Below are 56,425 nucleotides of genomic sequence, written 5' to 3'. Positions count from 1 at the left end.
CAGAGCATGACCCGGGGGAGTTCCTGTGGAGGTGGCGGCGGGGGTGTGCGGCCGGGCATGGGTCCTCCTTTCGGCGGCGGACGCAGCGGATGCGGGATGCCGAGGAGATCGGGGACGAGGGCGCGGCCTAGTAGGCAGCCATTGACGAATGGCTGTGACACTCACACGGCTCGTTCCATGCAGACCAGTTGGTCCCGCTCGTCCCACGACTCGGTGACGGTGAATCCGAGCCGCTCGTACAGTGCGATCGCGCCCGCCCGCCACTTCCACACCGAGAGCCGCACCACGCTGACGCCGCTGTCCGCAGCATGCACGAGCGCGGCGCTGACCAGGCTGGACGCGATGCCTTGCCCCCGGAACGCCGGGTCCGTCCAGAGCCTCTTCACCTCGGACCGTCCGTTGGCGGAGGCGGTCACCACCAGGCAGCCCACCGCGGTGCCTCCGCTCAACGCCAGCAGCACGACATCGTCTGCGAACACGGTCTTCGGATCCGCGATCTCAACGCGGTAGCGATCCGGCAACCCATCAACACCGGTGACGGCCTCACCCTTCTCGGCCTGCGTCTGCAGATGGTAGGCCGCCAGCAGATCTGCCGGCCCGTCCTGGGCGGAAGGGGCTCCACCTGGCCAGCGGACGACGGCAACCTCGGGTTGATCAGTCATGACGTGAGCATCGCATGACGCACGAAGTGCACGAAGCAGTGCTCCACGTGCCGGACGAGGCATACAGACGTGTCACGGATGAGGAGTGGGCCCGTAGCCGAAGCGGCTGCGGCAGCAGTGTCAGTTCAAGGTCTGCGTCAGTTCGCTGCGGCTCGGTGTGTGAATGATACGGCCGTACGCTCCGTTGACGATCGGCATGTAGGGCGGGACATGACCGCACTCGATGTCGGCGAGGATCGGCACATGGAGAGAACCGAGTGCGTCGAGGACGGCTTCGTGCTGGGTCAGGGAACGACTGTCGGGTGCGTTGGTCCGGCCGACGAGTACGGCGTTCGCCCGGTCGAAGAATCCGGCGAGCTTCATGCCGTGCAGGTTGCGGCAGATGGTGAATGCATCGTCCTGGGCTGCCTCCACATAGACGAGGAGCCCATCGGGTGATGCGTTGCGAGCGAAGGCCGAGACGTCGAGGTAGGCCGTACCCGCGAGATTGCACAGCGTTTCGATGCAGCCGCCGATCAGCCTTCCCTCGGCCTCCACGTCGCCGCCGCCGTCGAGCCGGGTCCAGGCGCCCGCGGAGTCGAGTGTGTATTCGCGTATGTCGGGGTGGGCAGCGAAGTTGTCGAAGCCGGTGGTCCGGTGGCGACCGGGTGGGGTCTGGGTGAACCGGTGCCCCGACGGTGCTGCGACGATGTCGACCCACGACCGCAGCCCTTCGGGTACTCGGTAGGGCGTGTCCATGAGGTTGTTGCCATGGATGGTCGCCGTCCCGGTGATCAGGGTCAGTGGCGTGATCAGAGTCGACATGTCGGAGAATCCGACAAGCCAGGTGGGCTCTGCCTTCCGCAGCTTGTCCCAGTCGAGCAGTGGGAGCAGGTCGATCGCGGTCTCTCCGCCCCAGGGCGGCACGATGGCCTTGACATTGGGGTCGGTCAGCATCGACATCAGCTCGCTCGCGCGGTCGGTGGCCGAAGCGCTGATGTGTCCGGAGCCGTCCATGCACCGGCCGATGACGACCTCGTATCCGCGGTCCTGAACGTCACGAACGGCGACGTTGAGGCGCTCACGCAGCTCCTTGGCGACCCCGCTCGACGGAGACGTGACACCGACACGGTCACCGGGTCGCAGCGGGGACGGGTATCGAACAGTCATGCGCTGGATTTTGACATGGTGCCGTACCCGAAGGACACCGAGTTCTCACGCGACCGAGGTGGCGCAGCGCATACGCTGCGTGAATGCGTGAGTTGACGTTGCGTATCCGGGTGGCTGCGTATGTGCTGCGTCGGCGACCGGGAGGGTCGGTGGAGTTACTCGTGTTCGACCACGACGCGGACCTGCCGCCCGGCACGCACATCCCGGCGGGGGGTGTGGCCCCACAGGAGTCACTGGAAGAGGCAGTACTGCGGGAAGTCGAGGAGGAGTGCGGGCTGACATGTGTTCGGGTGCTGCGTCCACTCGCGGAGGAACACACCCCGCACCCGATCCGCCGCTTTCCCCGCCACACGACCTTCTTCGAACTGGAGGTGGACGGCGACGTGGAGGTGCCGGATGCGTGGGACCACCACGTGACAGGCGGGGGGCGCGACAACGGCATGACATTCCATTGCCGTTTTGAGCTGCTGCCCCTGGCATTCCCTTTGGCGGACGGTCAGGACGCCTGGCTGGATCGACTGGAGGCATGAGCACCCGGTCCGATCCCTGAAATGGCAGCCGTCGGGTCGGGCGAGCGGCCCTCCATCTGGCGTACGGACCTTGCAGGGCAGCCGGTCGTGGCTTCTCAGGCCATCGCCGGACGGCGTGGGGCCAGGACCAGCGGCCGTGCCTCCTCGGAGTGGACGTGCAGCGACACGGAAGCTCACCTGTAGCAGCCGGACCGCGTCGGGTTCGACAACCGGGACATTGGCGAAGGGCCGGCGACTGGCCGCCGCCGGCTCCGTGCTGGCTTCGTCGGCCGCACCGCTTTCGAGTCGGGGTGGATCCTCGGCCGCGGTCGCAGAGATCAGGCCACCGTGAATCCGTCGAACGTGGCCATGCCCTGCGCGCCGTTCCAGCCGTTGGCCGCGGTCATGAACACCCCGATGTCCTGTATGACGGCGTGGCGGTGCCCACCGTCGTCCAGCTGACGCCGCCCGTGCTGGCCTCCCCGACAACCGTTCCTGTTGGTAAAGGTGACCGTCAACGTCGTGGGCGTACTCTCGGCCGCCGCCGCCGCCCGGTCGGCCGCCGCCGGCTCTGCCCCTTGAACGTCACGGGAGCAGCCTGCGGAGTCAGGCGCGGATGACCTCGACCCCGGCCGCCGTGAACGACTCGGTCAGCTGGTCCGAGGCGGTCTTGTCGGTCACCAGGACGTCGATGTCCTCCACCGGGCAGATGCGGGCGAAGGCCCGGCGGTCCAGCTTGGAGGCGTCGGCGACCGCGATGACCTGCTGCGCGCGGCGGGCCAGCGCCCGGTTGATGCTGGCCTCACCCTCGTGGTGGGCGGTCGCGCCGTGGGCCACGTCGATGGCATCCACCCCGAGGAAGACCTGGTCCAGCGCGATCTCGGCGAGCAGTTCGGTGGCCAGCGGCCCGATCAGCTCGTAGGAGGCCGGCCGGGCCACTCCACCGGTCACCACGAGCTTCACGTGGCGCCGTACGACCAACTCGTTCGCGATGTTCAGAGCATTGGTCACCACCGTGACCGCTGTCTCCGCACCGCCGGAACTCAGATCGGCGCGGGTGGCCAGCGCCCGCGCCACCTCGGTGGTCGTGGTGCCGCCGTTCAGCCCCACCACGGCGCCGGCCTTCACCAGCGCGGCGGCCGCTTGCGCGATCCGCTCCTTCTCCGGAGCGTTGCGCGCGGCCTTGTAGCGCAGGGGCAGATCATAGGCGATCGCGTTGATGACCGCTCCGCCATGCGTGCGGGTGACCATCTGCTGGCGAGCCAACTCGTCGAGGTCGCGCCTGATGGTCGCGGCGGAGACCCCCAACTCCTCTGCGGCCGGCTCGACTTCGATCCGCCCGTCGCGCGTCAGCATCTCGAGCAGCGCGCTCCACCGGGCCTGCGGTGCCGCCATGTCTCACAACTCTCTGTCGGTGGTGCACGCCACGATGTGCGCAGCTCCATGAAATCACAGCGCATGAATGGGTGTTTTATGGACGTCAAACGAGCAAAAGACTGCACCTTTCCCAAGCCTTTCCTGCTCCTTCGCCACCCCCGCCGACCGCAATCGGAGGTTGGGACCGAATTTCTCCTCCGCGACCTTCGACGGCCGCTGGACCCTCCGGAAGATGGCCGACTGCGGGGGAGGGGTGTACTTGACGTATCTGATGGCTCCGGCCACCTGAGCTGCGGCGGGATTGAGGTCTGGGCCGTTGTGCGGATGGTGCTGCAGCCGCCTGGTGAGCCGACGCGGACGCGATGAAACCGCGGTGCATGGCACAGCGTCCTTGTGCCCAAGACCGGAAGATCGTGTCCGAGATACGTCGTCTTGGACCTGTGCGAACGTTTTGAGAGAGGTGGGTTCGAAATGATAAGCCGGAACGGTTCTCTGTATCGCGGTGCCACTGTGGGGATGGCCGCTGCCGCGGTGGCCCTGCTCGCGAGCTGCACGCAGCACGGCAGCACCGCGACCAGCAGTACTCCGAACGCGGCGCACACGCCTACTTCGTCGGCCGTGGCCGCCCCGGCGGCGAGTGCGTCGGCCGGGCAGACGGCCGCCGGCTCTTTGCCCCAGGCTCACGGCTGCCGATCGCTGCCGGCGGCGCCCGCCGTCAAGCTGAGCGTCACGGCGGCCTACCGCAGACACGCTCAACCGCCTCTCACCCACATCGCCCCGGTCAAGGGCACGTTCTACTACGGCAGTTGCAACGGGACCTTCTACGCCGGAACCCGCTTCCAGCTCACTCCCGGCAGCACGGAGGCGGAGCAGGTCGCCCTGCAGGATGACGGAGCGGCGATGAAGTACTTCACCGACCGCCCGGGCGCCGGTTGGCGCTACGTGGCCAGCGACAGTCTCCCCGCCAATGCTCGGGGATGTGCCGCCATCACCCAGATCCCGGCCCACCTCGCCGCCCTGTGGAACGACTGCCGGTCCACGGCAGACCAATGACGATCCGTGGGGGTGATTCACTCGTCGGGTGCTGCTGCTCAGCGCCTCGTCTCGTACCTCGTCAGCACCACGCCGCCGGGAAACGTCCGCGTCTCCACGAGGTTCAGGTTCACCCAGGTGTCCAGCGCGGTGAAGAACGGCGTGCCGCCGCCGACCAGGACCGGATGGGCGGCGATCGCGTACTCGTCGATCAGCCCGGCGCGCATGGCCGCCCCGGCGAGGGTCGCACCGCCGATGTTCATGGGGCGGCCGTCCTCGGCCTTGAGCCGGGTGATCTCGGCGATCGCGTCGCCGGTGACCAGGCGGGTGTTCCAGTCGACCTTGTCGATCGTCGAGGAGAACACCACTTTCGGCGTGTCCCGCCAGTTCCGCGCGAACTCGATCTCCGCCGGGGTGGCGCCCGGCTGCTGGTCGCCGGCCGGCCAGTAGGAACTCATCGTCTCCCACAGCTTGCGCCCGTACAGCGACAGGCCACTCTCCTGCTCGCGGTCGAGCCACCACTGGAACAGCTCGCTGCTCGGCGGTCCGCTCCAGCCGATGTCGTCGCCGGGCGCGGCGATGTAGCCGTCCAGGGTCAGGTTCATGCCGTAGATCAGTTTGCGCATGGCCCAGCCTTCCGTCCGTGGGTGTCCGGCGTATGGACCGGCGCGGCGCGGGAAACTCATCGGTGCTCGATCCGAGCTCGCCGGCACTACTCGGGCTCGGGGCTCAAACCCCCGCACCCGAATCCACTGTGCCTCCTCATGAGATCTGCCGCGCGGGCGACGGCAATTCCTTCTCGACTCGCGCATAATTGAACATGTTCAAATCCTGTGGTGCTCCTGCCATTGTGGGCACACGAGCCGCCGCGGACACGGGAAAGCCCCGACTGGACGGGGGAGACCAGCCGGGGCCGTAAGCGGTGACGTGCGGAGGGCGGTCGCCTCTCGGCGGAGGGCTCCATGAGGCTTCAGCCGAACGATCGTCCCCATGGGCTACAGGTGAGGCCCGGGGACACTGTCCCCTCCGCAGCCACGTCCAGATGAACGGTCAAGCGTTCCAGGGTGTTCCCGGCCTGCTGCCTCTGCGGCGGTGAGCTGGGGCACACCTGCCGGAGAGCTCAGTCGACGAAATCGGCGACCAGGGCGGCGAATTCATCCGGGGTCGCCAGGCGGATGCCGAGGGTTTCGGCCTTGGTGCGCTTGGATCCGGCGCCGTCGCCGGCGACCACCAGGGTGGTCTTCTTGGAGACGCTGGAGGAAGAGCGGCCGCCCGCGCGCTCGATGAGCTCGTTCATCTGGTTGCGGCTGAGATTCTCCAGCACACCGGTCATCGCGCCGGTGACCACGACTGTCATGCCGGCCAGCGGCCCGCCTGCCGCATCCCCGCTCCCATCGGCGCCGGTGTCCTCCGTGGTCGGCGTGGGCGGGGTGGCACCGGGCTCACTCATGTTCACTCCGGCGGCGGCGAGCTTGTCGATGAGCGGGGCGAGTTCGGCCAGTTCGGTGACGATCGAGGGGGCCTTCTCGGTTCCGATGCCCTCGACCTGCTGCATCGTTTCCGCGTCGGCGGCGCGGATGTGGTCCATGGTGGCGAAGTACCGGGCGATGCGGCGGGACATGGAGCGGCCGGTGCCGCGCACCCCGAGCGCGCACAGCACTCGCGACAGCGGCTGCCCCTTGGCCGTGTTGATCGCGGCGAGGAGGTTGTCGGTGCTGGTCTCGCCCATCCGCTCCAGTGCGAGGAGCTGGTCGCGGGTGAGGGTGAACAGGTCGGCGAGATCGGTGACCAGGCCCGCCTCGACGAGCTGGACCACACGGGTGGCGCCCAGGCCTTCGATGTCGAGCTGGTCGCGGCCGGCCGCATAGGAGACAGACGCGACGAGGTGGCAGTTGCGGCCCTGTTCGCACCGCCAGCGTTCCTGGCTGGCATCGATGGCGGATCCGCAGCGCGGGCACACCTCGGGGAAGACGATGGGCTGCTCGCCGCCGGTGCGCAGGTGGGCGACCGGGGCCTCGATGCGGGGGATGACGTCGCCGGCCCGGTGGACCATGACGTGGTCGCCCAGGCGCAGGTCGCGGCGGGTGATGTCGGCCGGGTTGTGGAGAGTGGCGTAGGTGATGGTGGCGCCGTCGATCTCCACCGGCTCCAGCACGGCGCGCGGGGCGATGATGCCGGTGCGGCCCACGTTCCACTCCACCTCGAGCAGCCGCGTGATCTTCTCGACGGCCGGCAGCTTGTAGGCGATCGCCCACCGCGGAGCGCGTGAACCCGACCCTGCAGTCTGCTGGTCGGCGGCCAGGTCAGCCTTGATGACGATCCCGTCGATCCCGAACGGCAACCCCGCCCGCAGCGCGGCGATCTCCTGCACTCGGGCCAGCACCTGCTCCACGGTGTCGGCGGTGACGCCGGGCACCGCGGTGGCAGCGGTGGTGTTGATCCCGAACGCGACGGCGTGCGCCATCAGGTCGCTGTGCGCGCTCGCGGCCAGCCGTGCGGCGAGTTCGGTCTCGGTGTCGGCCATGGGCAGCAGGCCGTAGCCGAAGAACGTCATCGGTACGGTGTAGGAGCGCTCCTTGGCCCGCAGGGTACCCGCAGACGCGCCGCGCGGGTTGGCGAACGGCTGCCCGCCGTGCGCGGTGCGCACCTCGTTGGCGTGCTCGAACTGGGCGGTGGTCATCAGGACTTCGCCCCGCACTTCCACCGTGACCGGCTCGGCGAGTTCGGTCGGCAGGCCCTCGATGGTGCCGATCGCGTGCGAGACGTCCTCCCCGGCCGTCCCGTCCCCCCGGGTGATCAGCTGTCTCAGACGGCCGCTCGTGTAGCGGGCGGCGACCGCGAGCCCGTCCAGCTTCGGCTCGACACTGAACCGCTCGACCTCGTGGCCTATGCGTCGGGCCAGAGAGGCGGCCCAGGAGGTGAATTCCTCCGGCGAGAACACGTTGTCCAGGCTCAACATCGCCACCGTGTGCGGCACATCGCCCTCCACGGCGCCGCCGGCGACCTTGCCCGTCGGCGAATCCGGCAGCACCCGGTCAGGATGTTCGGACTCCCATGCGGCGATGCCCCGCACCAGCCGGTCGTAGGCGTCGTCATCCAGGGGAGAGGAGCCGCCCCCGTAGTAGGCGGCCGACGCCTTCACCGCGTCCTCGACCGCCTGCGCGTAGGCGGCTACATCCGTGATCACAGCTGCAGGTGTTGTCATGCCCTTCATCCTGCCTGCCACCACTGACATTGCCCGATGCGGCGGGACCGCCCCGACGGGTGTCCGATCGCGGCTGCAGGCCACCCCCGAGCCGACGCAGGGAAGACACAGAGAGGATGGCGGGTCGACGACGAAATCGCGGAGCTTGCCACGGCGCGGGCCAGGGACCGCGGCATGAGCGTCGGCGACTACATCGCTGCTCTCGTGCGGGAGGACTTCGGCGGGATGCGGCAGTGAGGCCTGGACGCGGCCAGGCGCTTCCTCGACGAGCACCAGGCGGTCTTCGACGAGGCCGAGGACGCCGACCGCGGCTCCTCAGGGGCACACGCCGCGTAATGGACCTGTACATCGACATCCCCTGGATCCTGCAGGTCGCGGAGGTCGCCGGCGCGGCGGATCCCGCCCCCGACGACTACGGGGTACCCCTGGCCGCCGTTGCCTGCCACAGAGCCGAAATTCTGGAAACTCCCCTTTTTGAGGGCCCCGTGTCGAGGCGGTGCGCCGGGTCGGGCGACGCCACCGCTTAAGGGACTCGCCCAGTGCCCCGGCGGTAGGGGGCCATGTCCTTCGGACACACCCGACTGCCTGAAACAGCCCCGGGCCGTGGCCACCCGCTACGACAAGCGCGGCTATGTCTTCCTCGGTACAGCCACCGCCGCAGCCCTGGTCATCTGGCTCCGGACGTGATCTCCCGGCAACCACTGTGGAAGCTCTCCGTGGTCGTGCCGACCTGGTTTCCGGTGAATCAACGCGCTCGGTGAACAGGGGAGACGCGTCCGGCTCACAGCAGGGCCGTCAGCTTCTCCACGCTGCGGCTGCCCTCACGACGTACGCCCAGGGGGATCAGGGCGGCGCGGGACGGCAGCCGCACGCCACCGGTGAACGCTACCCGCGTGCCCGGGCCTTCGGGCGTCGCCGCCACGCCGATCAGCAGGAACCGGCTCTGCAGCCAGCACCAGCCCGGCCGCTGCACCCCGCGCAGCCGGGCCCGCATTCCGTACCTGCTGCGGGCCAGCGCCTCGACGCGATCGCCCTGTCGGCGGACGACGCGCAGGCGCTCCATGTCGGTCACGACCTGTCCGAACCCGCCCTCCAGGTCGCCCAGCAGAGTCCAGACACGTTCGAACGGTGCGTCGACGTGCGCCTCGGTCACGTGGGCGCCGCGGATGCCGGCGGCCAGGGCGTGCAGGCGGCGTACGGGGTCGAGGTCCGTGGTGGGCCAGAGCTCGTTCATGACGTCCACGCCTTCCGGAAGGTGTCGCGGGCCCGGTGCAGCCGCGACTTGACGGTGCCCGTGCGCACACCGAGCAAGGACGCGGCAGTGCGCTCGTCCAGGCCCTCCACGTCGCGCAGCATCAGCACCGCGCGGTGTTCGGGGGAGAGCCGGTCCAGTACGTCCCTGATGTCGGCGGAGAGTTGGGGGTCACCGCGGGCCGGGAGCGCGCTGAGGTCGGCCGGTACGGTGCGGGCGGCGCGGTGCGCGGTGCGCACCGCTTCGCGCACGGCGATGGCACGGACCCAGCCGTGCAGGGCGGCCGGGTCCTTCAGGGTGCGCAGTGACTTGAAGACAGCCACCAGTGCCTCCTGCGCCGCGTCCGCCCCTTGGTCCAGGGCGATGGGCGCGCAGACGCGACCCACGTACGGAGCGAGGAGGTCCAGGAGTTCGGTCATGGCGAGGGTGTCGCCGCGCTGGGCGGCTCGCACGAGCTGGACCGTCTGCTCATCGCGTCGCTCATCGGGCACGGGCCTCATCCTTCCACCGCGCCACGCGCAGGGCGGCGATGGCCAGGACGGCGCACAGCGGGGTGTAGAGCGCGAGGTTCAGCCAGTAGAAGGGGGTGCCGGTCTCCTTGGCGAACAGCCAGTAGATCCCCGCGAGAGCGCGCAGCGAGAGGCCTGCGGCCACGGCCAGGGTGCCGAGACGGAGGACCGGGTGGCGGGGGCGGCGGGAGTGGGCGAGGACGAAGGCGGACGCAGTGAGGAGGAGGGCGACGAGAGGGAGCAGGATCGGCGGTGTGAACGGTACGTCCGTACCGAGAACCGCTCGGGACAGGCTCCCGTCGTCGGCCGCGGGCCAGGTGGCGCCCGTCGCCCAGTACAGGTGGAGCAGGGCGTCCACGGTGAGCACCGAGGTGACGAGCGCGGCGGCGCGGGTGGGCGCGGGGGCGTTGGTCCGATACGACATGGGTCCTCCTGCGGTGACTTCGGGAATCCGTCCCCCTCCAGAGGAGCCGTCCATGCGAAACGTTCCGTCGCGGTAAGCAAATTCTTCCGAAGCGCGCGAGCCCACCTGGCCCGGCCGACCCGCGTCCGCCCGGGAGACGTGGGCGGGCAGCGCTGGGCCCGACCCGCAGGGTTGTTCACGCGGGTGATGGGTGGCTGGCCGCCGAGTGCGGTGTGGCAGCGGTGACGGTTGTAGGTGTCCAGGAAGTCCGCCAGGGCTACGGTGTGTTCGGGGTTGCTGGTGTAGGGCCGCAGGTAGGCCCACTCGTCGAGCAGGGTGCGGTAGAAGCGTTCGACCTTGCCGTTGGTCTGCGTCCGGTAGGCGCGGGTGAGCTTGCCGGTCGCGCCGAGATCGGCGAGTGCTTGGTGCCAGGCGAAGCCCTTGCGGTAGGGCCAGGCGTTGTCGGTCAGGACCCGCTCGATGTGGTCGAAGCCCATGTTGCTGCGCAGGGGGCGGCCGGCTTGCCGGCCCAGGACCTTGTGGCCTCCGCCGTCGGGGATCCGGCCGAGTTTGCGGTCCTGGCGCAGTCGGCAGACACGGGCCTCTGCGGTCGCAGGGGTGCGGTGCGGTGTCGTTCGAGGTCGGCTGGAGTGGTCGTGCAAGCCAGTGGTGCAAAGGTTGCCGCCGATTTTCCGTCGGGCCGGGGCCGGGAGTGTCGACGGCGGGGGAGAAGGGCTGGATGTGATCGGCCTCCTGCTCGGTGGGTAGTGGGCGGCAGGTGCGGGGTGCGGGGCCCGCCGGTCCGCGGGGTGGAAGTGGGCGGGCCCCGGTGTGGGTGGGCGTAGGTCAAGCGGTGGTGCAGGCGGTGCCGTTCAGGCTGAAGCCGGAGGGCTTGGCGTAGGTGCCGCTGTAGGTGCCCTGGAACCCGAAGGACGCCTGGCCGCCGGCGGTGATCTGCTCGTTGTAGCCGACGTTGCCCGCCGTGACAGCTCCCGATGAGGGAGAGACGTTGGCGTTCCAGGCGCTGGTGATCTGCTGTCCGGAGGGCAGGGCGAAGGCGAGTTTCCAGCCGTTCACCGGGGAGGAACTGGTGTTGGTCACGGTGACATCGGCGGTGAAGCCGCCCTGCCAGACGTTCGTGGCGTAAGCCACCTTGCAGGCCGCGGAACCTCCGGGGCCGCCCGGGTCACCGGAGGAGCCCTTGTTGACGGTCGAGGAGAACGAGGTCAGGGCGAGGCCCGTGCCGTTCTGCCAGGGTTCGAAGCCCGCCTGAACACTCGTCAGGTACCAGCTGTTCTGCGCCAGTCCGCGGGAGACGGCCTGCCGCGCGAAGTCCATGACGTCGAAGGACCAGCTGCTGATCGCCGACGGTGCTACGAACGACAGCACGTCGTTGGAGCCGTTGTTTCCGGACCACACCTGCCACTCGCGCCCGGCCACGGTGGTGGTGCCGACCGGCGATCCCACGGGCTGGACGGATCCGACCCTGTTGAACCAGATCATGATCTCGGTTCGGTTCACGCCGTCGGTGCGGGGCGTGGGGTCGAGCCAGATGTCGTACGCGGCGTCGTACGCCGCGTCGTTCACATAGCTGTAGGAGGTGCTCGTGGGCGCGCTGGAGATGGTGCTGAGCTGGGCGGGGAGGTTGGTCCCGGGCGAGCAGTTGGTGTAGTGGCAGCCGTTGTACACGGACGGGTACGACTTCGGAGCGCCGTTCGTGGGGACGGATCCGTCGGCCTGAGTGATCCTGAACCCGGAGTCGGTGACGGCGATGCACTGCGTGGCGCTGGTGCCCCAGCGGTTGTTCTGGACCACGTAGCGGCCCTGGATGGTCGTCGATCCGAATGGTTCGCAGACCGTGGTGTCGGCCTGAGCCCCCGACGCGGTGGTCAGAAGCGCGGCGAGCGAGACGAGCGAGGTGAGCAGCGCGCCGAGCACACCCCTCGCGCTGTGGGCATGGTGTCGTGAAGGTCGCATGCGGATCCTCTGGGGGGAGGGATGGGGGATGGGGGGAATAGCGGGAGTGCTGCCATGGACGGCGATTGGGAGCGCTCCCATTCCGCGGTTCGGCACGGACACTAGAGACGGTTCAGGTCCATGACAAGACTCTCGACGCAAAGAGGGGCGAGCCGATTTGGGAGCCGCAGGTCAGAAACGGGTCTGCGTCACATCGTGCGACACGAGGAGCGTTCCGCGGGGGTGTCGTCCAGCGACGGTCACGTGGACTCGCGCACCATCAGCTCCGTGCGGAGGATGACGTGCCGCCAGGCCACGGCGCCCTCCTCCATCTCCTCCAGGAGCAGCCGGACCATGGCCCGCCCCATCGCCTCGATCGGCTGCCGGACCGTGGTCAGTCGCGGTGTCGTCCGCTGAGCCAGCGGAAAGTCGTCGAAACCGATCACGGCTACGTCCTCGGGCACCCGCCGCCCAGCCGAGTGCAGAGTCTCCAGAGCTCCCGCGGCCGTGGTGTCCGACGCGGCGAGGACACCGTCGATCTCCGGATGCCGCCGGAGGAGCGCGGCCATGGCACGGCGTCCGCTCTCCGTCGAGAAGTCACCCTCGGCGACGAGGGTCTGCTCGCCCTCCAGGCCCGCCAGGGCCAAAGCCTCCTGGTAGCCGCGCAGCCGGCACTGCGTCACGTACATGTCGGTCGGCCCGGTAATGGTGGCGATCGCTCGGCGGCCCCGCTCCAGCAGATGGGAGACGGCACTGCGGGCTCCGCCGACGTTGTCCACGTCCACGTAACTGACGTACTCGTCGCCGGAGCGGCGGCCCAGCAGCACGGTCGGCAACCGGGCCTCGGCAAGCATGTCCGGCAGTGGATCGCCGGCGTGCACGGACATCAGCAGAACGCCGTCGACCCGGCCGCCGCGCGCGTACTCGAGGAAGCGCTGCCGCTCGGCATCCGAGCGGACCAGGGTCAGCATCAGCTGCATTCCGGTGTCGGACAGCGCGTCCCCGAGCGAGCTGACGATTTCGGAGAAGAAGGGCTCGGCAAACTGCCGCCAGTCCGGTTCCGTCATGACGAGGGCGACCGCGTCGGCCCGCCGCCCGGCCAGGGAACGGGCCGCGAGGTTGGGCACGTACCCCAGTTCCTCGATGGCTCGCTGTACGGTCCGGCGTGTCGACTCCTTCACGCCTGCCGCGTTGTTGATGACGCGGGAGACCGTGCCCCGTCCCACCCCGGCGCGGGCAGCCACCTCCTCCAGCGTCGGCGTCCCCGGGCGCCTTCTGCCCATGACCACCTCCCCCACGAGATCACCGATCTTACGGGGGCGGAGGCGCGAGCACACGACTTTGCCAGGGGCACGGGAACCGGTGAGCGGTCTGGCCGCATGGATCAGGACAGTATGTCGTTTCCCTCCCGGGGGAGTGGGCCTCGCCTGTCGCGGCTGGTCGGAGCTACAGGGCGCTGCGCCTGCCCTGTGCCTTGACCGTCATGGCACGGCATGGACGGCCGACTGGTCAGTTCCCGAGCGTTCACCAGGACCTGTGTGAGCTGGGAGCGCTCCCGTCCACGGCGGGGTGGGCGGGCACGCCTCTTGGGCATCGCCGGTCGGCGGACGCCACCGACGCGCTCCGGTCGGCGTGACGGCCGGGCGGTCCCCTGTGCGGGTGGGGCCGCCCGGCCGGGTGACCCCGTCTCCTTGTGACGGGGTCGCGCACGCGGAGCCAGGCGTGGGCTATTCGAGTAGCTCCGCGTACGAACCCATGGCCAGGGCGATGTCCGCCTGGGCCCAGAACCGGTGGTAGGTGAAGACGGGCGCGGCGCCGCCCTTGAGATAGGCCTCGATCTTCGACCACGCAGGGTCGTTCTTGTAGAAGGACCTCAGCGAGAGGAAGGTGGACGTGGAGTTGATCGCGTCCCCGTTCGGCATCGTGCCGGTCCAGCCGCTGGGCACGTAGACGCTGTCGTTGAACCGGCTGTAGTCGGTGCGGGTTTCGGGGACGGCGATGCCCAGGCTGTCCTGGTAGTTGTTCCACATGCCGTCCAGCAGCGCCTTCGCCGTGGACTTGGCGGTGGCGTCACCGGACTTGGCGCCGTAGTACGTCAGGACCTTGGCGTACGCGGCGGCCACGCCGACGTCGTTGGTGTAGTCGGCGACGGTGACGTGCAGTCCGCTGTTGGAGCCGGGACTCGCGGCGTTCCAGGTGTCGGGCTGGCCGGACCACTGCAGCGTCGAGGGGATCTGGTAGGTGCCGTCCGGGTTGATCGTGGTCTTGGACAGCGCCCACTTGACCCACTTGTCGAGGACCGCCTTGGCCTGCGCGTTCCCCGTCTGCTGGTAGAGCTCGGCGACCCGCTCCATCGACCAGGCCTGGAAGCCGAACCACTGGTTGGACGGCGGGTCGTGGTACACCGGAGCCTCGTCGTAGTACATGCCGTAGAACGTCGACTTCCCAGCCGGTGGCGTCGCGTACCGGCCCGCCCAGCTGTTGGTCGCGCCACCCGCGATCCCACCCTCGGACGACTGCAGCCAGCGGTAGAACTCCAGCTGTCGCTGCAGCGACTTGGACCAGTCCGTCGCCCCGGTGGCCGACTTGGGCTTCAGGTCGGCGTAGGAGCTGAGCGCGAAGGCGGCCAGCGGGTTCTGGTAGCCGCTGTGGGCGTAACTGGAGCCGATGCGCCAGGCCCAGCCGCCGCTCGTGTCGGTCGAGCCGCCCCATGCGTAGTACCAGGACAGCAGGTAGTGCGAGGCGTCCTTGCCGGTGCCGGCCGGGCAGGTGGACGGACCGACACAGTTGCCGATCTTCTTGAAGTACTTGTCGTACATGGCGTAGCGCAGGTAGTCGCCCATCTTCGCGGCCTTGCCGACGGTCGCGGAGACGTCACTGCCCTTGCCCTGCTGCTTGGCCCACACGTCGGCCCAGTACGCGGCCTGCACGGCACGTGCGTCGGCGTCCGGGGCGTCGGTGAACTTCCACTGCTTGGCGTACGACGAGTCGCCGGTGAAGAGGTCCAGGTAGCCGTTCTTGCCGCCGTACTTGAAGGCGTCGCAGGTCGGCTGCGGCACCGTCTCCCACACCGACTCCTGCGGACCGCGCTGGAAGGTGTTGATGTACGACGGACCCTTCGCCGTCGGACCGCCCTCGCAGGTGCCGCCCGGCGTGTTGCCGTAGCCGTAGGTGTTGTCGACGTCCTGCAGCCAGTGCATGCCGTAGACATCGTCCGTGTTGTACGTCGACTTCAGCTCACTGGCGAGGGGGTCCGAACCGACCGACACGGAAGGGTCGAGCTTCGACGGATACTGGTCCGGCGTGTCCTCCTCGGGAGCGTAGGTGGCCGGCTTGGAGGCGTTGTAGAAGGAGTTGGTCGGCTGGTCGGCGTGGGTGGGGATCATGTACTTCTCCATGAGGGCCCACGCGCCGTTGAACTTGGACCAGTCACCGGTGACCTTGCCGTACATCGCCTGCAGCCAGAGCAGATAGCTGTAGGCCTCCGAGGTGGTCTCGTGGCCCTGGTCCGGGGCCTCGACGATCAGCGTCTCCACCGAGTGGTACGGGATGCCGTCGGGGGAGAAGTAGCCGTTCGCCGGGTTGGTGATCTTCCCGTAGAGGTCCAGGAAGCGGGCGTCGTACGCCTTCGTGCCGCCGATCTGCGTCACGGTGACCGTCGCCTTGGACAACCCGGCGGCCGTCGACTCGAAGGACGCCGAGCCGGTGCCGGAGCTGTCGGCGGTGATGGTCACCTTCTGCGGAGTGCTCCAGTTCGACGGCGTGAAGGTGAGCGAGGCGCCGCCGGTCACCGACAGGCCCGAATTGCCGCCCGCTCGCGTGGTGTTGACGGTGACGTTCGAGGATGGCTGGGTGGACAGCTTCACCTCGTACGTGCCTGATTTGCCCTGCTGTACGGCGAGCTGGTTCGTCGACGCCACCACGGCGGGACCCGAGGCGACCGTGATGCCGACGGGGGTCGACTCGGCGGACGCGCCCAGGCTGTCGTAGGCCTTCGCCACCAGTGAATGATTGCCCACGGTCAAACCGGAGGCGGAGAGCGTGAAGGGCGCGCTGGTGTCCGTGCCCAGCAGGGTCGTGTCGTCGTAGAACTCGACCTTGCTGATCGTCGCGTTGTCGGCCGCCGCCGCGGTGGCCGCGAGCGGGACCGCGTCGCCCTGCGTGTAGACCGCGCCCGCGGTGGGGCTGGTCAGCACGGTGACCGGCGGCTGATGCGCGCCGGCGCAGGTCGTACCGTTGATCGCGAAGCTGGTCGGGGCGGTGTTGGCGCCGCTGTAACTGAACTGCGCGCCGGTCGAGACGGCGGCACCCGCCGCGATCGTGCCGTTGTACGAGGCGTTCTTGACGGTGACCGCCGAGCCGGACTGCGACCAGGTGCCGTTCCAGCCGTTGCTGAGCTTCTGGTTGCCCGAGTAGTCGTACGTCAGCGTCCAGCCGTCGATCGCGGCGGTCCCGCGGTTGGTGATGGTGAGGTCGGCGGTGAAGCCGGAGCCCCAGTCGTTGGTCTTGTAGTCGACGCTGCACTGAACAGCGGCCGCCTGCGCGGTGGTTGCGCCGGCGGCGAGCATCGACAGGGGCAGGGCGAACGCTGCCGCCAGGGCGGTCCACATCCGCCGTACGGCTCTGCGTTTACGTCCGGGATCCATGTGCTGGTTCCTCCTTGATCACGCGACTCGTGGGGAGAGGTCAAGACTTGAAACCAGTGGGAGCGCTCCCATCGTGGAGATGGAGGCGGACGCGGTCAAGACGTTGAGGAGTTGAAAGTTCAAAACGGCTCGTCGAACCGAAATATTTCGCAGGACCCCTATGAAACCCGCCCAGTTGACGCTACGTTCGTCCGCACCAGTGGGAGCGGTTCCATTCAGTCGACGCGTCCGTCACGGCGCGCCAAGCTGCAAGGAGTCGCTCATGCGACACCCCCCGCGTTCAGTACTTTTAGTCGTCGCCTGCGCCTCCGTGCTTGTCGGGGCCATGACCATTCCCGTGGTGACGGCGCAGGGAGCGCAACCCGCCTGCTCGGTGGAGTACTCGGTCACCAGCCAGTGGGGCAACGGCTTCCAGGGTTCCGTGAAGATCACCAACAACGCGGCTGCGCTGAGCAGTTGGAGCCTCAGCTTCGACTTCACAGGCGGTCAGAAGGTCACCCAGGGCTGGAACGCCAAGTGGTCCCAGTCCGGCACCACCGTGACCGCCGGCAACGAGAGCTGGAACGGCTCCCTCGGCTCCGGGGCGAGTGTCAGCGCAGGCTTCGTCGGCTCCTGGTCGGGCAGCAACGCCGGGCCGGTGGCTTTCCAGCTCAACGGCACGACCTGCAACGTCGACACCGATCCCACCGCACCGCCGCCGACCGGTCCGCCGCCGACCGATCCACCACCGTCGAACGGCACCGCGCCCGCGCTGCATGTGTCGGGCAGCAAGCTCCTGGATGCCGACGGCACAACGCGCCGACTGCTCGGCGTGAACCGCTCCGGCGGCGAGTTCATGTGCGTACAGGGCCGCGGCATCTGGGACGGACCGATGGACGACGCGGCGATGAAAGCGATCACCGACTGGAAGGCGGGCGCGATCCGCATCCCGCTCAACGAGGAATGCTGGCTGGGACTTTCCAACATCAAGCCCGAGTTCGGCGGCGCCAACTACATCGATGCCGTCAAGGAGGTGGTCGCTCGAGCCGAGGCGCACGGGCTGACGCCGATTCTCGATCTGCACTGGACGTACGGTCAGTACACCGGTGACTCGGCCGGCTGCCCGGACGTGCACGCCAGCTGCCAGAAGCCCATGCCGGACGCGCGGTACGCACCGTCGTTCTGGTCCTCGGTCGCAGGCGTCTTCAAGGACGACCGGGCGGTGGTGTTCGACCTGTTCAACGAGCCCTACCCGGACCGGGCGACCGCCGGTGCGACGGATGCCTGGAAGTGCTGGCGGGACGGCGGCACCTGCCCGGGAATCTCCTACGAGGTCGCCGGCATGCAGGATCTGGTCGACGCCGTACGCGGGGCGGGTGCGAAGAACGTCGTCATGGCCGGCGGGCTCGCCTACTCCAACGACCTCAGCCAGTGGCTGACGTACAAACCTGCCGACCCTGTGGGCAATCTCGCCGCCGCGTACCACGTCTACAACTTCAACGCCTGCGTAAGCGCCGGCTGCTGGAACTCCACCCTCGCGCCGGTCGCCGCCCAAGTGCCGCTGGTCGCCGGGGAGATCGGCGAGAACACCTGCTCCCACTCCTTCACCGACCAGGTCATGAAGTGGTTCGACGACCACAGCCTGTCCTACCTGGGCTGGACCTGGAACACCTGGGACTGCTCCTCCGGTCCCTCCCTGATCTCCGCCTACGACGGAACACCCACCGCGTACGGCGTCGGGCTGCGTGACCACCTGCGCGCCCTCACCCCGTAACTCCCCACGGAAGAAGGAAACCCGCACTCATGAGTCACACCAGGACATCGCTGCTCGCAGCCCTGACGCTGGTCGCCGGGCTGTCGGGGACGGCGCTCGTCGTCGGCCAGGCCGGCGCGGCGACCTCGGCCATCCCCTGCACCGTCGACTACAAGATCCAGAGCCAGTGGGACACCGGCTTCACCGCCGCCGTGACCGTCACCAACAACGCGGCCGCCAAGTCGGCTTGGTCGGTGAAGTGGTCGTACGCCGGAAACCAGAAGATCACCAACTTCTGGAACTCGAAGATCAGCCAGAACGGCGCCGATGTCACCGCGGCGAACGAGAGCTACAACGGCGCCCTCGCGAGCGGCGGCTCGGTCAGCTTCGGCTTCAACGGCTCCTACAGCGGCACCAACAGCGTGCCCGCCACGTTCACACTCGACGGCGTCACCTGCAACGTCGACAGTGGCGGCGGCACCGGCGGAGGTACCGGGGGCGACACCGGCGGAGGTACCGGGGGCGACACCGGCGGAGGTACCGGCGGGGGGACCGGCGGCGGAGGTGGCGGTGGCGACACCGGTAACCGCGTCGACAACCCCTATGTCGGCGCCAAGGTGTACGTGAACCCCGAGTGGTCGGCGAAGGCCGCCGCCGAACCGGGCGGCAGCCGCATCTCCAACCAGCCCACTGCCGTCTGGCTCGACCGTATCGCCGCGATCAACGGCGTCAACGGCGGTATGGGCCTGCGCGCGCACCTGGACGAGGCATTGAAGCAGAAGGGCTCCGGCGACCTGGTCGTCCAGCTCGTCATCTATGACCTGCCCGGCCGCGACTGCGCAGCTCTGGCCTCGAACGGCGAACTCGGACCGAACGACCTCGACAAGTACAAGTCCCAGTACATCGACCCCATCGCCGCGGTCATCTCCGACCCGAAGTACGCGGGGCTGCGGATCGCCACCGTCATCGAACCCGACTCGCTGCCCAACCTGGTCACCAACGCCGGCGGCACCCCCACCACCACCGACGCCTGCGTGACCATGAAGAGCAACGGCAACTACGAGAAGGGCGTGTCGTACGCCCTGGACAAGCTCGGCGCCATCCCGAACGTCTACAACTACATCGACGCCGGTCACCACGGCTGGCTCGGCTGGGACTCCAACCTCGGCCCCGCCGTCCAGGAGTTCGCCAAGGTCGCCACCAGCAACGGTGCAAGCGTCAATGACGTCGCCGGCTTCATCGTCAACACCGCCAACTACAGCCCCGTCAAGGAGCCCAACTTCAAGATCACAGACACCGTCAACGGCCAGACGGTGCGCCAGTCCAAGTGGGTGGACTGGAACCAGTACGTGGACGAGCAGTCCTTCGCCCAGGCGATGCGCGACAAGCTCGTCGCGGCCGGCTTCAACTCCGGTATCGGCATGCTGATCGACACCTCCCGCGACGGCTGGGGCGGCTCCGCCCGGCCCACCGGCCCCGGCCCGCAGACCTCCGTCGACGACTACGTCAACGGCAGCCGCATCGACCGGCGCATCCACGCCGGCAACTGGTGCAACCAGAGCGGCGCCGGACTTGGTCAGCGGCCCACCGCGGCACCCGCTGCCGGCATAGATGCCTACGTGTGGGTCAAGCCGCCGGGGGAGTCCGACGGCTCCAGCTCCGCCGTCTCCAACGACGAGGGCAAGGGCTTCGACCGCATGTGTGACCCCACCTACGGTGGCAACGCCCGCAACGGCAACAACCCCACCGGCGCCCTGCCGAACGCACCGCTGGCGGGGCACTGGTTCTCCGCCCAGTTCCAGCAGCTCATGCAGAACGCCTACCCGCCGCTGTCATGACCCGCTGACGCGGTGACTTCGTCGGGGCCCGGCCGCTCAAGGCCGTGGCCCCGGCGAATCGCGCGCTCAGAGCGAGCACGCGTGAACGGGCGGCTCGGGTGAGGCCGCGGCGCTCTCTGTCCCGCGCACCCCCACCCTTTGACCGGCTGACTGGGGCCTGCTGCCGCAGCTGTCACAGACAGACCGGGACCCAGACCGTGACGACGCAGTTGGCGACACCCTCGTCGCCGCCGGCGGCGGGTGTCTTCGAGACGACGTGCGAGGCGAGCGACGCGGGGGCGGCGAACGCGGCCGTCGCCGACCCTGCTGCAAGAGCAAAGACCAAGGCGGCACTCACTGTGAGTGTTCGCAGAATGGCTTTCTCCGGCCAGGACATCTGTGTGTTCATAGGGATACCGTGCCCCGCGGCCCGCCATGACTCATCGGAAGATCACCCGAACGGGTTTCTCAAGCTTCGGATCGTGGGCGCTGCGGCCCCGGGCCAAGGTGTGGTCGGGGGCCTGGCCGTGCGCCCGCCGCCGGAGAAGCAGTTGTTGCGGTCTGGCTGGATGGGACCGGGCAGCCGGTTGCGCGGGTGCGTCCGTGCGGCGGCGACCGGGCGAGCGGTGCTCAGTTGCGCTCGTCGGTCACTGACGCCGGCGGCTCCACCGACCGCCCTCGAGCCTGGTGTCAGGCACGGGGGCCGACGTGACGGTGAGGATGCCCCGCCGGCCCGGTTTGCGGGCCGTCGCGCCTCGACGTTGCGGTGTGCGGGCCTGTGCCCTGGAGGACGCCTGCGGGCTGCAGCATCCGCCGCGCCCAGCGGATCGCTGGGCTCCACGCCTGCGGCCTCTTCGCCGGTGTTGACCCCGGGGGAAGGACACTGCCGGGGGCTTGGAGCCCTACTGCGCCTGTTTCGGATGGGGCCGACAGAAGCCGCCCCTGCAGCGCGGCAACGGTCTCCACCATGCAGTCCAGGCCGTCGCCCACATGCACAACCTCGCCCTCGCATCATGACCACAAGACCGCAATCACAGGCCCTGACCTGCCCGAACACGGCCTTGTGCAACACCCTTTAGAACTCCTGACGAATGATCTCCGGCGTGCTTGGAGCGCTCTCAGCCTGACGATCTGGGGGCGCGCCGTGCCGCCCATGCGCGGCAAGCACGGCAGGCCCCGGCGCCGCCCGTACGTGGTGCTGGGCGACCGCGGCTACGACCACGACAAGTACCGCCGCTGGGGGTTCCGCCGCATGTGCATTCGCTGGGAGATCCGCGCCGACATTCACGAAATGTTCAGCAACTCCGCGCGAGGCAGTGCCCTCCCGCACTCCGGCCGCAGGGGCGACGAGCCTGATCCCGCCGTGTCCCAGCGACTGTGCCGACCAGTCCAGCTTTCCGGCACGGTGCAGCTCGGTCAGCAGCAACTGGTGCAGCCGGTCCCACACCCCCGGTTTTGTGCCAGTTCCGCAGCCGGCGCCAGCTCGTCATCCCGGAGACTCCCGCAGCTGACGGCCTGGAAAATAGGGTGCGGTCGGCTGAGCTGGAGTGATACGTAAGCGATGTGACAGAGAGTCTTGAGTATGCCGCCCTGCTGCACCTGATCGACGAGCGGTCGGCCGCGTTCCGGAGTGCGGTTGCCGCCGCGCCCAGCCTTGACGTGCCGGTGCCGTCCTGCCCCGAGTGGACGTTGTTCGATCTGGTGCAGCACCTGGGTACGGGCCAGCGCTGGTGGGCCGCGATCGTCGCCGCGGGCCCGGCCGAGGCTCCGCCGGCCAAGGATGCCGCGGAGGTGCCGCGGGAGCTCGAGGCACTGCTGGCCTGGTACGCCGAGTCGAACGAACTGCTGCTGAGTGCGCTGCGCGAGGCCGGCCCGGAGCGCGAGTGCTGGACTTGGTGGCGTGCCGGCGTGTCGCCGGCGAATGCCTGGGGCGTTGCCCGGCGCCGGGTGCACGAGGTGCTGGTGCACACCTACGACGCCCAGCTCGCCACAGGCGCCGTGCAGCCGATCCCGGCGGACCTCGCGATCGACGGCGTGGCCGAGTTTCTCGACACCTGCAACTCCACCCCGGCGGCCTGGCCGCACGAGGCCGCCACCATCCACTACCACGCCGCCGAGGGCCGCTCCTGGCTCCTCGCGCTGGACGGCACCGGCGCCTGGCCCGCACCCCTCACGGACGACGCCGCGCCCCCGTCCGCTTCGGCCACGGGCACGGCTGAGCAGCTGCTGCTCTTCGTCTGGGGCCGCCTCACGCTGAGCGACCTGAAGATCGAGGGTGACCGGAAGGTGTTTGAGCAGCTGATCGCCTGGGAGCCGGAGGAGTAGCCAGTCGATACCTCCCGCGGACGGCCTCGATGACGTCCGCGTCGGCGAACCGCGCGAACAGCTGCGCCTCCGTGCGGCGGACGGCCAGTACGGACTCGTACAGCTCGGGCCCGAGCGCCTCCCGCACCACTGCCGACCCAGCCGGGAACGGGATAGGGCTACGAGCTGGTTCTCTGCCAGGCGCTCCTGTTCCGGTCGCGAACAGCGTCTCGAACTGAGGCGCTCACCTGGGAATTCGCCGAACGTGGGGCGGCTTGCGCCTGCTCGCGTGCTCCGGCCAAAGTGCACGTGACCAAGACGAAGGCCGTGAGGGGGAGTCGGCTGCATGATGCAGTCCGGAGGGAAGCGTCACGTTTCCGAGGAGGCTTCTCCGTGTGCCTGACTGTCCGCGACGAGTCGTCCGAACTCACCGACGCGGGACAGGCGGTGAAGTCCCCGGTGGACCTGACGCTGCTGCCTGAGCAACGCGGTGGGCACGGCGCGATGCGCTGCGGCCTGAACCACGGCGGGATCGATGTCGGCCGTGGTTCAGGCCGTGCCGGCCGGGATGCCGCTTCCGCGTGGCGACGACGGGCGTCTGGTCCTGGCGTTCGATGAGTCGTCGTGGCTTCGCTCGGACGGGCAGCAGCTTCTCACCCTGGGCAACCCCCACGTCCCTGATCTCGGCTGGTGAATCGAGGGCGGTCGAGCCACTCGGCGGGGTGAGCCGGCCATGGGCCTGAGCCTCGCGCAAGGTCGTGCCGAGTCCTTGGGGCCGCGGACGGAGTGGAGGATGTCGTAGGCGAGGGGCAGGGCCGTCGGCCGTCACCGAGCAGCCGTTGGATTTACAGTCCCCTTTCACTGCGGATGGAAAGTGACTTCCGGGTAGGCGGGCTCCCGCGGTCAGCCGGGCTGAGGGGAAAAGAACGGCAAGCGGGGTGCCCCGGCGAGCGGCGGCAGGCGTCGGACGCTGACCTTGCCATGAATTCCCTGTGTACTAGCTGTGCATCTACTCTACGTGCCGAAATGTTCGAGGGGTGATGAACGGAGGCATGCCGATTAAAGGCAGGCCCAGGATGTTTTCAAAGCTTCACCTCGTTCCGGTGAGAAGTTCCTTCAATATGGCCGCTTTGGCGTGGGGGACACTCGTGAGTGACGAAGACTGCCGAGCATGGCTACAACAGTCCTCGACCCGACCGTCCCCACCGGCGCGATCCGTCGCGCTCCATGGAGATCGCCGGTGGGCCAACCGGCGCACGCACGGCCCGCTCTTCTGGTCATCACTGTGCTCGCCGCCACGCTCTATGCGTGGGGGATCGACCACAGCCAGTACCACACGTTCTACGCGAACGCCGCGCGCAGCATGACCGAGAACTGGAAGGCGTTCTTCTACGGTTCCTTCGACCCGGGCAATTCCATCACGCTGGATAAACTGCCTGGATTCCTCTGGCCGCAAGCCATTTCAGCCCGCATTTTCGGATTTCACCCCTGGGCGCTGACGCTTCCTCAGGTGATCGAGGGAGTGGCCAGCCTCCTTGTGCTCCACCGGGTGGTCCGCCGCTGGGCCGGGGTCAACGCGGCGCTGATCGCCGCCACGGCGTTTCTGGTCACGCCGGTCGCCGTGGGCCTGTTCCGCACCGCGGTGGAGGATCCGCTGTTCACGCTCTGCGTGCTACTGGCCGCGGAGGCCACCCAACGTGCCACGGAAGCAGGCCGGTTGCGTCCGCTTGTCATGGCGGGGGTATGGGTAGGCATCGGCTTCCAGTCCAAGATGCTGGAGGCGTGGGCGGTGCTGCCCGCGCTGGCGCTGGTGTACCTGATCTCGGCGCCGATCGCGCTGCGCAAGCGGCTGGCGCACCTCGCAGTGTCCGCCGTCGTGATGGCCGCGGTCTCCTGCTCCTGGATGCTCGCGGTCACCCTCACCCCGGCCGAGGATCGGCCGTATGTGGACGGCACCACGAACAACTCCGCTTTCAGCATGGTCGTGGGCTACAACTTTCTGAACCGCTTCTCGTCGCTGGGAATCAGCGCCGCCTCCACCGGCAGCATCAGCGCCACCCAGGGCGGCGGCCACGGAGGCGGCCGGCACGGCGCGGCCCAGGACGGTGGCCAGTTGGGAGCGACCGCGCCCAGTCTGCCCGGCACGGCTGGGACGGGACAGCACTCGGGCGCGGGCCACCGCGCTTCCGGGGCTTACCGCCGTGGTGGACAAGGCGGCTTCGGCGGTGCCTCCGGTTCGGATTCCGCCTCGGGGCAGCACTTCGGTTCAGGTTCCGCTTCCGGACAGTGGGCCGGAGGTGCCGCTCAGCAGACGGCCGGGCAGCAGTCGGCCGCCGGGCACGGTGGCCTGCAGGGTCATGGCGGCGGAGGCGGCGGTTGGGGCGGTGACCAGAACGGCTGGTCGAAGATGTTCGGCTCGTCGCTCGCCTCGCAGACCGGCTGGCTCTACCCGCTGGCCGCCATCGCCATCGCCTGCGGCCTGTGGTGGCGCCGCAGCAAGCCCCGTACGGACCGGATCCGCATCGGCTTCGTCATGTGGGGCACCTGGCTGGCCACGTACTTCCTGGTCTTCAGCGCGGGCAGCGTCGGCGGCCACACGTACTACATGGGTGTGATCGCGGTGCCGCTGGCGGCGCTCGCCGGTGGTGGTATGACGCTGCTGTGGCACGCGTACCGGGCCGGTGGCCGCCGCGCCTGGGTGCTGCCCGGTACGGTCGCCGCGACGGCCGCGTGGGGTGTGTACATAGCCATCGGGTTCCCGACCTTCCTGCCGTGGCTGGCGCCCGCCGTGGGCGTGCTCGCGGTGGCCGCCGTCGTGCTGCTCGTCCTCGCCCGCACCGGCGTCCGGTCCGGCGGGCGGCTCACCCTCGCCGCTCTCGCCGCGTCGCTGGCGGCGGTGCTGTTCGCGCCCAGCGCGTGGGCGGTGCAGGTGTTCAACCCGTCGTACGGCAGCTCCGGCATGGGCTCGGTCGGTCCGTCCGGCGGCAGAGGCGGCGGAGGCGGTAGCCACGGCCAGTCGGAACTGGCGGCCGGCCGGATGGGCCAGTCCCCGTGGGGCGGCGCCCGCGGCAAGGACGCGGCGCACGGTGGCGGCATGGGCGGCTTCGGCGACGGTCAACTGACCCCGCAGCAGCAGGAGTTGCTGAGTTTCACGACCGCCCACCGAGGTTCCGCGCAGTACGTGTTCGCCACCACAAGCTGGAGCGGCGCCTCCCCGTACATCCTCGCCAAGGGCGCCGACGTGCTTCCGCTGGGTGGCTTCACCGGCCAGGTGCCGTTCCCCTCGCCGAGTCAGTTCGAGGAGTTGGTGAACTCGGGCAAGCTCAAGTACCTACTGGTCGGCGGGAGCAGCCGGGGCATGGGCGCGATGTTCGGCAACAGCGCCGCCGGTACGACGAGCACCACCCGGATCACCCATTGGGTCGAGTCCGCCTGCACCCTGGTCCCGGCCTCGGCCTACGGCGGAACGCAGTCGTCGGCGGCTGCCACCAACGGGTTCTCCGGACCCGGTAGGGGTGAGGCCAGTGCGACGCAGACCCTCTACGAGTGCGGCACCACCCGCCAACCGGGCCAGTAGTTGGTCCCTGGCTTGCGACGGTGAGGATCGCGGGACGCTTGGGCGGTCCTTCGTTCGGCTTCGCCGTGCGTGTCGTACCGGTTCCTTCGCTTGGGACAGGCAGGGGGAGACACCGGCCTCGGCGGAGACGGGCCGCGGGCGGGTGCGGCAGCGTTCCACGAGCAGTAGGCGCCCCTCGATGTTCAAGGAGGCGTTCGCATCGCCACTACGCCTACGGCAACCGGGGCACGGCCGACAAGCTCGGTTGGTGGTACCTGATCGGGTCGTACGACTCCGGCTTCGTCGACTACTGCGACAGCCACGGCATGAGCATCAAGGGATCGTTCACCGACCCGTTCACCGGCTACCAGCTCGGCTCCGAGCATATGATGGCCACGGCCAACGCCCACCTGCTGACGAACCAGCCGGACAACAAGAAGTCCGCGAACGTCGGCGGCTGGGCCGGTGATGTGCCCGGCGTCGCCTCGTCCTTCGGGTTCGACGACCTCATTGAGGACGCGGACGGCTATCTGCTCGTCAGGGCGGTGTTCGGCGGCAAGAACATCGTCGACGCGGTGAAGGACCACTACAACGGCAGTGGCGCCTGACCCGCTTCAACGCCTACTTCACGGGGCGCTGGGGCAACGCCTCGGGAGAAGCACGCGCGCTACGAGCAGGCGGCGCGCGCCCGCTCGGGAAGCTGACAGCAACAGAGAGCCAGGCAGAAGGCATGAGGGCATGAGGGCATGAGGCCATGAAGGCACTAGGACTCCTCACGGTCATCGCCGTACTCGGCGCATGGCTGGTGTGGAACGCGTGGAACGTGTTCCGCCTCGTCATCGGCGTACGGGACGGCTCGTGGCGGCGCCCCATGTGGTGGACCCGCCTGTGCTCCGTCGCGCTCTTCGCCGGCGTCGCCGCATGGATCCGAGGCCTGTTCGCCACCGGCCTGGACATCCGCAAGACCTGCCTCTTCGTCCACCACGAGCGCTACGACGAGGCGTCCCGGCGTACCCACGCCGCCGAATTCGACAAGATCTTCCCGCTGCACAACATGTGCAACGCGCACGCGGACCTGGTCCCCGCTTGGGTCAACCCGACGATCGCGGTCTGCGGAGTCGTCGCACTGGCCGCCGCCGCGGTCCTGCTGTGGTTCGTGACCGCACACGCCATCAGACTTTCCCCACCTGCGAGAAAGGAGCACCAGTCACGACCTTGACTGGTCTGTCACGCCGCCGATTCATGGGCGCCGCGTCCTCGGCCGCCGCCACGGCGGCGCTCATCCACGTCGGTGGTGCGGGTACGGCAGTGGCCCCCACAGGCAAGGGAGCCGAGCCCCACGCCTGGAAGGGAAGTCCCGCAATGGCTGGCCCGTCCTCGCGCAGGCCCCCCAGCCACCGCATCGAGGGCAGCGGCCAGACGGTGCGTCTGGCGGAGGGCGACGCATCGGTGGTTCTCCTCCATGTCGCCCGCCGCTTCCACTACGAGATCGACTCCCTGCGAGCGGGGGACGTGCACGGCTGGACGGCCGACGCGGAGGTGACGCAGCCCTACGAATCGAACTATCTGTCGGGCAGCGCCCTGATGATCCGCCCGCTCTGCTACCCCGGCGGCTCGAAGGGCAACTTCTACCCGAACGAACTGGTCGTCATCCGCGCCATCCTCAGCGAGCTCGACGGCACAGTGGCCTGGGGCGGCGACTTCGAGGTACCCAAGGAATCCCACTTCGTACTTTCGTACTCACGCTCCGCCCCGGCCACCCTCGCCTCAAGGGTGTGGCCCGCAAGGTCCAGGGCTGGTGGACGGGCCCCGGAAACTACGGCGCGGGCGCGACCGACGCCTTCGACCCGCGCTGTCGCAAGGCAGCTCGCGCGTTTGAGCGGCGCACAGCGAACTGAACCGGATCTGCGCCTGAAGTGGGGGCGGGCCGACCCGGCCTGCCCTCGGGCAGGTTACAAGCCGTGTGCGGCATGTGCGCAGAGGCGTGGACGTACGGACGGCTCGGCGGACCCGGCAGCGGGTGGCTGCGACGCAGTGGGGATAGCGACCGTTGCCGGGTGCGGGCCTGCCGTCATCGGCGGGCTTCGCGGAACGACGCTACGGAAGCGCCGTACCCGAACGCCTCGTGAAGCGGCACCGGGACGGCATTGCCCGCGCTCGGCGAAGTAGTCAAGCCGCCGGTCGGTGAGCGGGGATTGTGACTCCGGGATGTTCTCCATCCGCATATGGGACCAGCAGCCGCACCGGCCTCACTTGGCGTCTTCGTACTGCACCTTGCCCGCATGCCGAGCGAAGGAATTCACTGGGCCAGAGCCGGCTCGGACGACGGCTGCCACTCCCGCCTGATCAGCCCGTAGACCCACGAGTCAGAGACCTCGCCGTTGACGATGCAGTCTTCCCGCAGCGTCCCTTCGCGCACGAAGCCGAGCTTTTCCAGTACGCGGGCAGAAGCCAGGTTGCGGGTATCGGTCTCGGCTTGGACGCGGTTGAGGTCCAGTGTGTCGTATGCCCACCGCAGCAGGGCGTGCGCGGCCTCGGTCGCGTAGCCGTGGCCCCATGCTGCGTCGTGGAAGCAGTAGCCGAGCGATGCGCTGCGGTAGTCCGGATTCCACCCGGTCAGGCTGCACCAGCCGATGAACGCCCTGTCGGAGCCACGATCTACGGCCAGCCGCGCCCCGGTGCCCTCCTGTGCCATCTGCCGGCAAGCCGTGATGAACTTCTCGGCGCGCACGCGTTCGCTCCACGGCGGCGCGTCCCAGTAGCGCAGCACGTAGGCGCTGCTGTGCAGTGCGAAGAGGCCGTCCGCATCCGCGTCCTCGAAGGCACGCAGCCGAAGGCGAGCGGTGTGCAACGAGGGGGTGGGCAGCAACGTCCTCACGTTCCCGTCCTTCGATCGGTGGCTGGTCCATCAGACATCCGATGCAGGTCACTTGCAACGGTTTTTCTTCGGTGTGCTCGTGCGGGGCTTGCGGGCCGGCCGGGGCGCTGCGGAGTCAGGGCGGGGAGGGTTGTCGGGGCTCATGGGGCGGGGGTGAAGAGTTTCCAGTGTCCTTCGGAGACGACTTCCACACTGCTGTCGGTGACTTTGATGGCGGTGTCGTCGTCGATCGCGTAGGCGGGGCCTGCGATCTGGCCGGCCCATCGTTGTGCGTCGGCGATGGTGTTTTCGGGCACGTCGGGGCGGTTCAGGTGCGGGAAGATCGAGAAGTCGACCAGTCCGAGTGTGCGATGGTCACCGGTGGGTGGTGTCCAGTCGGAGAAGCGCTGCTCGATGCGGGGGGTCAACACGAGACTTCCGGCGCTGAACCCCACGTAGACCATCTCGGTCAGTGATGGCAGGAGGTCGGCCAGCCCGGACTGTCGCATCCAGTGGCTCAGGTAAAGGGTGTCGCCGCCGTTGACCAGCAGGACGTCGGCGTCTTGGACCCACTGGATCCAGCGTTGCGTGTCGATGCTGGGCAGCGCGGTGAGTTCCAGTACTCCCACGGACTTCCACCCCATATCGGCCCCACGCAAAAAACGCCATGGCCCGGCCGGTCCGTAGGAGCTGCCGTAGCCCGCGGTGGGGATGCACAGCGCGTTGGACTGCGCGATCGGTTGGCCCAGGAGATCGACCAGTGCGTTCCGGATGGTCGGGTTGGTGATGCCGGCAGACGTGAGAAGAAGTCGCATGATGCCCCGAACTGACTCTCGAAGGAAGGTGGTTGGCACCGTACCGTCCGCTCTCGAGGGCCTGCGTCCACGACTGGAAGTACCGCTCGGGATGCCCGTGGTGCGTGGTGCGCTCCCGGGGCGCCCCCCTTTACGGTCTTTGGCCATGTCGTGGCGGATCATGCTGCCCAGTTGTGGATGGCGTCCCGGGCTCTGTCCGTGCTGCCGACAGCAGTACCATCTGCGCTCCGCCAGGTCACTGGCGAGCCGGAGCCGCGGCGAACGACCTTCAGCAGCCGTTGGCCCGCCGTCATTGATCACGCGTCAGCGCACCCGTTCCGCCAGACGCAGACGGTACGGGCGGCGCGTCTCAAGTGCTCATGCCGGTCTGGTGCCTTGCTCCACCAGGGCCGCCTCCAGCCGGGCGATGTCCTCGGTGTCCTTCTTGCGGCGGGGCCGTCCCGGGACCCAGACCGGCATCATCTGCTTGATCTCGATCTGGGCGCGGGGACTGATGATGGGGCACCGCAGTGCCCCCACGCGGCCAGCAGGAGCATCGAGCATGCCATTCGGCCACACTTCCCCGGCCCACGGGCCGCCGGCGACCACGACGCGCCCGAACCGGTCCTTGGCCAGGAGAGCGAAGCTGCTCTCCACGCCCTGCTTACGGAAATCGAGTTGCTGGTCGACAGACGGCCCGGACAGAGGTTCATAGCCGGAACGCAGCAGACCGGCGGTCAGAGCGGAGGCGTCCTTCGCCCAGGCGAACCAGTCGATGTCCCCATGGTCACGCGTGACTTCGCCGATGAAGAAGTCCATGGCCCAACCCCCGCGGAGCCATACCTGCGCACCGAGGGCCTTCGCGATCGCCACTGTCTCGCCGATCAGCCCCAGTTGCCGAGCACTTCGCTCTCTGTCCACAGCCGCGCAGGCTACGCGGCGAATCCCACCCTCAGCAGCCGATTTCCGGCTGCGAGAGCGGACGAACGTTGCCTGGAGCGGCGCTGGTTCGAAGCGTATGTCGGGACCGTCCCCCCCACTCGGCCGACCTGGCGGTAGCGTGATCGACGTGACGGCTGAGGGTGGGACGGCAGGGGGCGAGGCCCTGGTTGGCGGCATGGTGAACGCGGGTGCGGTCTTCCGCCGCGGTGCCCTGGTGGAACGCCCGGCGCCGCGCACCGCGCGGGCCCTGCACGCCCATCTCCTCGCGCTCGAAGAGCAGGGGTTCGACGCGGCTCCCAGGCCGGTCCGTCTCACCGCAGACGGCCGTGAGGAGCTGACCTTCATGCCGGGCGATGTTGCTCTGCCGCCGTATCCCGGCTGGGCTATGACCGAGACCGCGTTGAGATCGGTGGGCAGCCTGCTGCGACGCCTGCACGACGCCAGCACGGCCATCGCCATTGACGCTTCCGCTGAGTGGCCGCGGTCCCTGGCCGACCCTACGGGCGGAACGATGCTCTGCCACAACGATGTGTGCCCGGAAAACGTCGTCTTCCGTGACGGCCGTGCCGCAGCGCTGATCGATTTCGACCTGGCGGCTCCTGGCCGGGCCGTATGGGACGTTGCCATGACCGCCCGCTACTGGGTTCCCCTGCTCGACCCCACCTCGGCGGCGGTTTTCTATCCCGCGGGGCTGGACGTCCCGCGGCGACTGCGGATCCTCGCCGACGGCTATGGTCTCTCCCTCAAGGATCGCGCTGAACTGCCCGGCGTCATCGAGCAGGCCACGGCCTCCTGCCGGGCCTTCGTCGCCGGCCGGGTGGCCGACGGTGACCCCGTCTACACCCAGGCGCTGTCCGAGCACGGTGGTTGGCAGCGCTGGGACCGCATCCAGCGTTGGCTGGCGGCCCATCGGGAGACGTTCACGGCTGCCCTGTCGAAGTGAGGGGCTCGGAGGCTGAATCACAAGATGAGCGCCTGTGTCCAAACGCGTGTTCGCGTGCCGTGGCTCGTTGACCAGGTTGTTGGGTGATGTGACGGCTGAGTGGGGACTGCTCTTTCACCCTTCGGTGCGGCGGACGGCGACTATCGCGCTCAGGTCTCTCGCCAACGGCAGGTCCACGGTGCGCAGGGCGGGATGTTGCAGCCAGTACAGGCGGGCGGTGTCGGTGTGGCCGGCGTGGGAGGGCGGCCACGTCCGTGAGGGTGTGAAGTCGTCGACGACCAGGACGCCGCCCGCTTCCAGTAGCCGTTCGGGGTCTGCCGCGTCTGCCGTACCGTCTGTTTTGGCTTGGCCGCCGCCGTCGAGGGCGAGCAGGTCGTAGGGGCCGTGGGTGTAGACCTCTGTCCAGTCCGCGCACACCACCCGTACCTGCGGTACGTCGGCGAAGACGTCAGCCGCCACCTTGGCCCGTGCCGGATCCCGCTCCACGCTGAGCAGTTCGACGTCCGGTGCCGCCCCGCTGGCCAGCCAGGCCAAGCCCACTCCGCAGCCGGTGCCGGTCTCGGCGATGGCGGTCCGGGCCCCGCCGGCCAGCAGCTGGAGCAGTCTGCCCTGCTCCGGGCGGCAGGAGTAGCCGAAACCATGCTGACGGGCGGCGTGGACGGCGCGCTCGACGAGCGGTGGCAGCGGGCCGGTGTGGGCGTTGTAGGCGGCGGTGCCGTGCATCGACATGGCCGCCAGTATGGGCTCTCCGAAACCCGCGCGGGGCTGGAACCGTCTGGTCGGCTGCGCTGGTCCGGTCGGTCCGGATGGCATACGCACGGTCGAAGGAGCCGGCGGGGCGCATGGCGTCTTGGGCTTCCGGCGCGGCTTGGCCATCGCAACAGCCCTCAGGCAGGTATGGCAACGCCCTGGAGAACCCAAGTTCTCCAGTGAGACCAGACGACAGTCCGGGAGCCACCGGTCCGGCCGCCGCTGACGGCGCCGTGGATCACCACCGTCTGGACGGAGCTCAAGCGGGGAGCGCGGTTGGAGACCACACACCGAACCATTGCTCGGCCCCGTATGCCTGGAACCGTTCCCGTTCGGTGAACCCGAGCCTCGCTGCGAGGCGCATCGATCGGGTGTTGGCGGTCTGGGTGTAGAGCACGACTGGTTCACCGGGCAGCATGTCGGCGAACCAGTCGAGGGCTGCTGTGCACGCCTCGGTGCCGTATCCGCGTCCCCATGCCTGCGGCAGGAACTGGTAGCCGAGTTCGGTTCTTGCGGCCTTTCGGCGGTGGTGGTTGTCCGGCGCCTCGGGGGCGTGCAGTTTGAGCTGGATGGTGCCGATCAGCGCTCCGTCGAGTTCGACGGCGAACCAGCCAGCGTACCGCCCGGGTACTTCAGGCATCGTGCGTTCGAGTTCGTCACGCGGTTGAGGGCCGCCGAGGTAGGTGCCCACTTCTGGCGAGGCGTTCAGCTCGATGACCGCAGCACGGTCCCGGGCCTCGGACTCGCGCAGTACGAGCCGCTCGGTCTTGATCGGGGCAGGTGGCCAGGGGAGGGATCTGGGATCGGTCATGCCGGTCAACCTAGCCAGCAGGTTCGACCGCGATCAAGACACGCGAACCGGTCACGCCGTCGGCCCGCGCCGCCTCCTCACCAACGGGGCCAGACCCGGCCAGAACAAGCACCCCTCCTCACCGATTGGCGTCCGCTCCTCGCCCCACCCCGGGCTCGTGCGCTCGAAACCCATGTCCGCCGCCCGGAAATCCCGCGCGCAACGCCCGCAAGTTCACCGGGCTGCGCCTTGAGAAAGCGCGAACTCGCGGCGGAGACGGCGACAACGGCTCCGCATTCGTGGACGCGTGGCTTCCGCGGCCTTGCGCGAACCTCGCGATCAAGCTGGTGTACGCCGCCCGCGGAGGCCCGGACCGAGGCCAAGCAGCACTGGGACCCCGACAACGTGTTCCGGCTGAACCAGAACATCTCGCCGCACCCGGGGTAGGGCGGCGGATGTCAGTCTCCTCGCAGCGTGGAGACGATCTACGGTGCCCGGCCTGTCCCTCGGCGGGGGGCTCGGTGACGTGACACGCATCGCTCGACGAGTCGCCTGCGGCCCTCAATGGAGACAGGTGCCTTGGAATCGGTGCCCATCAGATGGCGGCGAGGTTGTCGAGCAGGTGGCCAAGCTGTGCCGTCGCCTGAATGCGGGAGCACGCGATGACGGTGACAGAGCGGCTCTACTCGGGGTCGAGCACGGCCTGGATGGCCGGGGCCAGCCTTCTTTCGATCTTGTGCGGTGTCAGGGTGGTCACCGCCGGAAGGCGCAGCAGATAGCGGGTGAGCCCGAGGCCGAGGAGTTGCGCGGAGACCAGGCCCGCCCGCTGTGCGGCGACGGCTGGGTCCAGGTCGGCGGAAAGCGTCGGGGCGACCTGCGCCGCGAAGGTCTCGTGCATCCGCGCGGCGGCCTGTTCGTTGGTGACCGCCGACCGCATCAGGACGAGCAGCGCGTCGTCGGCCGGGTCGCCCTCCCAACGTTCGCCTGACCTTCCTTCACCGGTGGTCAGTGGCAGCGCAGGGCGTCGGGACTCGCCAGGGCTCTGTTGCTGCCGGAGCAGGAGGCGCGGCTGCCGGACCTGTGTGCGCCGTGGCAGTCCGCGGCGGCCATGGACACACCGGCGGGCATGGACACACCGGCGGACATGGCTCTCGCCGAGGTGGGGCTCGCCGACATGTACGACCCTCTCGGCCTGGCGAGGCCGTGCGTGGTGTGGGTGGACTCCCCGGGAGCGGCCGCTCGGGCGCTGCGCGAGGCGGGTGTGGAGGCCGAGGACCGGTGCAAGATCCCCGACGGGTTACCGGGATCGCTTCGGCGGGCGCTCGCATGTTCACACCGTGACGACGACCTTTCCACGTGCGTGCTGCACCTCCAGGTACCGGATGGCCTCTGCCGCCTCGGTCAGCGCGTATGTCCGGTCGATCACCGGAGTCAGCTTCCCGGCATCGGCGAGTTCCCGCAGCGACACCAGGACCTCCTTGCTCGGTGCCGGGCCGACCAGCGGACGCAGCCGCTGGGGGACCAAGGGGGAGAGAGCCATGCCCTTCAGGATGAGGCCGATCGCGCCGAGGAATCCGCCCGGGCTGCCCCCTCCGGCGAGGACGAGTGTGCCTCCGGGCTTCAGGGCGCGCCTAAGACCTGAGACCGAGTGGTTGGCGACCAGGTCGAGGACAATGTCGTACCGTCGCCCGGAGCGTGTGAAGTCCTCCTTGGTGTAATCGACGACGTGATCCGCGCCGAGCGCACGGACGGCGTCGGCGTTGCGCTGGCTGCACACGCCGGTCACCTCGGCGCCGATCGCCTTGGCGATCTGCACGGCGAACGTCCCGACCCCGCCCGAGGCGCCGTTGACCAGTACGTGCTGTCCCTGCCGCAGCCGTCCCACATCACGCAGGGCACGCAGGGCGGTGTTCCCCGCCAATGGCAGAGCCGCCGCCTGCTCGAAGGTCAGTTCGGCGGGCTTGAGCTCCACCGCGGTGTCCGGTACGCACACGTACTCCGCGAAGGTCCCGTCGACCTCACCGAACACCTCGTCGCCGGGGCGGAGTTGCGGCACGTTCCGGCCGACTGCCTCCACTTCTCCCGCGAAGTCCCGGCCCCGGATCCTGGCGCGGGGCGCGCGAAGCCCCAGTGCCAGGCGGGCCAGGTACGGGTCGCCGCGCATTTGGTGCCAGTCGTAGGCGTTCACCGCGGCCGCACGCACCCGCACCAGAACCTCTCCGTCGGAGGGCACCGGTTTGTCGACGTCCGCTACTTCCAGCACGTCCGGTGAGCCGTACCGGTACTGAACGACTGCCCTCATGAACCCTCTCCCCCTCGTGGTGTACTGGCAGGCTAGGGCGAGCCTGCCCTGCCGGACATCGGGGACATGCCGTAGTCCTGGGGGAGGACAGCCGATGGCCGTCGATCGGTGGCGGCCTTCGCCGACTCCGGTACGCGGCGGCCGCTCATGGTAAAGCCGCAACCTGGTGACCCCGCCGGTCCCGCACCGCTTCCGGTCCGAGGCGGGGTGTCAGTCCGCGGAGCTTCTCTGTGGCGTCGCGTCGTCCATGGTGTCCGGAGCTGGGACGCGGCCGGCGGGCGGGGCGTCGGTGTGGTCCGGCTCTTGGGGGTCGATCGTGGCCGCCCAGTGTTCCGCCCAGCGGGCAAGAGGGTTCAGGGCGTGGCGCGCCTCCTGTCCCAGCGGGGTGAGCTCGTAGCGGCTGTCCGGTAGTTGGTGAATCACCTGGGCGTCCAGCAGTTCGGTCAGGCGCTGCCGCATCACGCTGGAGGACATGTCGTCGCACCGCTTCTGCAAGGGGCGGAATCCGAGCGGGCCCTCGCGCAGCTCCCACAGGATGCGCAGACTCCACCGCCGCCCGAACAGATCGAGTGCGGCCATGAGGGGGCGGCCGGTGGTCGAGCCGCGAACAGGACTGCCAGGCCTGGGTGTTGCCATGTCGGGATGTCCAGCTCTCCAGGGTTGATGCTTCGAATACCGACACGCTAGCATCGGTAACCGCTTCGGAAATCGAAGCAGAGGAGGCGGTTGTGGCACCTGCCCTGTACCCCCGGTTTCGACGTCGGCGCCGAGTCGCGGGGACGGTTCGCCCGGAACCTGTTGATGGCTGGGGGAGGGGTGACCGGTACGCGGGAGGTCGCGTTCAGGATCCACCAGGTCCTGCAAACGGGCCCGGCGGTACTTCACTGCTGCCTCGTCAGCGGTTGCCGCCACCGAGCCGACGTCCACTCAGAGCTGGAGAGCAGATGACGATCACCGAGTTTCCCTCGGCGGCAGCCCGGGCCGCCGTCGCTGCCGCCCTGGCCGAGGACGCGTCAAGGAAGGACATCACCACCGAGTTGAGCGTTCCCGAGGACCTGGCGGCCACGGCCGAGATCCGCACCCGGCGCAGCGGCATCGCCGCCGGCCTCCCCGTCGTCGCCGAGGTTTTCGCGCAGGTCGACCCCGAGGTCACGGTCGAGCCGGCCGTCGCCGACGGCGCCCGACTGGCCGACGGCCAGGTCCTCGTGCACCTGTCCGGTTCGGCGCGCAGCCTGATCACCGGGGAGCGTACGGCACTGAACTTCCTGCAGCGCATGAGCGGCATCGCGACGCTGACCGACGACTACGTCCAAGCCGTGGCAGGGACCAGGGCGCGCATCCTGGACACGCGCAAGACGGCGCCGGGGCTGCGCGCCCTGGACAAGTACGCGGTCACCGCCGGCGGCGGCCACAACCACCGCCTCGATCTCGCGGCGATGGTCCTGCTCAAGGAGAACCACATCGCCGCGGCGGGCGGGGTGACCGCCGCGATCGAGGCGATCAGGCGCGGCCAGGGCGCCGGGCAGACCGTGGAGAGCGATGTCGAGGTGCAGACCGTCGCACAGGCCGTCGAGGCCCTTGACGCCGGAGCCCGCTGGATCATGCTCGACAACATGCCGGTGGCCGACATCGAGCAGGTCGTGACGGTCCGGGCCGGGCGGGCCGACGCTTCCCGGATCCTGCTGGAGGCCTCGGGCACCATCCGCCTGGACACAGTTCGCGCCATCGCCGGGACGGGCGTCGACCTCATCTCGGTCGGGGCGTTGACGCACAGCGCGCCCGCACTGGACCTGACCATGTTGCTGGCCACCGGCCCGGTGCCATGTCCGAGGTAACGGTCGTCGACGCGTGCCGGCGAGACGGCGCAGGTGGCAGCCCGACCGCCGTTCTGGATGATGGGCCGTTCACCGACGAGGAGCGGTGCCGCATTCCCACGGAGTTGGGAACATCGCACGCCGTCTTCCTCCGCGCCACCGGAATCGAGTGTCGTCGGCCTGCGCACACACTGCGGTTCTTCACCGCCCAGGACGAACTGCCCGCCTGCGGCCACGGCACCGTCGTCGCCCTCGCCGTGCTCGCCGAACGGGAAGGCGGCGACCACGACTACCGCGCCGTCCTGCGTACGGCCCACCGCAACTTCGACGGTCGGGCCAGCCGAAACGGTGACGGCCTGACGGCGTCGTTCGACCCGGGCCCGGTCAGCCTGCGTAGCGCCGGTGGAGCCGAACTGAGGGCATTCGCAGACGGCCTCGGACTGACCAAGGACGCGGTCGCCGGCGACGCCTGCGTGGCGTCGAACGGGCGGCCGAGGCTTCTGCTGCCCCTCCGATCCCGCGCCGCACTGGCCGAACTCACTCCGGACTTCGCCCTGTTGCGCGCAGCCTGCGACCGCTACGGTCTGCTGGGCTGCTACGCCTACTCGCCCCCGGACCGACACGGCCGAGCAGCAGCCCGGATGTTCGCCCCGTCGATCGGCGTCCCCGAGGACATCGCCAACGCCAACAGCACGGCCTGCCTGGCAGCGCATGCTGCCGGGTTCGGCACCTACCACCTCGCTGTCGACATGGGTGACCACCTCGGCAGCCCGTCCACCATCACAGCGACCGTCCACGGCGACCGCACGGGAGACCGGATCCGAGTCGGCGGCCAGGCAGAAATCGACAAGCTGGCCGGTCCAGCCGTCAAGGCCGCGGGCGGGCGGACGCTCTCCCGCGGCAGCCGGGTCGTCGCGCACGACGGCGGCACAGCCGAGCGCACCATCCTGATCGAGTTCGACAGCTTCGAACAGGCGGTCGCCGCACGCGCGAGTACGGCCTACCAGGAGGCGCTGGCCGTACTTGCTGACTGCGTCGAGCGCGACTGCCGCATCATCGAAGGCCTCGACTGACGACCGATGCCGCGTCAGGGAGGAACACGATGCCTGGCTACTGGGATCACCCCGGCTCGGGCGTCGGCCTCGGTGCCGGGCGGGTGCGTTCGACGAGCTTCCTGCGGCCGCGTCAAAGGCGTCCACGGCCGCATCTCCAAGGCAGACCTGACCTGCTGAGGGCTCCGGTCGTGCGGCGGCGATGGGCTGTCCTTCCCCGACGCCCTCAGCCCGAGGATCAAACGCCGCGAGCCATTGCGGCCATTCGCACCGGTCATCCTCGCCGATCACGCCGGTACCTGGTTCGACCTGAACCTGACCAGCCCGCTCATGCTGCTGGGGCCCCGCCCGTCAGCCCCCGACAAGATCGCCGGAGTCGTACACGTCGACGGCACCGCACTCGTCCAGACCGTCGGCCCAGCAGCCGCGCCCGCCTACGGGGCACTGGGGGCACTGATCGAGCACTTCCACCAGCTCACCGCAGTGCCCCTCGCCCTGAACACGTCCTTCAACGACCGCGAGCCCACCTTCGAGACTCCAGCCCACGCGTTCGCCGCATTCCAGGCCTGTGATCTGGATGCCGCCCGGTGGCTTGTCGAACTTGGTGATCCTGATGAACCGCAGCCCTTGAAGCAGCCGAACTGTCCCTGCCGTTCGGCGTCGCCAGCCGTGCGTGACTGCAACGCCGCACGCAGCTGCCCGAGTTCTGCCGGAGGCCGGGGAACAGAGCACGACGACCGCCTCATTGAACGGATCTTTGCGGGTGGTACGGGAAGGTGTGATCCCCCCTGGATGAGTCCCGCGATGTGATGGACGAGTGACCGGACAGCCATTGGCGACCAGCGACATGACCGGACGGGGCGGCGGCACAGCCCGCGCCCTGTGAGCTGCCTCACCCGCTCCTGTCTGCCTACGATCCGAACTGCCTGGCCAGCGCTGGCTTTTCGTACTCGGGACCGGTGCGATGGCCGGATACGTCAATGATCTGTCATTGCAGCCAGTCCATGGGTCGATACAGGCTGTGATCGTGTTTGAGCGACGTGTTGTGGTGGTGGTGTACGCGAACGCAATGGCGCTGGACATCACTGGACCCATTGAAGTGTTCGATACCGCCAACCGGTTTCTCGCCCCGGCGGGAGCCCCCTACCGGATCGACTTCGTTTCCGCCGAAGCACCACTGGTGCGGATGAGTTCCGGAATGATGGTGGGGGCCGCCCCGCTGGAGGCGGGGGAGGGGCCGATCGACACGCTCCTCGTGCCGGGCGGGTGGGGCCTCAGCAGTGCGCTCCAGGAAACGGCGTTGGTCTCTTGGATCCGTAAGGCAGCCGCCCGGTCCCGCAGAGTTGCCTCCGTGTGCGGCGGTTCCTTTCTGCTCGCCGAGGCCGGCCTCCTCGACGGCAGACGCGTGACCACGCACTGGGCGTACAGCGATGCGCTGGCCCACCGCTACCCGGACGTGACGGTGGACGCCGAGCCGATCTTCGTGTGGGACGGCCCCTTTGTGACCTCCGCGGGTGTGTCGACGGGGATCGACATGGCACTGGCTCTGGTGGAGGCCGATCACGGTGCGGCGCTCGCGCTGCAGACGGCACGGTATCTGGTGCTGTTCCTCAAGCGGCACGGAGGACAGGCGCAGTTCAGCGCCGTCCTCGACGCCCAGTTGGCCGACCATCCGCCGATCCGGGCTGCGCAGGAGTGGATTCTGGAGAATCTGCACAACCCCTTACCGGTCGCCGAGATCGCCCGGCGAGCCAATATGAGCCTGCGCAACTTCGCCCGCGTTTTCAGGCGTGAGGCGGGCACCACCCCCGGCCAGTACATCGAGCGAACGCGTATAGCCCGTGCCCGCGAACTGCTGGAAACCACCGATCTGACGATCGGCCAGGTAGCGCGCCGCTGCGGATTCGGCGCCACCGAGACCTTCTTCCGCTCCTTCGGGCGAACCCTCGGACTCACCCCGACGGAATACCGGCACCGCTTTCAGCTCATCTCGCCCTCCGGCTTCATCGACCCGCACCACGAGACGGACAGGAGCCCCGTATGACCATGACGACCGCGGACTCGCCTGAGGCAGGAACGGTACGCCTGGTCGACTACCTGGCGGGGGAGCTCGCCCGGGCCGGCGCCACCCACGTGTTCGGGGTCGGCGGCGCGAACATCGAGGACCTGTACGACGCACTTCACCGGGCCGGTACCGTCCGCGGCGTCGTCGCCAAACACGAGTTCTCCGCCGTCACGATGGCCGACGGATGCGCCCGTACCACCAGGCGCATCGGCGTCGTTGCCGCCACCTCGGGCGGTGGCGCCATGAACCTCCTGCCTGGCCTGGCCGAGGCGTACGCCTCCCGGGTACCCGTGCTGGCCCTGGTGGGTCAGCCGCCGACCGGCCAGGAGGGCCACGGGGCGTTCCAGGACACCAGCGGCAAGGCGGGCTCCTTCGACGCCCGGGAGGTCTTCGCACCCGTCTCCAGGTTCTGCGCGCGCGTCGATGACGCGGACTCGCTCACGGAGTTGCTGCCCCGGGCGGTGGCGGCGGCACAGTCCGATCCGCGCGGGCCGGCGGTCCTGCTGCTGCCCAAGGACGTGCAGCAGACACGGATCCAGTTGCCCGGCCGCGGCGCGGCACAGACGCCGAGCATGTCGACGTCGCAGCCGACGGCATCGACGGTGCGGCTCGACGCGGTGGCCGTCACCGCCGTGGCGGACATCCTTCGCCGGGCCGACCGTGTCCTCGTCATCGCCGGTGAAGGCGTCGCCGCCGCGGACGCGCGTGCGGAGGTGGCAGAACTGGCCCGGCGCTTGGGCGCGTGGGTCGCGGTCACCCCCGACGCCAAGGACGTCTTCGACAACAGCGATTCCCGATTCGCAGGTGTGGCCGGCGTGATGGGCCATGCCAACGTCGAAGACTGTCTGCGGCGGGCGGACGTGTGCCTGCTGGTCGGCACCCGGCTGCCGGTCCTGGCACGCGGGGGCCTTGAACAGGCCCTGGCCGCCACCGAAGTCGTATGCATGGATCCCGAACCACCGTTCGTGCCGGGCACCGCACTGATCGGCCATCTGCCGGACACGCTGCGCGCGGTGACCGGCCGGCTCCCGCCACGCTCACGCGCCTGCCCTCAGCACGCCGGCCCGCTTCCCACGCTCGTGCCGAGCCCGGATGCACAGGCCCGAGGCCGGACCATCCCCTACGCCCAGGCGGTCGCCGCGGTGGAGGCGGCGCTGCCGCACGATGCGCACGTCTTCGTGGACGCCGGCAACGCGGGGGCCAGTGCGGTCCACATGCTCCCGGCACCGCGCCACGGCCGCTTCGTGCTGGCGGTCGGCATGGGAGGCATGGGCTACACCTTCGGTGCCGCAATCGGCGCCGCGCTCGCCACCGGCCGACGCACCTATGTACTCGCCGGGGACGGGGCCTTCTTCATGCACGGGATGGAAGTGCACACGGCCGTGGAGTACGCCGCACCCGTGACCTTCGTCGTCTTCAACAACAACGCCCACGCCATGTGCGCGGTGCGTGAGGAGCACCTCCAGGGCGGCGTCCGCAGCGACGACCTATTCTCCCGGACCGACCTCGCCGCCGGCATGGCCGCGGCCTTCCCGTCCCTGGAGGTCACAGGAGCCGACGACGCTGCGCACCTGCGCCGTGCTCTGCTGCACAGCAACGCGGGCAGTGGCCCGGCGTTCGTAGCGCTGGACTGCGACCCAGGTGAGATCCCTCCGTTCCGCCCCTTCCAGTCCTTCCTCGAAGCCACCCGAGGCACCGAAGCCACCGACAGCAAGGAGAGCTCCTATGAGCGAGGCGTCGTCCACGTTGGCTGACATCCCCGGTCTGATGCGGATCGAGAACCCCGGCAAGGAGGAGTTGACCGCGCACTGCATGGAGCTCACCCATGCCGTCTACCCCCACCACCAGGTCTACGGGCAGTACTGCACCATCCACGAGTACGTCGACTGCCCCCCGGAGCAGGTCTACGACTACCTGCGTCAGGGCCACCACCTGGAGGAGTGGACGTGCAGCCTGCGGGACTTCGCGCCCGCCGATACACCGGGGCTGTGGGTCGGATACGACCGGCTTGAGGACGACACCAGGATCTACTGCAAGGTGGTCGCCCATCCCGAGGCCATGACCGTGGACTACCACTGCTCCTGGGACCAGGGCGAAAAGCTGTGGATGATCTACCTGATGCGCGTCGTGCCGGCTCGCCTGGTGCTCGACAAGCCGGGATCGGTGATCACCTGGACCAACTGCCGGCACCCTTACTACGACCACAACCCGAGCCCTGACCTGGCTCCTCGCCCGGACCGCCCCTGGGTGGGCGACTTCTGGGACCTCTTCTACGCGGGGCACACCGTGGAGATGAACAACCTGAAGGCGATCCTGGAACACCGCCACCGCAATGGTCTGCCGGTCAGCGTGGCTCCGGTGAGGGCGGTGGCACAGTGACCACGGTCAGCCTCACCGACGTCGCAAGCTACCTGCCCGGCGAGCCCGTCCCCGGGGACTTCTACACCGCGTACCCCGGAGCCGAGGACAAGCTGCGCAGCCACCCCATGTTCAAGGTCCCGCCGATGCGGCACCACGTGGCAGCGGACGAGACCAACGCGGACATGATCGAACGCGCTGTGCAGCCCCTGATCGAACGGCACGGAAGGGACGAGATCCGAGGTGTGGACGTGCTGTTGGTGCACAGCCAGCTGCCGGACCTGCCTTTCGTGGGCGCCGGCACCGAGGTGGCACGTCGGCTGGGCCTGAACCCGGAGTGGCTCATCGACGTGGCCAACGCGGGCTGCGCGTCCTTCGTGTACATGCTGAAGCTGGCGCGGCAGATCCTGCGCACCACCGACGCGAAGACCGCGCTGATCTGCAATGCGCAGAGCGCCGCGGGACAGTGCTTCACACAGTCCGAGGTACGCCGGCTCGCCCAGGCCGCGATCCCGGGCGACGGCTGCGGCGTGGGCTATGTGACGACGTCGGCCGACAGCCCGGTGCTCGACGTGGAGACCCGGCACATCGGCGAGTACGCCGGGGACATGACCGTAGCGGTCGACGACGGCCGCAAGTACTGGGAGCCGGGCGAGTCCCAGCTGCGCATCGGCTTCACCGACTCCAGCGTCGCCAAGGTCCTGGCACGCGGCAATCGCCTCGTCCCGGAGGTGGTCACCGACCTGTGCCGGCGGCTCGGCGTGGCGACCACCGACATCGACGTCCTCATCACCAACCAGCCCAACCGCACCTTCCTGCGGAACTGGCGAGAAGCGCTGCAATTACCCGCCGAACGGCATCTGAACACCTTCGACGAGTACGGCAATCTCTTCGGAGCGGCGATCCCGATCACCCTGGACCACGCGATCCGGTCACACCAGGTCGCGGACGGTGACCTGGTGGTTCTCGGGGGATTCGCCCATGCAGGCGACTTCGCCGGTGCCGGTGCCGTGCGTTGGCGCGGCGGGCGGGGCTGACGGATGAACATGCCCGCGCTGCACCGACTGGCCCTGAACGAGAGCCCGTACCCCCCTCTGCCCTCGGTCCGCAAGGCGATGCAACATGCCGTTGCACAGGCCCACCGGTACCCGCAGTTCTATCCCGACGACCTCACCGAGCGGATCGCCGCATGGTGCCGGGTGAGTCCCGACCGCGTCGTGGTCGGCAGCGGATCGGTGGGAGTGGCCCTGCAGTTACTGCAGGCTGTGGTCGAGCCTGGCGACACAATGGCCTACGCCTGGCGCAGCTTTGACGCATATCCCCAGCTGGGCGCCATGGTCGGTGCTCAAACCGTCCCCGTACCCCTGACACCCGACGGATGCCAGGATCTGGAAGCCCTGCTGACGGCGCTCGACCGTCGCACCCGCGTCGTGGTGCTGTGCAATCCGCACAACCCCACCGGGACCCTGGTCACCACCGACGCGCTGTCGGCGTTCTTGCGTCGGGTTCCCCGGCACGTCACCGTCCTCCTCGACGAGGCGTACGTGGAGTTCGCCCGTGACGCCGAGCTGCCGGATGCCCCCACCCTCTTGGGCCACCACCCCAACCTGCTGGTCCTGCGCACCTTCTCCAAGGCGTACGGCCTGGCCGCCCTGCGGGTCGGCTACGGACTCGGCGCCCCCGACCTGGTGGCACGCATCCGACGGCAACAACTGCCCTTCGGGATCAACGCGGTGGCGACGGCGGCCGTGCAGGCATCGCTCGGTGCCACCGACGAACTGCGCCGGCGCGTGGACACCGTCGTCGCCGAACGCGACCGGCTCCACCACCGACTCATCCAGCGTGGCTGGCACATACGCCCGAGCCACGCCAACTCCCTCTGGCTCGCCGCCCCCGATCCAGTAGACGAGGGTGCCGCAGCGCTCACCGCTGCCCAAGTCCAGGCGCGCCACTACCCAGGCGAGGGACTGCGGCTCACCGTGGGCAGCCGGGAGGCCAACGACGCCGTGCTCGCCGCGTTGGCGGGAGTGGCCGGCACGGAGCGTCAGGCAGGCGTGCATCGAACGCACCACAGAACGAGGCGGTGGGCGCGTACCACCGGCGGCCGGTGAACGGTAGGACGGCGGCAGGCCGAGACCCATGAGCGGCAGGATGGGGGTGGGCATGGCCGAGGCGGATGCCATGGCCGGAATCGGCAAGTTGCCGGCACCAAGGCGGGGCGGTCCCGTGTGTCAGCCATGGGAGGCGGATCACCGATTCGACGGCGTGCGTCGTCGCGGCGGCGACGTCCGCGCCGTTGAGCGCCTCGGCGTAGCTGGACATGGCCTGCGCTCCGGTCCCCGGAAGGGAGGTTCACACGTGAGCGGCCGGCTGATTCTGGGTGCTGGTGCTGGTGCTGGTGCTGGTGCTGAGGGTTGGGCGACGCTCCGCGCGTAGCCCATGCAGGGTGGGGCGGCGGGCATCGCCCACTGGGCAATGCGTCCTCGGTGGATCAGGAGAGTCCCGACGCCCGAAGCACCGCCTCGTGGTCGATGTGATCCCCCAGCCGCGCCAAGACATCCGCTCCCAGGCAGAGCGTTCCGCGTTCCAAAGGAGCGGCGGACACCCTTGTCGAGCTCGGGCCAGAGCAGCGGATTGGCCGCGAGGATCCTGGGGTCGCCTTCGAGGCGATGGCCGTGGACGTCCCGCAGGACCAGGTGGGCACCAGCCCGGGGCCCTGACGCCGTCTCTGGCCCCGTCGCGCAACTGCGACCGCGGGGCACCGACAGGTGCGCCCTGGGACGCCTGGCGGGCATCGCCGTCTGGCGCGCTTCCTCATCGGTGTCGGATCGCCCCGGTACGTCGCGAAGGCTCAGGTCGGGAGAGCCCTTGCTGGCTTCTCGCGTGCTGCTCTGGGGAGCGCATCAGGACGGGGCAGGCCCTCCGGATTGCCGCCGTCCGCGTCGAACACCTTGGTGAAAGTGGCCCCGCACCGTCAGCGGGAGTGCTCGATCAGTTCCCCGTCGGCCGACACGCTCAGCCCCTGGCTGAGCCGCACGTGCGCATGACAATGCCGCAGCTCACACGTGGGCGCCGATCGTGCCGCCCTTCGGGGGCCGCCGCAGAGCCCAGGAGATCGCCGTACGGGCCCCTGCCGACAACACCCACCGTCACGGGGCAGGTGCGCACTGTCCGGATCACCTGGACGGCTTCGTGGACGGCTGGGCTGCTCGTGCGCGGGGCTGCGGCTGCGGGTGGCCGACACGCTCATCGAGGATCGGAGCAGTCGATCGTCAGCTGCACTGTCATCTCCATGCTCGGAGCATCCCAGGCAGGACTGACAAACGATCAGCTTTCGCAACAGGCGCTGGCTGGAGGCAGGATGCGCCTGGACGCCTCGGTCGGCCATGCAGGCCTCGGCGGCCGGGTGCGGGCACGTGATCGGGCGGACACCGGTGGCTCCTTACGCACTTGTTGCACAGAGGATCTTCACTATTCCAGACGTTAGTTCATATGATGCGAAGATCAACGGGCCCGGCCGGAGGGAGACTTCGGCGGGCCTCTCTCGTTCCCGTGGGGGATTCATGCGTATACCCGTCGCGGCCGCCGTGGTTTCCGGTGCCGTCGTTCTGTCCGCGCTCGCTCTTCCGGCCGCCGCTCAGGGGGCGGAGCGAGCGAGTGCGTCGGCGAAGCTGAGCTCCTTTGCCTCGAAGACCGTTCGGCCGAACGATTCGTTGGGCAACACCAAGTTCTCGAACGCGGTCATCAACGGCGGCAAGGACATCGTTCTCGGCACCACCGGCACGAAGTCCGTCACCGTCACGTACACCGCCACCGACCAGAACGGCGTCGCACTCACCGAGGCCTTCCTGTGGCAGGGCACCGACAGTTCGACCACGGACGGCATCACCGGCGGCCTGGGCACGGATGACGACCCCGCCTGCACGGAGACGGCGACCCAGGGCGTCTACCACTGCAAGGCCGTCTTCAACATCCACCCGGCCACCGACATGAAGGACAACGGCGTGGCCGGGACCTGGAAGCTGTTCCTGGGCGCGTGGGACCTGTACGCGAACGCCAGCTACAACGACGACGTCGCCACCGTCTCGATCAAGAAGCTCTCCACGCTGACCGCCGACGCCACGCCCGAGCCGGTCAAGAAGGGCAAGCCCATCACGGTCACGGGCAAGCTCGCCCGCGCGAACTGGTCGACTGGCAACTACGCGGGCTACGCGAACCAGCCCGCGAAGCTGCAGTTCCGCAAGAAGGGCAGCAGCACCTACAGCACCCTCAAGACCGTCAAGACCAACATCACCGGCGTCCTGAAAACCACCACCACGGCCACGGCCGACGGGTACTACCGCTACGTCTTCGCCGGCACCGCCACCACCGCCGCCTCGACAGCGCCCGGCGACTTCGTCGACGTCAGGTAAGCACCGCGACGCCGAGCACCGAGGACCGACCACGGCGGCGCCGAACCGGGCGTTCCGTCGTGGCCGGTCAGCCGACGGTCAGGGAGAAGGGGCCGCCGAGCACCGAGTAGCCGTCATTGGCGAGGTAGTACACGTCGTAGGTACCTGCGCTGCCCAGTTTGTCGGTGGGGAAGGTCAGCGCACCGCTGGCGTTCGGGGCGTAGGACCAGGTGAGGGAAGCCTGCTTGCCGGGGGCGACGCCCGTCGGGTAGATACCGATCCAGTTCTTGGCGCTGACCTGGGAAGCGGACGGCACCGAGTAGCGGAAGGTGACGTTGCCGCCGCTCGCGACCGCGTTCAGGTCGCCGGTGAGCGTCGGGGTCGTCGCGGTGGACGGCGCGAACGCGGCGTTGAGCGGCGTGGTGTAGGTGTCGTTGGCGGTCAGTGCGGGCAGGCCCAGGGCCGCCTCGATGGTGCGGCCTATGCCGTAGTGGTCGTAGTGGAGCGGGCTGCTGGTGCCGGCCGGGACGGTGCCCTGGGAGCCGACAACGGTGGTGACGATGTGGTTGTAGGTCTCGCCCTGGCTCTCGTCCCACGTCAGAAGCAGGAGCGAGCGCTGCTGGGTGAAGGCCGCAGAGGCGAGGACCGGGGCGAGGGTCTGCTTCAGCCAGCCGTCCTGGGTCTTGAGGCTGGTGGCATTGCCGTTGCCGGAGGCCTCTCCGTCGTAGTAGTCGTCGGCGGCGATCCAGGAGAAGTCCGGGGTGGTGGCCGCGGACTTCAGGTCGGTGGTGAGCTGCGTGGTGTCGAACAGGTGGGCCGCGCAGCGGGAGGCGTTGCCGCTGATGTCGGTGTAGTTGATGAAGGGAGCGTCGTCGGGCTCGTAGTAACTGTCGTAGTTGTTCTTGGTGTTGCAGGGGGTGCCCATGCCCTGCTCGTAGGCCTTCCAGGTCTTGCCGGCCGCCTCCAGGGTGTCGCCGAGGTTGCGCTGGGGCGAGTTGATGTCGGGGAAGTACGTGGCGCCCTTGGCGTAGGTGTCGCCGCCGGCGACGGCGAGGTAGTTCTCGTCGCTCGGGTGGTAGACGCCGTGGAAGTCGGTGAGCGTGGCGCCCTGGCTCATGAGGCTGTGCATGTACGGCGTGTCCGCCGGGTCGTTCATGACCTCGGAGTAGTCGGTGTTCTCCATCATGACCATGAACACATGGTCGTAGCCGGGGACCTTGGACACCGGTGGGGCGAGCGGGGCCGGCGCGTCGGTCGGGGTGTCCAGGGTGAGGGCGAGGTTGTCGAGGTAGCCGGTCTCACTGCTCGTCGACAGGAACTGCACCTCGACCTGGATGGAACGGGTGCCGGCCGGGACGGTGCCGGTGGTGCTGCGCGAGAGGAACTTGGTGGCGAGGCCCCGGTCGCTCGCGGAGACAGTGGGCAGCTTGGCGACGGGGCCGATCGGGTGGCCGCTGCCGTCGTGGAAGTGCAGGCTCACTGCGGCATGGCCGCTGTAGGTCGTCCAGCCGCCGAGCCAGCCGGACAGGTCGTAGTGCACGCCCCCGCCGTCGAGGGCCGAGGCGGCCGAGGAGACGTCGACGGTCTGCGTCATCGCGCCGTCCCCGAAGTTTCCGGGCCCGAAGAAGGCCTTGCCCGGGGTCTTGCCGTCGCTGGGATACCCGAAGGTGGCGACGGAGTGACACATGACGTTGAGACCGCCGGCCTCGGTGGTCCAGCCGGGGACCGTACTGGCCGCCGCCCAGTCGCCGGTGCAGTAACCGCCGCTCTCCGCATCGCCGTTGACGATCAGGTTGCCGCTGCTTCCGGCCGCCCGGGCGGGGGACGGGACGACGACGATGAGTGCTCCGAGGAGGGCGAGAAGCCCGCCGAGGGATCTCCAGCGCAGTCGCATACTTGGTACCTCATCCCCTTGGTAAGGATGCCGTGCAGGACACGCCCGCACGGCCTGAAGGTGCGCAACGAACGGGACATGACTACTGGTTGTCGCTGTCGAGCGGAAGAACTTCGCCCGAACTTGACCAGACAAGTTCACGGCGGATGAGGCCCTGATCGCCGCGCGGGCCATGAAGGGCTCTTTGGCCTCCGTGGAAGGTGCACGCGACCGACCAGGCCACCAGCCGCAAGACGACCGGCAGGCGGGACGGGCGGCCCCTCGTCCGTCGCACCGGCCTTTACGGCGTGGCTCTGCACGCGAGAACGGGAGTCGTTTGACACCGGCGCGTTGGGGAGACACCTCGCGGTACGTCACCATGATCAATGTCGAGGAGTCCGGGAGCCACTACGGCCGTTGTCCAGTCGCACAACGCGGTCTGCCGGTCGCGGTGATCGTGGGGAGATGTGCCGACGCCCGGGCCGGACGCCTTGGCGGGGAGCAACGCGCGTGGTGTGACTGGCAGCCGGCCTGGGGCTCCGGGACCGGTACCGGTGGCCCAACCTCACCAGCCGGTGAGGGAGTTGAGCTGCATGTGCGGACGCGTGTGCTGGCCCTCGTGTTCGTGGCCACCGCGACCTTCACCGCCCTCGGTTTCGTAGTCCTGCAAGCGCGGGTTGTACGGATCTACCCGGCAGTAACACCGAACGAGCGGCAGACCAGGGACGCATGAAGCAGGTCGTGCCGGACACCGCGGCGTCCGCGGGCAGCCGCCGAGCCGGCAGACGGTGGCGGCGAGCGGTCCCGCACGCTTCGAACTGGGCCCTGGTCGCGTTGGAGGGTACGGCGTCGCACGAGGACCAGCCGCCTCCGGAGCTGTGTGCCGGGTACTGCCGCATGCACTCCGGGACGGGCTCGGCATCGGGCTCGCCATCGACGAGCAGCGCCCCAGCCGCCCGGTCGCTGGATCTCTCGTCCGATGTATGCGGTGCAGGCCGGCGGGATGGCCTGCGTCAGGTGATCGGCTTCACCATCTCGGAGCGGATCTGGAGGGTGCTCCTCGCGGTGGCCTTCAAGTCGAGGTTTGTCGAGGCAAGGAGGGTCATGTCCGCCACCCGGGCCCAGGTGTTGCCGTCCGCCCAGGCGCAGACGGGGTAAGTGAGTGTCAATCCGTCGGCCCAGGTCCTGGTCACCGCCTCGCAGCTGATCTTGATGCGGGAGCCGGACGGGGTGTCATCTTCCGGAGGCGTAAGCACCTTCACCTGGCTGTCCTTGGAGCCGTTGCCTGCCAGGACGCGGGAGCGCACCCGGTCGGTGTTCTTGAACCGGCCGTACATGCCGGTCACGACGAGATCACCCCGTTCGACGCTGTCGGGCTGGTACACGGCGACGACGCCGTGGACCGCCTCGGCGTCCCAGCTGTGCCTCCAGGTCATTTGCAGCGCCCGGCCCTTGGTCGGGGAGTCGTCCTTGGCCAGCTTGAAGCGGCCCTCGAGCAGTGTCCGCGGCACGGTCATGGAGAACTCGGCCCGGGGATAGCTGTTCTCGAGCTTCTTCCCTGCCAGCACCAGCGTCAGCAAGAGCACAACGATCAGGAGGAAGACCCCGCCGATGATCGCGGCTGTGAGGCCAACCCGGCTCCTTTGCGGCGGGGCAGGGGGCACAGCGCCCCAGGGGGAGAGAGGCATCTGGTACGGCGACTGAGGCGCCGGAGGTATGGACACGCCAGAACGGTACTCAACGCCCGGGAGACGTCGCGCTTGGCTGTCCTGTGTTAAGGGTGTCGCGGTCTGGGTTGTGGCTTGGCCGTGCGCAGTCTGCGGTCCCTGGAGTCGCCGGCGGCGTGCCCAGGCTCCTGCTCATCGGCCGGCTTCTGGGCCAGGGTCACATCACCGTGCGTCGCGCGATCTGCTGCCCGGCGACATCGAGACCGTGATCGGCGCCGACAGCGCCCTGCACGAGACCGTCGACCGCATCGTGAACGACACCGGCCTGGCCCGCCTGCCGTGGATCGCTGACGCCGCCTTTGAGCCGGCCTCGTATCCGTCCCGGCTTTCGGGACACCCGCACGCTGATCGCCCTCACTGCATGTCGGCCTCCTTGCTGCCGGGGGTGCGGGAAATCATGCACCTTTCGCGCAGCGGGATCTGCCGTCTGCGGCGGGCGTCGCGGAACGGCGTTGGGGAAACGCCGTAGCCGCCGGGATCGGGAACGGCCGTCAGATGCAAGCCACTTGGGGAGTGGCCCGGCTGCGGACTGCAGTCGCACTGTCCGGCAGACACGGCAGCGGCCGGCACCGGTGTGAAGGCGCTCCCGGCGGTGGGCGGGCGTTGTTGAGTTACTCGTGCGGCTGAGCATTCACTGGGGGGTGGGCGTCACTGCTGTCCGCGCCCAGGCCCGCGAGCAGGCGCAGTCCGTCCTCGGCGGGACTGCCGGGGGTCGCTGACAGCACCAGCAGTTCCATGCCCGGCTCGTCCGGGAGCGGGAAGTTCTCCTGGTGCAGTTCCAGGAGGCCGACCAGCGGGTGCTGGTAGGCCTTGCGTCCATGGGTGCGGGCACGCACGTCCGCGCGAGCCCAGAGGCGGCGGAAGCGTTCGCTGCCCATCGCCAATTCTCCGATCAGCGAGGCCAGTCGGGGGTCCTGGGGGAATTTCCCCGCGGCCAGACGCAGGTGCCCGACCACATCGAGGGTGCAGTTGTCCCAGTCGGCGTAGAGGCCGTGCTCGGCCTCTTCGAGGAAGATGTGCCGGGCTGTGTTCAGGCCCGGAATCGGCCGGCCGAAGAGGAGTCGGGCGAGCCGGTTTGCGGCGAGGACGTCCAGACGGTGGTTCATGATCAGTGCGGGTGCGCCGGCGACCAGGTCGAGGACCCGCAGCAGTTCCGGCCGGATTCGCCCGCTCGGTGCCTTCGCGCGGCGGCGGCGCTGGCGGGCCAGCCGGTAGAGGTGCTCCTGTTCGGTCTCGTCGAGGCCGAGGACGCGGGCGAGCGCGTCGAGGACCTGCTCGGAGGGCTGGGTTGCACGGCCCTGTTCCAGGCGTACGTAGTAGTCGACGCTGACGCCGGACAGGTGCGCCACCTCTTCACGGCGTAGCCCTTCGACCCGGCGGCGACTGTCGGTGGGGATGCCGACGGTCGCCGGGGGGACGCGGGAACGCCGGGTCCGCAGGAAGCCCGCAAGATCATCCATGCTCCCAGTATGGCCCCGGCGGTGCCTGTGAGGGTGGCCCCGCCGTTACCAGGAAGTCCCGTCCGATGGACGAGGAGCCCCTGAACACCAGGCGCCGCGACGCCCAGGATCGAAGGCATCCGATCCGAAGGAGTTGTCATGAAGACGCTGATCGTCTACGCCCACCCGGAACCGAAGTCGCTCAACGGCTCGCTGAAGGACCTCGCGGTGTCCACCTTGGAGGCCGCCGGGCACGAGGTCCGGGTGAGCGATCTGTACGCGATGAGCTGGAAGGCGGTCGTGGATTCCGCGGACTACGGCCCCAATGCCTCAAGCCCGTTGAAGGTCGCCCTGGACTCCGGCCGGGCCTTCGACGCCGGGACGCTTGCCCCGGACGTCCTCGCCGAGCAGGAGAAGCTGCTGTGGGCCGACACGATCCTCTTCCAGTTCCCGCTGTGGTGGTACACCATGCCCGCGATCCTCAAAGGCTGGGTGGACCGGGTGTTCACCTACCACTTCGCGTACGGCGTCGGCGAGCACAGCGGCACCAAGTACGGCGAGCGCTTCGGTGAAGGCACTCTCGCGGGCAGGAAGGCTCTGCTGTCGGTGACCGCCGGCGGCCCGGAGTCGCACTACGCCGCTCGCGGGATCAACGGGCCCATCGACGATCTGCTGTTCCCGATCCAGCACGGCATCCTCTACTACCCGGGCATCGAGGTACTGCCGCCGTTCGTGCTGTACGGCGCCGACCGGTTGAGGGACGAGGACTACCCGGACGTCGCCAAGGCCTGGCAGCAGCGCCTGCTCACCCTTGAGTCGACCGAACCGATCGCGTTCCGGCGTCAGAACTTCGGCGACTACGAGATCCCCTCGCTGCACCTGAAGGTGGGACTGGAGCCTGCGGGCCGCACGGGCTTCGGGCTGCATGTGAACGGCTGACTGCTGTGGGCCGGCGACTGGTGTCGGCCAGGAGGTTGTTGACGCCGGCTGTACGGCGCCGCAGCAGTCGGACTTGCTCCGCGCCGGCGGCGCCGTGACCCCAGCCAGAGGCGTGAGCCGCCGTCTCGCGGTTGCTGGGCATCCGGTAGCCCGACTTCGTGCGCACCATGTCGTCTGGTACGAAGGAAGGTGGGACTGCCCGTTGGCATCAGCGCTCGTGCCCGCCGTGACGGTTGCCGGCCTGCTCGTTCACGCTCGTGCAGGGACAGGTCGTTTCCTTCCGGGGCCGATCCGCCGGTCGGCAGGTGCATGGCGGGGGGTTCGTGCTGCGTGTTGCTGCCGTCAGGTAGCGAGGGCGCGGGCCACCTGCTCGATGGTGGTGCTGTCCACGGGCGCGGTACCGGTGAGGGTTCCGGCCAGTGCGCGGGCCAGCACGGTCGCGGCGCTGATCCGGGTGTCCTCCTGCTCGTCGCCGGTGACCTTTGCGATCACGGCGTCGCGCACTGCCTGCGAGATGTCCAGACTCCCGAACAACTCGGGGTAGGACAGCATCATCAGGCACACGCCGACGTTGGCGGCCAGAATCGACTGTCCGGCCAGTTCGGGTGCCAGACGCAGCCTCCCGGCGTCACCGCAGCGCCTCAGGGCTTCGAGAAGGAGGCCCTGGGCCTCCTTGACGGCCTGCGGCTTGGGTTCGCCGCTGGGGGTGAACATCAGCCGGTACAGGTGCGGGTTGGCCAGGGCGAACGCGACGTGACTGTCCCATGCCGTCCGCAGGTCCGCGACGGGGTCGGCCGTGCGGGGATTCCGTCTCTTATTGGCCAGGAAGCGTTCGAAGCCGAGATCGGCCACCGCGGCGAGCAGTCCCTGCTTGTCCCCGAACTGGCGGTAGATCTCCGGGCCGCCCACCTTGGCGCGCTCGCAGATGGCGCGTGTGGAGATGGCCGGCGCGTCACTCTCGGCGAGTAGCTGCGTGGTCGCTTCCAGGATGCGGTCTCGAGCCGTTGTCATGCGGACATGTTAACAGTGGACGATAGTTCCGCTTACATGTGTGACCTGGGAACTTACGCCGTGAACACGGGAAAATCTCAGCCCGATGGCCATTCCGATGCTGGCGATGATTACGCGATATGTTAACGTCGCCAACGTCATGGGGTGGCCCCGACTGCAACGCGGGGCGACCGCTCGCGCCTCATGGCACGACATCCGGCCCGACATATGAAGGTGGTTTCCCCGTGGCTACGACGACCCTGCGCGAACTGAACGGCTTCGACGAGACCCCCGCCTCCCTGACCGACTCTGTAGTGGTCCTGGTCGACTTCCAGAACACCTACACTGGTGGCGTCATGGAGCTGGACGGTCACGCCGAGGCCGTCGCCGAAGGCAAGAAGCTCCTCGCTGCCGCCCGCGAGGCCGGCGCCCCCGTCATCCACGTCCAGGACAAGGGCTACGACGTGGAGTCCGAAGGCGGAAAGATCATCGCTGACGTCGCCCCCGTGGACGGCGAGGGCCGCGTCATCAAGTCCGTCCCCAACGCCTTCCACAACACCGACCTGGCCCAGCAGATCGAGAAGACCGGCCGCAAGAACGTCATCCTGGCCGGGTTCATGAGCAACATGTGCATCCTGTTCACCGTCCAGGGCGCCTTCCTGAACGGACTGCACCCGACTGTCGTCGCGAACGCCTGTGGCACCCGTGCCCTGTCCACCCGCGTCAGGGGCGGCGGCACCGCCCTCACCGCGCAGCAGATCCACGACAGCGCTCTGGCGACGATCACGGAACTGTACGGGGTGGTGGTTTCCTCGGTCTCCGACCTGTCGTAAGGCACCTTCCTGTGCGACGCACAGGGCGTCCGGGCTTCAGCCCGGGCGCCCCTTTTTTGTTCCTGCATCCGAAACCATTCCGTCCGGTTTATGCATTCGCATAGCACCTATGTGTGATCCCTGTGTCATTCACTCCTGTTTTCCAGTCAGTTGGGGCAGTAGCGTCTTTTTCGTCGGGCGCGACAAAAACCCGTCATCTCTGACCTCGGCGGAATGTCCCGGTCGGAGACGTAAAATTGCAGCTGGGGGAAACAGCACGTGACCACACGTAGGAACTTCATCGGTGCTGCAGGCACCGCCGCAGCCGCCACTCTCCTGACCGGCACCGCCTCGCAGGCGGCACACGCTACGGCTGCCGACACAGCCACTCCCGCCGGAAACGGCGACGCAGCCGCCGACACCACGACCGCGAGGAACAACATTCTCCAGGTCGACACCGACATGCGCACCAACTACGACAAGCTGCGGGCCAATGTCCTCCAGCAACTCGGTCCGGTCATCGTCGTGGAAAACGGAATGCAGGGCGGTAAGTACACCCTGGTCCACCAGGGCCAGCAGTTCATCGAAGAGCCGATCTCGCCAGTTTTCCAGCTGGCGAAATCCATCGCTCACGTCCCGCTCGGCATCTTCTCCGTCATCGCACCGTCCCTGGACCCCAAGGTCCCGGCGGGGCAGACCGACATGGACGCCCGCGACCTCCAACTGGTCGCCTACGCGGGACCCTCGAACACGGACTGGATCACCCCGCTCCAGGCATTTGCCACCGACCTCGACGCCGCACGGCGCACACTGGAGGACGCCGGCCTCCCCGTCGACCTGAAAGCGTCCTGCGCTCACATCCTCGACGCCGGTCTGAGCTACATCAACGAGATCACTCGGCGCCGTACCTTCGACATGCCCGGCTTCCAGAAGTTCACCGGGAAGATCGCCGACGACATCAAAACGAACATGTACTGGGCCGCGAAAGTCCAGATCGAAGCAGTCAAGGACCTGTTCGGCCGCTGGAAGGACAAAGTCGGTGCGGACGCCTGGCACGAGCTGTACGTGGTCGTCCTGTCGATGTGGACGACGTCCGAGCTGAACCAGAACTCCATCATCATCAAGCATCTGTTGGACAAGGGCATGGCCGACAGCCACCTGATCGACCTCGTCTGCGAGGCGCCTTCCCTCCCCAACGCGGTCCACGTCGCACTCGACAACCTCGCCCGCATCGTGATGGACAACATCGCCGCCGAAATGGTGTTCTCCAAGGACCAGCAGCTGGCCGACGCCCTCAAGGGCAAGCCCGACCTGCTCAGCCAGGAAATTCTCACCCTCCTCGGCGACACGAACGCAACCGCGAACGCGGCAGCGCTCAACGCCTGAAGTTCCCCCGTGATGCTGGACACTCGATGCTTACGCTGCGAGGGCGTGTTCCTGCTCGTGTCGCTGCCGGGTCTCCAGCGGGGTGAGGTAGC

At 68.7% G+C, this 56,425-nt stretch carries 50 protein-coding genes and 3 pseudogenes (1 of these 53 cut by a window edge); 25 read left to right on the top strand and 28 right to left on the bottom strand.

Going from position 1 to position 56,425, the window contains the following annotated elements; all coding sequences use genetic code 11:
• The 3 genes from ACWCRD_RS32550 to ACWCRD_RS32540 all read right to left on the bottom strand — a co-directional run.
• Positions 1–59 carry the start of an Rv1733c family protein gene (locus tag ACWCRD_RS32550; protein WP_450969324.1) on the bottom strand. Its footprint begins 562 nt before the window's first position, so 59 of the gene's 621 nt are visible here — the first part of the coding sequence; its start codon is at positions 57–59; its stop codon lies beyond the left edge, outside the window.
• A gap of 102 nt (positions 60–161) precedes the next feature.
• Positions 162–662, bottom strand: coding sequence for a GNAT family N-acetyltransferase (locus tag ACWCRD_RS32545; RefSeq protein WP_450969323.1), 501 nt, complete (start codon positions 660–662; stop codon positions 162–164).
• Positions 663–782: 120 nt separating this feature from the next.
• A complete protein-coding gene (locus ACWCRD_RS32540) occupies positions 783–1,811 on the bottom strand; it encodes a S66 family peptidase (RefSeq protein ID WP_450969322.1) in 1,029 nt (342 codons plus the stop codon).
• 161 nt (positions 1,812–1,972) lie between these two features.
• Here ACWCRD_RS32540 and ACWCRD_RS32535 point away from each other — a divergent pair, with 161 nt between their 5' ends.
• Complete coding sequence (locus ACWCRD_RS32535) at positions 1,973–2,341, top strand: NUDIX domain-containing protein (protein ID WP_450969321.1); 369 nt, start codon at positions 1,973–1,975, stop codon at positions 2,339–2,341.
• 317 nt (positions 2,342–2,658) lie between these two features.
• Here ACWCRD_RS32535 and ACWCRD_RS32530 read toward each other — a convergent pair whose 3' ends face one another.
• Together ACWCRD_RS32530 and ACWCRD_RS32525 are read right to left on the bottom strand one after the other, a co-directional pair.
• On the bottom strand, positions 2,659–2,838 hold the full coding sequence (locus ACWCRD_RS32530; protein WP_450969320.1) for a hypothetical protein: 180 nt from the start codon (positions 2,836–2,838) through the stop codon (positions 2,659–2,661).
• Between the two features lie 88 nt (positions 2,839–2,926).
• Entirely contained in the window at positions 2,927–3,715 is a 789-nt protein-coding gene (locus ACWCRD_RS32525) for a DeoR/GlpR family DNA-binding transcription regulator (protein WP_450969319.1), read from the bottom strand.
• Positions 3,716–4,213: 498 nt separating this feature from the next.
• Here ACWCRD_RS32525 and ACWCRD_RS32520 point away from each other — a divergent pair, with 498 nt between their 5' ends.
• Positions 4,214–4,750, top strand: a complete 537-nt coding sequence (locus ACWCRD_RS32520; protein WP_450969318.1) for a hypothetical protein — start codon at positions 4,214–4,216, stop codon at positions 4,748–4,750.
• A gap of 38 nt (positions 4,751–4,788) precedes the next feature.
• On the opposite strand, the gene ACWCRD_RS32515 is transcribed toward ACWCRD_RS32520, so the two are convergent.
• A complete protein-coding gene (locus ACWCRD_RS32515) occupies positions 4,789–5,355 on the bottom strand; it encodes a dihydrofolate reductase family protein (protein ID WP_450969317.1) in 567 nt (188 codons plus the stop codon).
• Positions 5,356–5,849: 494 nt separating this feature from the next.
• Positions 5,850–7,934, bottom strand: a complete 2,085-nt coding sequence (gene ligA, locus ACWCRD_RS32510) for an NAD-dependent DNA ligase LigA (RefSeq protein WP_450969316.1) — start codon at positions 7,932–7,934, stop codon at positions 5,850–5,852.
• 335 nt (positions 7,935–8,269) lie between these two features.
• Here ligA and ACWCRD_RS32505 point away from each other — a divergent pair.
• Positions 8,270–8,437 (top strand): annotated as a pseudogene (locus tag ACWCRD_RS32505) (fic family toxin-antitoxin system, toxin component); the annotation flags it as partial.
• A gap of 278 nt (positions 8,438–8,715) precedes the next feature.
• On the opposite strand, the gene ACWCRD_RS32500 reads toward ACWCRD_RS32505, so the two are convergent.
• From ACWCRD_RS32500 to ACWCRD_RS32470, 7 genes and pseudogenes are all read right to left on the bottom strand, one after another.
• The gene (locus ACWCRD_RS32500; RefSeq protein ID WP_450969315.1) at positions 8,716–9,168 is read right to left on the bottom strand and encodes a hypothetical protein; all 453 of its coding nucleotides are present in this window, start codon (positions 9,166–9,168) and stop codon (positions 8,716–8,718) included.
• Positions 9,165–9,686 carry an RNA polymerase sigma factor gene (locus tag ACWCRD_RS32495; protein ID WP_450969314.1) on the bottom strand — a complete coding sequence of 174 codons (522 nt, stop codon included), beginning with the start codon at positions 9,684–9,686 and terminating at the stop codon, positions 9,165–9,167. The genes ACWCRD_RS32500 and ACWCRD_RS32495 overlap by 4 nt, the downstream gene beginning before the upstream one ends.
• On the bottom strand, positions 9,667–10,119 hold the full coding sequence (locus ACWCRD_RS32490) for a DUF3995 domain-containing protein (protein WP_450969313.1): 453 nt from the start codon (positions 10,117–10,119) through the stop codon (positions 9,667–9,669). The genes ACWCRD_RS32495 and ACWCRD_RS32490 overlap by 20 nt, the downstream gene beginning before the upstream one ends.
• A 158-nt stretch (positions 10,120–10,277) precedes the next feature.
• Positions 10,278–10,763: pseudogene (locus ACWCRD_RS32485) on the bottom strand (integrase core domain-containing protein); the annotation flags it as partial.
• 181 nt (positions 10,764–10,944) lie between these two features.
• Positions 10,945–12,075: a GH12 family glycosyl hydrolase domain-containing protein gene (locus tag ACWCRD_RS32480; protein ID WP_450969312.1), complete on the bottom strand. Its 1,131-nt coding sequence runs from the start codon at positions 12,073–12,075 to the stop codon at positions 10,945–10,947.
• A 239-nt stretch (positions 12,076–12,314) separates the two neighbouring features.
• Positions 12,315–13,337, bottom strand: a complete 1,023-nt coding sequence (locus ACWCRD_RS32475) for a LacI family DNA-binding transcriptional regulator (protein WP_450969311.1) — start codon at positions 13,335–13,337, stop codon at positions 12,315–12,317.
• Between the two features lie 444 nt (positions 13,338–13,781).
• Entirely contained in the window at positions 13,782–16,700 is a 2,919-nt protein-coding gene (locus ACWCRD_RS32470; protein WP_450969310.1) for a glycoside hydrolase family 48 protein, read from the bottom strand.
• Between the two features lie 262 nt (positions 16,701–16,962).
• On the opposite strand from ACWCRD_RS32470, the gene ACWCRD_RS32465 reads away from it, so the two are divergent.
• A complete protein-coding gene (locus ACWCRD_RS32465) occupies positions 16,963–18,453 on the top strand; it encodes a cellulose binding domain-containing protein (RefSeq protein ID WP_450969309.1) in 1,491 nt (496 codons plus the stop codon).
• Positions 18,454–18,482: 29 nt separating this feature from the next.
• Positions 18,483–20,270: a glycoside hydrolase family 6 protein gene (locus ACWCRD_RS32460; RefSeq protein ID WP_450969308.1), complete on the top strand. Its 1,788-nt coding sequence runs from the start codon at positions 18,483–18,485 to the stop codon at positions 20,268–20,270.
• 172 nt (positions 20,271–20,442) lie between these two features.
• On the opposite strand, the gene ACWCRD_RS32455 is transcribed toward ACWCRD_RS32460, so the two are convergent.
• Positions 20,443–20,595, bottom strand: a complete 153-nt coding sequence (locus ACWCRD_RS32455; protein WP_450969307.1) for a hypothetical protein — start codon at positions 20,593–20,595, stop codon at positions 20,443–20,445.
• Between the two features lie 1,217 nt (positions 20,596–21,812).
• Here ACWCRD_RS32455 and ACWCRD_RS32450 point away from each other — a divergent pair.
• The 4 genes from ACWCRD_RS32450 (at position 21,813) to ACWCRD_RS32435 (ending at position 27,328) form a co-directional block, all read left to right on the top strand.
• The gene (locus ACWCRD_RS32450) at positions 21,813–22,574 is read left to right on the top strand and encodes a maleylpyruvate isomerase family mycothiol-dependent enzyme (protein ID WP_450969306.1); all 762 of its coding nucleotides are present in this window, start codon (positions 21,813–21,815) and stop codon (positions 22,572–22,574) included.
• A 1,150-nt stretch (positions 22,575–23,724) separates the two neighbouring features.
• A complete protein-coding gene (locus ACWCRD_RS32445; RefSeq protein ID WP_450969305.1) occupies positions 23,725–26,130 on the top strand; it encodes an ArnT family glycosyltransferase in 2,406 nt (801 codons plus the stop codon).
• A gap of 305 nt (positions 26,131–26,435) precedes the next feature.
• Positions 26,436–26,717, top strand: a complete 282-nt coding sequence (locus ACWCRD_RS32440) for a hypothetical protein (RefSeq protein WP_450969304.1) — start codon at positions 26,436–26,438, stop codon at positions 26,715–26,717.
• A gap of 146 nt (positions 26,718–26,863) precedes the next feature.
• Entirely contained in the window at positions 26,864–27,328 is a 465-nt protein-coding gene (locus tag ACWCRD_RS32435) for a hypothetical protein (RefSeq protein WP_450969303.1), read from the top strand.
• Between the two features lie 1,080 nt (positions 27,329–28,408).
• On the opposite strand, the gene ACWCRD_RS32430 is transcribed toward ACWCRD_RS32435, so the two are convergent.
• From ACWCRD_RS32430 to ACWCRD_RS32420, 3 genes are all read right to left on the bottom strand, one after another.
• Positions 28,409–28,987: a GNAT family N-acetyltransferase gene (locus ACWCRD_RS32430; protein ID WP_450969302.1), complete on the bottom strand. Its 579-nt coding sequence runs from the start codon at positions 28,985–28,987 to the stop codon at positions 28,409–28,411.
• 140 nt (positions 28,988–29,127) lie between these two features.
• A complete protein-coding gene (locus ACWCRD_RS32425; protein WP_450969301.1) occupies positions 29,128–29,781 on the bottom strand; it encodes a Type 1 glutamine amidotransferase-like domain-containing protein in 654 nt (217 codons plus the stop codon).
• Between the two features lie 357 nt (positions 29,782–30,138).
• Positions 30,139–30,681 carry a nucleotidyltransferase domain-containing protein gene (locus tag ACWCRD_RS32420; RefSeq protein WP_450969300.1) on the bottom strand — a complete coding sequence of 181 codons (543 nt, stop codon included), beginning with the start codon at positions 30,679–30,681 and terminating at the stop codon, positions 30,139–30,141.
• 196 nt (positions 30,682–30,877) lie between these two features.
• On the opposite strand from ACWCRD_RS32420, the gene ACWCRD_RS32415 reads away from it, so the two are divergent.
• On the top strand, positions 30,878–31,645 hold the full coding sequence (locus tag ACWCRD_RS32415) for a phosphotransferase (protein WP_450969498.1): 768 nt from the start codon (positions 30,878–30,880) through the stop codon (positions 31,643–31,645).
• 114 nt (positions 31,646–31,759) lie between these two features.
• Here the strand turns inward: ACWCRD_RS32415 and ACWCRD_RS32410 are convergent, their stop codons facing one another.
• Both ACWCRD_RS32410 and ACWCRD_RS32405 read right to left on the bottom strand, forming a co-directional pair.
• A complete protein-coding gene (locus ACWCRD_RS32410; protein WP_450969299.1) occupies positions 31,760–32,374 on the bottom strand; it encodes an O-methyltransferase in 615 nt (204 codons plus the stop codon).
• Between the two features lie 280 nt (positions 32,375–32,654).
• Positions 32,655–33,206: a GNAT family N-acetyltransferase gene (locus ACWCRD_RS32405; RefSeq protein ID WP_450969298.1), complete on the bottom strand. Its 552-nt coding sequence runs from the start codon at positions 33,204–33,206 to the stop codon at positions 32,655–32,657.
• Between the two features lie 228 nt (positions 33,207–33,434).
• Here ACWCRD_RS32405 and ACWCRD_RS32400 point away from each other — a divergent pair, with 228 nt between their 5' ends.
• Entirely contained in the window at positions 33,435–33,632 is a 198-nt protein-coding gene (locus tag ACWCRD_RS32400; RefSeq protein ID WP_450969297.1) for a BBE domain-containing protein, read from the top strand.
• 235 nt (positions 33,633–33,867) lie between these two features.
• On the opposite strand, the gene ACWCRD_RS32395 is transcribed toward ACWCRD_RS32400, so the two are convergent.
• The 4 genes from ACWCRD_RS32395 to ACWCRD_RS32380 all read right to left on the bottom strand — a co-directional run bounded on the left by ACWCRD_RS32395 (position 33,868) and on the right by ACWCRD_RS32380 (position 36,123).
• Positions 33,868–34,194: a TetR/AcrR family transcriptional regulator gene (locus tag ACWCRD_RS32395; RefSeq protein WP_450969497.1), complete on the bottom strand. Its 327-nt coding sequence runs from the start codon at positions 34,192–34,194 to the stop codon at positions 33,868–33,870.
• Complete coding sequence (locus tag ACWCRD_RS32390) at positions 34,191–34,361, bottom strand: hypothetical protein (protein WP_450969296.1); 171 nt, start codon at positions 34,359–34,361, stop codon at positions 34,191–34,193. Before ACWCRD_RS32390 ends, ACWCRD_RS32395 begins: the two co-directional genes overlap by 4 nt.
• 154 nt (positions 34,362–34,515) lie before the next feature.
• On the bottom strand, positions 34,516–35,487 hold the full coding sequence (locus tag ACWCRD_RS32385; protein WP_450969295.1) for an NAD(P)-dependent alcohol dehydrogenase: 972 nt from the start codon (positions 35,485–35,487) through the stop codon (positions 34,516–34,518).
• A 210-nt stretch (positions 35,488–35,697) separates the two neighbouring features.
• Positions 35,698–36,123, bottom strand: a complete 426-nt coding sequence (locus tag ACWCRD_RS32380) for a winged helix-turn-helix transcriptional regulator (protein WP_450969294.1) — start codon at positions 36,121–36,123, stop codon at positions 35,698–35,700.
• Positions 36,124–36,431: 308 nt separating this feature from the next.
• Between ACWCRD_RS32380 and nadC the strand changes: the two genes are divergently transcribed.
• The 10 genes and pseudogenes from nadC to ACWCRD_RS32330 all read left to right on the top strand — a co-directional run bounded on the left by nadC (position 36,432) and on the right by ACWCRD_RS32330 (position 47,188).
• Positions 36,432–37,322 carry a carboxylating nicotinate-nucleotide diphosphorylase gene (gene nadC, locus ACWCRD_RS32375; RefSeq protein WP_450969293.1) on the top strand — a complete coding sequence of 297 codons (891 nt, stop codon included), beginning with the start codon at positions 36,432–36,434 and terminating at the stop codon, positions 37,320–37,322.
• Positions 37,310–38,128 (top strand): annotated as a pseudogene (locus ACWCRD_RS32370) (PhzF family phenazine biosynthesis protein); the annotation flags it as partial. The gene nadC and the pseudogene ACWCRD_RS32370, both read left to right, overlap by 13 nt.
• Positions 38,120–38,374 (top strand): DUF1330 domain-containing protein, encoded by a 255-nt coding sequence (locus ACWCRD_RS32365; RefSeq protein WP_450969496.1) that lies wholly within the window; start codon positions 38,120–38,122, stop codon positions 38,372–38,374. The pseudogene ACWCRD_RS32370 and the gene ACWCRD_RS32365, both read left to right, overlap by 9 nt.
• A gap of 186 nt (positions 38,375–38,560) precedes the next feature.
• Positions 38,561–39,163 carry a carbamoyltransferase C-terminal domain-containing protein gene (locus ACWCRD_RS32360; RefSeq protein ID WP_450969495.1) on the top strand — a complete coding sequence of 201 codons (603 nt, stop codon included), beginning with the start codon at positions 38,561–38,563 and terminating at the stop codon, positions 39,161–39,163.
• A 217-nt stretch (positions 39,164–39,380) separates the two neighbouring features.
• On the top strand, positions 39,381–40,397 hold the full coding sequence (locus ACWCRD_RS32355) for a GlxA family transcriptional regulator (RefSeq protein WP_450969494.1): 1,017 nt from the start codon (positions 39,381–39,383) through the stop codon (positions 40,395–40,397).
• Positions 40,394–42,172, top strand: coding sequence for a thiamine pyrophosphate-binding protein (locus ACWCRD_RS32350; RefSeq protein ID WP_450969292.1), 1,779 nt, complete (start codon positions 40,394–40,396; stop codon positions 42,170–42,172). The genes ACWCRD_RS32355 and ACWCRD_RS32350 overlap by 4 nt, the downstream gene beginning before the upstream one ends.
• The gene (locus ACWCRD_RS32345; RefSeq protein WP_450969291.1) at positions 42,144–42,797 is read left to right on the top strand and encodes an SRPBCC family protein; all 654 of its coding nucleotides are present in this window, start codon (positions 42,144–42,146) and stop codon (positions 42,795–42,797) included. Before ACWCRD_RS32350 ends, ACWCRD_RS32345 begins: the two co-directional genes overlap by 29 nt.
• Positions 42,794–43,813 (top strand): 3-oxoacyl-ACP synthase III family protein, encoded by a 1,020-nt coding sequence (locus ACWCRD_RS32340; RefSeq protein ID WP_450969290.1) that lies wholly within the window; start codon positions 42,794–42,796, stop codon positions 43,811–43,813. The genes ACWCRD_RS32345 and ACWCRD_RS32340 overlap by 4 nt, the downstream gene beginning before the upstream one ends.
• Before the next feature lie 9 nt (positions 43,814–43,822).
• Positions 43,823–44,887, top strand: coding sequence for a histidinol-phosphate transaminase (locus ACWCRD_RS32335; protein WP_450969289.1), 1,065 nt, complete (start codon positions 43,823–43,825; stop codon positions 44,885–44,887).
• A 1,452-nt stretch (positions 44,888–46,339) separates the two neighbouring features.
• Positions 46,340–47,188, top strand: a complete 849-nt coding sequence (locus ACWCRD_RS32330) for a hypothetical protein (protein ID WP_450969288.1) — start codon at positions 46,340–46,342, stop codon at positions 47,186–47,188.
• 67 nt (positions 47,189–47,255) lie between these two features.
• Here the strand turns inward: ACWCRD_RS32330 and ACWCRD_RS32325 are convergent, their stop codons facing one another.
• Positions 47,256–49,061 (bottom strand): alkaline phosphatase family protein, encoded by a 1,806-nt coding sequence (locus ACWCRD_RS32325; RefSeq protein ID WP_450969287.1) that lies wholly within the window; start codon positions 49,059–49,061, stop codon positions 47,256–47,258.
• Positions 49,062–50,053: 992 nt separating this feature from the next.
• Complete coding sequence (locus ACWCRD_RS32320) at positions 50,054–50,620, bottom strand: hypothetical protein (protein ID WP_450969286.1); 567 nt, start codon at positions 50,618–50,620, stop codon at positions 50,054–50,056.
• Positions 50,621–50,972: 352 nt separating this feature from the next.
• Between ACWCRD_RS32320 and ACWCRD_RS32315 the strand changes: the two genes are divergently transcribed.
• Complete coding sequence (locus ACWCRD_RS32315) at positions 50,973–51,236, top strand: hypothetical protein (RefSeq protein ID WP_450969285.1); 264 nt, start codon at positions 50,973–50,975, stop codon at positions 51,234–51,236.
• A 142-nt stretch (positions 51,237–51,378) separates the two neighbouring features.
• Here ACWCRD_RS32315 and ACWCRD_RS32310 read toward each other — a convergent pair whose 3' ends face one another.
• Entirely contained in the window at positions 51,379–52,227 is an 849-nt protein-coding gene (locus ACWCRD_RS32310) for a helix-turn-helix transcriptional regulator (RefSeq protein WP_450969284.1), read from the bottom strand.
• Positions 52,228–52,365: 138 nt separating this feature from the next.
• Here ACWCRD_RS32310 and ACWCRD_RS32305 point away from each other — a divergent pair, with 138 nt between their 5' ends.
• Positions 52,366–53,145 (top strand): NAD(P)H-dependent oxidoreductase, encoded by a 780-nt coding sequence (locus ACWCRD_RS32305; RefSeq protein WP_450969283.1) that lies wholly within the window; start codon positions 52,366–52,368, stop codon positions 53,143–53,145.
• Positions 53,146–53,487: 342 nt separating this feature from the next.
• Here the strand turns inward: ACWCRD_RS32305 and ACWCRD_RS32300 are convergent, their stop codons facing one another.
• Positions 53,488–54,156, bottom strand: a complete 669-nt coding sequence (locus ACWCRD_RS32300; protein ID WP_450969282.1) for a TetR/AcrR family transcriptional regulator — start codon at positions 54,154–54,156, stop codon at positions 53,488–53,490.
• A gap of 224 nt (positions 54,157–54,380) precedes the next feature.
• Between ACWCRD_RS32300 and ACWCRD_RS32295 the strand changes: the two genes are divergently transcribed.
• Positions 54,381–54,968: an isochorismatase family protein gene (locus tag ACWCRD_RS32295; RefSeq protein ID WP_450969281.1), complete on the top strand. Its 588-nt coding sequence runs from the start codon at positions 54,381–54,383 to the stop codon at positions 54,966–54,968.
• A gap of 258 nt (positions 54,969–55,226) precedes the next feature.
• Positions 55,227–56,333: a twin-arginine translocation signal domain-containing protein gene (locus ACWCRD_RS32290; protein ID WP_450969280.1), complete on the top strand. Its 1,107-nt coding sequence runs from the start codon at positions 55,227–55,229 to the stop codon at positions 56,331–56,333.
• The last annotated feature ends 92 nt before the right edge of the window (positions 56,334–56,425 follow it).

It is taken from the genome of Streptomyces sp. NPDC002092 (assembly GCF_053593775.1).
Note: the sequence above shows the minus strand (reverse complement) of the source record. Positions and strands in the feature narration are given on the sequence as shown.

What these genes read in the sequence shown, in the direction of transcription:
- ACWCRD_RS32545 (WP_450969323.1), bottom strand. Translation starts at nt 662, where the DNA reads ATGACTGATCAACCCGAGGTTGCCGTCGTCCGCTGGCCAGGTGGAGCC.
- ACWCRD_RS32540 (WP_450969322.1), bottom strand. Translation starts at nt 1,811, where the DNA reads ATGACTGTTCGATACCCGTCCCCGCTGCGACCCGGTGACCGTGTCGGT.
- ACWCRD_RS32525 (WP_450969319.1), bottom strand. Translation starts at nt 3,715, where the DNA reads ATGGCGGCACCGCAGGCCCGGTGGAGCGCGCTGCTCGAGATGCTGACG.
- ACWCRD_RS32520 (WP_450969318.1), top strand. Translation starts at nt 4,214, where the DNA reads ATGGCCGCTGCCGCGGTGGCCCTGCTCGCGAGCTGCACGCAGCACGGC.
- ACWCRD_RS32515 (WP_450969317.1), bottom strand. Translation starts at nt 5,355, where the DNA reads ATGCGCAAACTGATCTACGGCATGAACCTGACCCTGGACGGCTACATC.
- ligA (WP_450969316.1), bottom strand. Translation starts at nt 7,934, where the DNA reads ATGACAACACCTGCAGCTGTGATCACGGATGTAGCCGCCTACGCGCAG.
- ACWCRD_RS32500 (WP_450969315.1), bottom strand. Translation starts at nt 9,168, where the DNA reads ATGAACGAGCTCTGGCCCACCACGGACCTCGACCCCGTACGCCGCCTG.
- ACWCRD_RS32495 (WP_450969314.1), bottom strand. Translation starts at nt 9,686, where the DNA reads ATGAGGCCCGTGCCCGATGAGCGACGCGATGAGCAGACGGTCCAGCTC.
- ACWCRD_RS32490 (WP_450969313.1), bottom strand. Translation starts at nt 10,119, where the DNA reads ATGTCGTATCGGACCAACGCCCCCGCGCCCACCCGCGCCGCCGCGCTC.
- ACWCRD_RS32480 (WP_450969312.1), bottom strand. Translation starts at nt 12,075, where the DNA reads ATGCGACCTTCACGACACCATGCCCACAGCGCGAGGGGTGTGCTCGGC.
- ACWCRD_RS32475 (WP_450969311.1), bottom strand. Translation starts at nt 13,337, where the DNA reads ATGGGCAGAAGGCGCCCGGGGACGCCGACGCTGGAGGAGGTGGCTGCC.
- ACWCRD_RS32470 (WP_450969310.1), bottom strand. Translation starts at nt 16,700, where the DNA reads ATGGATCCCGGACGTAAACGCAGAGCCGTACGGCGGATGTGGACCGCC.
- ACWCRD_RS32465 (WP_450969309.1), top strand. Translation starts at nt 16,963, where the DNA reads ATGCGACACCCCCCGCGTTCAGTACTTTTAGTCGTCGCCTGCGCCTCC.
- ACWCRD_RS32460 (WP_450969308.1), top strand. Translation starts at nt 18,483, where the DNA reads ATGAGTCACACCAGGACATCGCTGCTCGCAGCCCTGACGCTGGTCGCC.
- ACWCRD_RS32445 (WP_450969305.1), top strand. Translation starts at nt 23,725, where the DNA reads ATGGCTACAACAGTCCTCGACCCGACCGTCCCCACCGGCGCGATCCGT.
- ACWCRD_RS32440 (WP_450969304.1), top strand. Translation starts at nt 26,436, where the DNA reads ATGAGCATCAAGGGATCGTTCACCGACCCGTTCACCGGCTACCAGCTC.
- ACWCRD_RS32435 (WP_450969303.1), top strand. Translation starts at nt 26,864, where the DNA reads ATGAAGGCACTAGGACTCCTCACGGTCATCGCCGTACTCGGCGCATGG.
- ACWCRD_RS32425 (WP_450969301.1), bottom strand. Translation starts at nt 29,781, where the DNA reads ATGCGACTTCTTCTCACGTCTGCCGGCATCACCAACCCGACCATCCGG.
- ACWCRD_RS32415 (WP_450969498.1), top strand. Translation starts at nt 30,878, where the DNA reads ATGGTGAACGCGGGTGCGGTCTTCCGCCGCGGTGCCCTGGTGGAACGC.
- ACWCRD_RS32410 (WP_450969299.1), bottom strand. Translation starts at nt 32,374, where the DNA reads ATGTCGATGCACGGCACCGCCGCCTACAACGCCCACACCGGCCCGCTG.
- ACWCRD_RS32405 (WP_450969298.1), bottom strand. Translation starts at nt 33,206, where the DNA reads ATGACCGATCCCAGATCCCTCCCCTGGCCACCTGCCCCGATCAAGACC.
- ACWCRD_RS32390 (WP_450969296.1), bottom strand. Translation starts at nt 34,361, where the DNA reads ATGTCGGCGAGCCCCACCTCGGCGAGAGCCATGTCCGCCGGTGTGTCC.
- ACWCRD_RS32385 (WP_450969295.1), bottom strand. Translation starts at nt 35,487, where the DNA reads ATGAGGGCAGTCGTTCAGTACCGGTACGGCTCACCGGACGTGCTGGAA.
- ACWCRD_RS32380 (WP_450969294.1), bottom strand. Translation starts at nt 36,123, where the DNA reads ATGGCAACACCCAGGCCTGGCAGTCCTGTTCGCGGCTCGACCACCGGC.
- nadC (WP_450969293.1), top strand. Translation starts at nt 36,432, where the DNA reads ATGACGATCACCGAGTTTCCCTCGGCGGCAGCCCGGGCCGCCGTCGCT.
- ACWCRD_RS32350 (WP_450969292.1), top strand. Translation starts at nt 40,394, where the DNA reads ATGACCATGACGACCGCGGACTCGCCTGAGGCAGGAACGGTACGCCTG.
- ACWCRD_RS32345 (WP_450969291.1), top strand. Translation starts at nt 42,144, where the DNA reads ATGAGCGAGGCGTCGTCCACGTTGGCTGACATCCCCGGTCTGATGCGG.
- ACWCRD_RS32335 (WP_450969289.1), top strand. Translation starts at nt 43,823, where the DNA reads ATGCCCGCGCTGCACCGACTGGCCCTGAACGAGAGCCCGTACCCCCCT.
- ACWCRD_RS32330 (WP_450969288.1), top strand. Translation starts at nt 46,340, where the DNA reads ATGCGTATACCCGTCGCGGCCGCCGTGGTTTCCGGTGCCGTCGTTCTG.
- ACWCRD_RS32325 (WP_450969287.1), bottom strand. Translation starts at nt 49,061, where the DNA reads ATGCGACTGCGCTGGAGATCCCTCGGCGGGCTTCTCGCCCTCCTCGGA.
- ACWCRD_RS32310 (WP_450969284.1), bottom strand. Translation starts at nt 52,227, where the DNA reads ATGGATGATCTTGCGGGCTTCCTGCGGACCCGGCGTTCCCGCGTCCCC.
- ACWCRD_RS32305 (WP_450969283.1), top strand. Translation starts at nt 52,366, where the DNA reads ATGAAGACGCTGATCGTCTACGCCCACCCGGAACCGAAGTCGCTCAAC.
- ACWCRD_RS32300 (WP_450969282.1), bottom strand. Translation starts at nt 54,156, where the DNA reads ATGACAACGGCTCGAGACCGCATCCTGGAAGCGACCACGCAGCTACTC.